Annotated in this window: 46 protein-coding genes, 1 tRNA gene and 1 riboswitch; of the genes, 7 read left to right on the forward strand and 40 right to left on the reverse strand. The window is 55.6% G+C overall.

What is annotated here, in order from left to right; genetic code table 11:
• Window positions 1-104 precede the first annotated feature (104 nt).
• From VN114_RS08650 to VN114_RS08775, 26 genes are all read right to left on the reverse strand, one after another.
• Window positions 105-180, reverse strand: a tRNA-Gly gene (locus VN114_RS08650).
• A gap of 58 nt (window positions 181-238) precedes the next feature.
• Window positions 239-820, reverse strand: a complete 582-nt coding sequence (gene pgsA, locus VN114_RS08655; RefSeq protein WP_325513960.1) for a CDP-diacylglycerol--glycerol-3-phosphate 3-phosphatidyltransferase — start codon at window positions 818-820, stop codon at window positions 239-241.
• A gap of 61 nt (window positions 821-881) precedes the next feature.
• A complete protein-coding gene (gene uvrC, locus VN114_RS08660; RefSeq protein ID WP_325513962.1) occupies window positions 882-2,738 on the reverse strand; it encodes an excinuclease ABC subunit UvrC in 1,857 nt (618 codons plus the stop codon).
• Between the two features lie 19 nt (window positions 2,739-2,757).
• A complete protein-coding gene (gene nagZ / locus VN114_RS08665; RefSeq protein WP_325513964.1) occupies window positions 2,758-3,828 on the reverse strand; it encodes a beta-N-acetylhexosaminidase in 1,071 nt (356 codons plus the stop codon).
• On the reverse strand, window positions 3,825-4,217 hold the full coding sequence (gene acpS / locus VN114_RS08670; protein ID WP_325513966.1) for a holo-ACP synthase: 393 nt from the start codon (window positions 4,215-4,217) through the stop codon (window positions 3,825-3,827). The genes nagZ and acpS overlap by 4 nt, the downstream gene beginning before the upstream one ends.
• On the reverse strand, window positions 4,214-4,981 hold the full coding sequence (gene pdxJ, locus VN114_RS08675; RefSeq protein ID WP_325513968.1) for a pyridoxine 5'-phosphate synthase: 768 nt from the start codon (window positions 4,979-4,981) through the stop codon (window positions 4,214-4,216). Before pdxJ ends, acpS begins: the two co-directional genes overlap by 4 nt.
• Before the next feature lie 26 nt (window positions 4,982-5,007).
• Window positions 5,008-5,850, reverse strand: a complete 843-nt coding sequence (recO, locus tag VN114_RS08680) for a DNA repair protein RecO (RefSeq protein WP_325513969.1) — start codon at window positions 5,848-5,850, stop codon at window positions 5,008-5,010.
• A gap of 10 nt (window positions 5,851-5,860) precedes the next feature.
• On the reverse strand, window positions 5,861-6,763 hold the full coding sequence (era, locus tag VN114_RS08685; protein ID WP_325513971.1) for a GTPase Era: 903 nt from the start codon (window positions 6,761-6,763) through the stop codon (window positions 5,861-5,863).
• Window positions 6,760-7,719, reverse strand: coding sequence for a ribonuclease III (gene rnc, locus VN114_RS08690; RefSeq protein WP_325513973.1), 960 nt, complete (start codon window positions 7,717-7,719; stop codon window positions 6,760-6,762). Before rnc ends, era begins: the two co-directional genes overlap by 4 nt.
• A gap of 38 nt (window positions 7,720-7,757) precedes the next feature.
• Complete coding sequence (locus tag VN114_RS08695) at window positions 7,758-8,150, reverse strand: DUF4845 domain-containing protein (protein ID WP_325513975.1); 393 nt, start codon at window positions 8,148-8,150, stop codon at window positions 7,758-7,760.
• A 20-nt stretch (window positions 8,151-8,170) separates the two neighbouring features.
• Window positions 8,171-9,082: a signal peptidase I gene (gene lepB, locus VN114_RS08700; protein ID WP_325513976.1), complete on the reverse strand. Its 912-nt coding sequence runs from the start codon at window positions 9,080-9,082 to the stop codon at window positions 8,171-8,173.
• Complete coding sequence (gene lepA, locus VN114_RS08705; RefSeq protein ID WP_325513978.1) at window positions 9,079-10,872, reverse strand: translation elongation factor 4; 1,794 nt, start codon at window positions 10,870-10,872, stop codon at window positions 9,079-9,081. Before lepA ends, lepB begins: the two co-directional genes overlap by 4 nt.
• 183 nt (window positions 10,873-11,055) lie before the next feature.
• Window positions 11,056-11,307: a glutaredoxin family protein gene (locus VN114_RS08710; RefSeq protein WP_325513980.1), complete on the reverse strand. Its 252-nt coding sequence runs from the start codon at window positions 11,305-11,307 to the stop codon at window positions 11,056-11,058.
• A 71-nt stretch (window positions 11,308-11,378) separates the two neighbouring features.
• Window positions 11,379-12,848 carry a DegQ family serine endoprotease gene (locus tag VN114_RS08715; protein ID WP_325513982.1) on the reverse strand — a complete coding sequence of 490 codons (1,470 nt, stop codon included), beginning with the start codon at window positions 12,846-12,848 and terminating at the stop codon, window positions 11,379-11,381.
• Window positions 12,849-12,901: 53 nt separating this feature from the next.
• Window positions 12,902-13,906 carry a MucB/RseB C-terminal domain-containing protein gene (locus tag VN114_RS08720; protein ID WP_325513983.1) on the reverse strand — a complete coding sequence of 335 codons (1,005 nt, stop codon included), beginning with the start codon at window positions 13,904-13,906 and terminating at the stop codon, window positions 12,902-12,904.
• Between the two features lie 5 nt (window positions 13,907-13,911).
• A complete protein-coding gene (locus VN114_RS08725) occupies window positions 13,912-14,484 on the reverse strand; it encodes a sigma-E factor negative regulatory protein (RefSeq protein ID WP_325513985.1) in 573 nt (190 codons plus the stop codon).
• A 63-nt stretch (window positions 14,485-14,547) separates the two neighbouring features.
• Window positions 14,548-15,150, reverse strand: a complete 603-nt coding sequence (gene rpoE / locus VN114_RS08730; RefSeq protein ID WP_325513986.1) for an RNA polymerase sigma factor RpoE — start codon at window positions 15,148-15,150, stop codon at window positions 14,548-14,550.
• Window positions 15,151-15,235: 85 nt separating this feature from the next.
• Window positions 15,236-15,739, reverse strand: coding sequence for a protein YgfX (locus VN114_RS08735; RefSeq protein ID WP_325513987.1), 504 nt, complete (start codon window positions 15,737-15,739; stop codon window positions 15,236-15,238).
• 52 nt (window positions 15,740-15,791) lie between these two features.
• Complete coding sequence (gene fabF / locus VN114_RS08740; RefSeq protein ID WP_325513989.1) at window positions 15,792-17,033, reverse strand: beta-ketoacyl-ACP synthase II; 1,242 nt, start codon at window positions 17,031-17,033, stop codon at window positions 15,792-15,794.
• Window positions 17,034-17,054: 21 nt separating this feature from the next.
• On the reverse strand, window positions 17,055-17,294 hold the full coding sequence (gene acpP / locus VN114_RS08745) for an acyl carrier protein (RefSeq protein WP_009664389.1): 240 nt from the start codon (window positions 17,292-17,294) through the stop codon (window positions 17,055-17,057).
• Window positions 17,295-17,411: 117 nt separating this feature from the next.
• On the reverse strand, window positions 17,412-18,149 hold the full coding sequence (gene fabG / locus VN114_RS08750; RefSeq protein ID WP_325513991.1) for a 3-oxoacyl-ACP reductase FabG: 738 nt from the start codon (window positions 18,147-18,149) through the stop codon (window positions 17,412-17,414).
• Window positions 18,149-19,081 (reverse strand): ACP S-malonyltransferase, encoded by a 933-nt coding sequence (gene fabD / locus VN114_RS08755; RefSeq protein ID WP_325513993.1) that lies wholly within the window; start codon window positions 19,079-19,081, stop codon window positions 18,149-18,151. Before fabD ends, fabG begins: the two co-directional genes overlap by 1 nt.
• 39 nt (window positions 19,082-19,120) lie before the next feature.
• Window positions 19,121-20,107 (reverse strand): beta-ketoacyl-ACP synthase III, encoded by a 987-nt coding sequence (locus VN114_RS08760; RefSeq protein WP_325513994.1) that lies wholly within the window; start codon window positions 20,105-20,107, stop codon window positions 19,121-19,123.
• The gene (gene plsX / locus VN114_RS08765; RefSeq protein ID WP_325513996.1) at window positions 20,104-21,192 is read right to left on the reverse strand and encodes a phosphate acyltransferase PlsX; all 1,089 of its coding nucleotides are present in this window, start codon (window positions 21,190-21,192) and stop codon (window positions 20,104-20,106) included. Before plsX ends, VN114_RS08760 begins: the two co-directional genes overlap by 4 nt.
• Before the next feature lie 146 nt (window positions 21,193-21,338).
• The gene (gene rpmF, locus VN114_RS08770; protein ID WP_325513998.1) at window positions 21,339-21,521 is read right to left on the reverse strand and encodes a 50S ribosomal protein L32; all 183 of its coding nucleotides are present in this window, start codon (window positions 21,519-21,521) and stop codon (window positions 21,339-21,341) included.
• A gap of 124 nt (window positions 21,522-21,645) precedes the next feature.
• Window positions 21,646-21,927 carry a YceD family protein gene (locus VN114_RS08775; RefSeq protein ID WP_325514000.1) on the reverse strand — a complete coding sequence of 94 codons (282 nt, stop codon included), beginning with the start codon at window positions 21,925-21,927 and terminating at the stop codon, window positions 21,646-21,648.
• A gap of 6 nt (window positions 21,928-21,933) precedes the next feature.
• Between VN114_RS08775 and VN114_RS08780 the strand changes: the two genes are divergently transcribed.
• The 3 genes from VN114_RS08780 (at window position 21,934) to VN114_RS08790 (ending at window position 23,628) form a co-directional block, all read left to right on the forward strand.
• Window positions 21,934-22,176, forward strand: a complete 243-nt coding sequence (locus VN114_RS08780; protein ID WP_325514002.1) for a hypothetical protein — start codon at window positions 21,934-21,936, stop codon at window positions 22,174-22,176.
• Between the two features lie 74 nt (window positions 22,177-22,250).
• A complete protein-coding gene (locus tag VN114_RS08785) occupies window positions 22,251-22,862 on the forward strand; it encodes a Maf-like protein (RefSeq protein WP_325514004.1) in 612 nt (203 codons plus the stop codon).
• 19 nt (window positions 22,863-22,881) lie between these two features.
• The gene (locus tag VN114_RS08790; RefSeq protein WP_325514006.1) at window positions 22,882-23,628 is read left to right on the forward strand and encodes an SAM-dependent methyltransferase; all 747 of its coding nucleotides are present in this window, start codon (window positions 22,882-22,884) and stop codon (window positions 23,626-23,628) included.
• Between the two features lie 262 nt (window positions 23,629-23,890).
• Here the strand turns inward: VN114_RS08790 and VN114_RS08795 are convergent, their stop codons facing one another.
• The 4 genes from VN114_RS08795 to VN114_RS08810 form a co-directional block, all read right to left on the reverse strand.
• Window positions 23,891-24,886 (reverse strand): S49 family peptidase, encoded by a 996-nt coding sequence (locus VN114_RS08795; RefSeq protein ID WP_325514008.1) that lies wholly within the window; start codon window positions 24,884-24,886, stop codon window positions 23,891-23,893.
• Between the two features lie 27 nt (window positions 24,887-24,913).
• Window positions 24,914-25,285, reverse strand: coding sequence for a Rieske (2Fe-2S) protein (locus VN114_RS08800; RefSeq protein ID WP_325514010.1), 372 nt, complete (start codon window positions 25,283-25,285; stop codon window positions 24,914-24,916).
• 4 nt (window positions 25,286-25,289) lie between these two features.
• Window positions 25,290-25,949 carry an HAD-IA family hydrolase gene (locus VN114_RS08805; RefSeq protein WP_325514011.1) on the reverse strand — a complete coding sequence of 220 codons (660 nt, stop codon included), beginning with the start codon at window positions 25,947-25,949 and terminating at the stop codon, window positions 25,290-25,292.
• A gap of 70 nt (window positions 25,950-26,019) precedes the next feature.
• Window positions 26,020-27,036 carry an RluA family pseudouridine synthase gene (locus VN114_RS08810; RefSeq protein ID WP_325514013.1) on the reverse strand — a complete coding sequence of 339 codons (1,017 nt, stop codon included), beginning with the start codon at window positions 27,034-27,036 and terminating at the stop codon, window positions 26,020-26,022.
• A gap of 663 nt (window positions 27,037-27,699) precedes the next feature.
• Here VN114_RS08810 and VN114_RS08815 point away from each other — a divergent pair.
• Window positions 27,700-30,606, forward strand: a complete 2,907-nt coding sequence (locus VN114_RS08815; protein ID WP_325514015.1) for an Rne/Rng family ribonuclease — start codon at window positions 27,700-27,702, stop codon at window positions 30,604-30,606.
• A gap of 120 nt (window positions 30,607-30,726) precedes the next feature.
• Here the strand turns inward: VN114_RS08815 and VN114_RS08820 are convergent, their stop codons facing one another.
• From VN114_RS08820 to VN114_RS08830, 3 genes are all read right to left on the reverse strand, one after another.
• Entirely contained in the window at window positions 30,727-31,227 is a 501-nt protein-coding gene (locus VN114_RS08820; RefSeq protein ID WP_325514017.1) for a 6,7-dimethyl-8-ribityllumazine synthase, read from the reverse strand.
• A 100-nt stretch (window positions 31,228-31,327) separates the two neighbouring features.
• Window positions 31,328-31,500, reverse strand: a riboswitch (FMN riboswitch).
• Between the two features lie 116 nt (window positions 31,501-31,616).
• Entirely contained in the window at window positions 31,617-33,074 is a 1,458-nt protein-coding gene (gene rmuC, locus VN114_RS08825; protein WP_325514019.1) for a DNA recombination protein RmuC, read from the reverse strand.
• Window positions 33,075-33,152: 78 nt separating this feature from the next.
• Window positions 33,153-33,554: a group II truncated hemoglobin gene (locus tag VN114_RS08830; RefSeq protein ID WP_325514021.1), complete on the reverse strand. Its 402-nt coding sequence runs from the start codon at window positions 33,552-33,554 to the stop codon at window positions 33,153-33,155.
• A gap of 124 nt (window positions 33,555-33,678) precedes the next feature.
• Here VN114_RS08830 and VN114_RS08835 point away from each other — a divergent pair, with 124 nt between their 5' ends.
• Entirely contained in the window at window positions 33,679-34,722 is a 1,044-nt protein-coding gene (locus VN114_RS08835; protein WP_325514023.1) for a DUF481 domain-containing protein, read from the forward strand.
• A gap of 25 nt (window positions 34,723-34,747) precedes the next feature.
• On the opposite strand, the gene VN114_RS08840 is transcribed toward VN114_RS08835, so the two are convergent.
• Window positions 34,748-37,249: an ABC transporter permease gene (locus VN114_RS08840; protein ID WP_325514025.1), complete on the reverse strand. Its 2,502-nt coding sequence runs from the start codon at window positions 37,247-37,249 to the stop codon at window positions 34,748-34,750.
• A gap of 250 nt (window positions 37,250-37,499) precedes the next feature.
• Here VN114_RS08840 and VN114_RS08845 point away from each other — a divergent pair, with 250 nt between their 5' ends.
• Window positions 37,500-37,784, forward strand: coding sequence for a hypothetical protein (locus VN114_RS08845; RefSeq protein ID WP_325514027.1), 285 nt, complete (start codon window positions 37,500-37,502; stop codon window positions 37,782-37,784).
• A gap of 18 nt (window positions 37,785-37,802) precedes the next feature.
• Here the strand turns inward: VN114_RS08845 and VN114_RS08850 are convergent, their stop codons facing one another.
• From VN114_RS08850 to VN114_RS08870, 5 genes are all read right to left on the reverse strand, one after another.
• Window positions 37,803-38,918, reverse strand: a complete 1,116-nt coding sequence (locus tag VN114_RS08850; RefSeq protein ID WP_325514029.1) for a DNA topoisomerase IB — start codon at window positions 38,916-38,918, stop codon at window positions 37,803-37,805.
• 185 nt (window positions 38,919-39,103) lie between these two features.
• Window positions 39,104-39,790, reverse strand: a complete 687-nt coding sequence (locus VN114_RS08855; protein ID WP_325514031.1) for an RES family NAD+ phosphorylase — start codon at window positions 39,788-39,790, stop codon at window positions 39,104-39,106.
• Entirely contained in the window at window positions 39,790-40,233 is a 444-nt protein-coding gene (locus VN114_RS08860; protein ID WP_325514033.1) for an antitoxin Xre/MbcA/ParS toxin-binding domain-containing protein, read from the reverse strand. The genes VN114_RS08855 and VN114_RS08860 overlap by 1 nt, the downstream gene beginning before the upstream one ends.
• A 92-nt stretch (window positions 40,234-40,325) precedes the next feature.
• Window positions 40,326-40,589 (reverse strand): hypothetical protein, encoded by a 264-nt coding sequence (locus tag VN114_RS08865; RefSeq protein ID WP_325514035.1) that lies wholly within the window; start codon window positions 40,587-40,589, stop codon window positions 40,326-40,328.
• Window positions 40,590-40,634: 45 nt separating this feature from the next.
• Window positions 40,635-40,862, reverse strand: coding sequence for a hypothetical protein (locus tag VN114_RS08870; RefSeq protein ID WP_325514037.1), 228 nt, complete (start codon window positions 40,860-40,862; stop codon window positions 40,635-40,637).
• A 403-nt stretch (window positions 40,863-41,265) separates the two neighbouring features.
• Between VN114_RS08870 and VN114_RS08875 the strand changes: the two genes are divergently transcribed.
• Window positions 41,266-42,957, forward strand: coding sequence for a methyl-accepting chemotaxis protein (locus VN114_RS08875; RefSeq protein ID WP_325514039.1), 1,692 nt, complete (start codon window positions 41,266-41,268; stop codon window positions 42,955-42,957).
• A 106-nt stretch (window positions 42,958-43,063) separates the two neighbouring features.
• Here the strand turns inward: VN114_RS08875 and VN114_RS08880 are convergent.
• Window positions 43,064-43,476 (reverse strand): hypothetical protein (locus VN114_RS08880; protein ID WP_325514041.1); only part of this gene is annotated, 413 nt, incomplete at its 5' end.

Below are 43,476 nucleotides of genomic sequence, written 5' to 3' on the forward strand. Positions count from 1 at the left end.
ACTCCCGCATGGATACTGCATTCGATGATCGTGCGATGTATTGCCACCGCAACGTCATCAATAAAAAAGGAAGCCTCTGAATCAGCTTCCCTTTTCAAGAAATCTGGAGCGGGAGAAGAGTCTCGAACTCTCGACCTCAACCTTGGCAAGGTTGCGCTCTACCAACTGAGCTACTCCCGCGACGACAGGTGCGTATTATAGAGCAATGGCTTTGCTTGTCAAGCAATCCGGCAACCTTCTACAGCAGATGTCCGGCACTTTCCTTGATCAGCGGCCACGCCTTGCGCAGATAGTAAAACATTGACCAGACCGTCAATACCGCTGCAACCAGCAGCAGCCACTGGCCCCAGATCCGTGTATCGATACCGAAGAAATTGTCGTAATAAAGCAGCATCGGAATGGCCACCATTTGCGCGATCGTCTTGATCTTGCCCAGCGAGCTCACGGCGACCGATTTCGATGCACCGATCTGCGCCATCCATTCACGCAAGGCAGAAATGGTGATTTCTCGGCCGATGATGATGAAGGCAATGACGGCGTTCACACGACCGAATTCGATCAGCACCAGCAAGGCGCCGGCCACCATCAACTTGTCTGCAACCGGGTCGAGAAAGGCGCCGAATGCAGAGGTCTGATTCCAGCGTCGCGCGAGAAAACCATCGATCCAGTCCGTCAACGCTGCAATGATGAAGATCAGTGTGGAAGCAAGACTCTTGTCGAACGGTCCCAGCCATGAATCCGGCAAATACAAAACGCCGACCATCAATGGAATCAGCGCAACGCGCAGCCAGGTAAGAAGAATAGGAATATTGACGGGCATATCGAACTTTACATTGACGAATGTGCACGATGCACGCAACCGCGAGCGCCGCACCCGTAATCTAATGCAATTGCTTGTAAATGTCTTCTGCCAATTGCCGCGAAATGCCTTCGACCGACGATAATTCCTCGACGCTGGCATCGACAACCCCACGCAAGCCGCCGAAACGCGCCAGCAGTTTTTGCCGCCGCTTGGCACCGATGCCTTCGATTTCCTCCAGACGCGAGGTCTGGCGTGCCTTGGCACGTTTGGCACGCATGCCGGTGATCGCGAAGCGATGCGCCTCGTCGCGAATCTGCGCAATCAGCATCAGCGCACCGGATTCCTTGCCCAATTCCTGCGGTGCGCGACCATCGACAAACACCAATGTTTCCAGCCCGACCTTGCGCCCTTCGCCTTTCGCCACGCCGACGATCAGGCTGATGTCCAGACCGAGTTCGACAAAGACCTGCCGCGCCATTTCGACCTGCCCTTTGCCACCGTCGATCAGCACAACATCAGGCATGACGCCCTCGCCATTTGCCACTTTCTCGTATCGTCGCAGCAAGACCTGACGCATTGCGGCGTAATCGTCGCCCGGCGTGATGTCGTTGATGTTGTAACGGCGATATTCGCCGTTCTGCATGGCATGGTGATGGAACACGACGCAGGATGCCTGCGTCGCTTCGCCCTGCGTATGGCTGATGTCGAAGCATTCGACGCGGAAGGCTTCGATATCTTCAACCTCGATTCCCAACGCATCAAGCAGCAATCGCGTCCGCGTCTGCTGCGATCCCTGCTCGGACAGCAAACGAGCCAGTGCAATCTCGGCCCCCTTCTGCGCCATTTCCAGCCACTGGCGACGTGCGCCTTGCGGCTGGAAAATCAGGTTGATGCGATGGCCGCATTGCTCCATCAACGCCAGCATCAATTCGGGTTCGTCGAACTCGGTATTCAGGATCAGCGTCGAGGGAATGAATTTATCGATGTAATGCTGCGCAAGAAACGCCTTCATCACTTCAGCCGCCAGCGATTCTTCCGCATTGGTCGGTGCATTGTCGACATGCGTCGGGAAATAGGCGCGATCGCCGAGATGACGTCCGCCACGCACCATCGCCAGATTCACACACGCGCGACCTCCCTGAACGATGACGGCGATGATGTCGATATCCGCATCATTACCGGTCTCCATGCTTTGCTGATGCAGCACGCGCGACAATGCATTGATCTGATTACGGACTGCCGCCGCCTGCTCGAACTTCAGTTCTTCCGCATAGGCATGCATTTTGGCTTGCAGCGTTTCCAGCACTTCGGTCTGACGCCCCCGCAGGAACTTGGCGGCATTCTCCACATCGATGGCGTAATCGTCACGACTGATGAAATTGACGCATGGCGCGCTGCAGCGATGGATCTGATGCAGCAGACACGGCCGTGTACGATTGGCGAACACCGAATCCTCGCAGGTACGCAGCAGAAATACCTTCTGCAGAATCTGCATCGATTCCTTGACCGCCCAGCCGCTGGGGAACGGACCGAAATACTGATTCTTCTTGTCGACCGCACCGCGGTAATACGCCATGCGCGGAAATTCCTGGCCGGTGATCTTCAGGTACGGATAGGATTTATCGTCGCGAAAGAGGATGTTGTAACGTGGCTGCAGCGTCTTGATCAGATTGTTTTCCAGCAGCAGCGCCTCGGCTTCACTACGCGTCACGGTCGTTTCCAGACGTGCGATGCGTTCGACCATCAATGCCGTGCGCGGACTCGCAATATTCTTCTGAAAGTAACTGGAAACACGCTTCTTCAGATCCCGTGCCTTGCCGACATACAGCAGGTTGTTATCCGCGTCGAAATAGCGATACACGCCGGGCAGATTCGGTAGTTTCGCGACTGTTTCCAGAACGATATCGCGCGGATCCGGCAGATCGGTTTCGGACATGAATGTCAGCTAAAGAGGTTTATGCCGCCGCCAGTGCCAGCGCAGCTTTTTTTGCAGCCTGATATCGCGGCTCCTGCTGCAATGCTTCCCACGCCAATGCAGGCACCTGCGGTGTCAGCGCAGCAATTCGCGCAGCCGATCTTGTCTGTGCCCAAGCCTGTTTTGGCGACAGGCCGGCCAGTAGTTGATCGGCCTTGTCCGGCGAATTGCAGATCAGCACCATGTCGCATCCGGCATCGAGTGCTGCGTGCGCACCATCGATTACCGTACCGGCGACACTGGCACCTTCCATGCTCAAATCGTCGCTGAAAATGATACCGTCGAAACCGAAATCCTTACGCAGCATCGTCAACCATTTACGCGAAAAACCTGCTGGATGCTTGTCCACTTTCGGATAGATCACATGTGCCGGCATCACGCCCGCGAGGCCAAGGCCGAGCCAGTCGTAAGGCGCGGCGTCTTCTGCAAGAATTTGCTTCAGTTCACGCTCGTCCACCGGAATCTCGAGATGAGAATCCGCCTTCACAAAACCGTGTCCAGGAAAATGCTTGCCGCAATTGAGCATGCCGGCCAGTGCCAGGCCGTGATTCAGACTTTTCGCCAGCAATGTGACGACACGTGCATCGCGATGAAAAGCGCGATCGCCGATCACGCCCGATTCGCCATAGTCGAGGTCAAGGACCGGCGTGAACGACAGGTCGACGCCGCAGGCGCGCAACTCGGCGGCCAGCACATATCCGACATCGGTCGCAGCCTTCGTCGCTGCCAGCACATCGTTGTCCCACAACGCACCCAGCTTGCGCATTGCCGGCAAATGTGTGAAGCCATCGGTCTTGAAGCGCTGCACGCGACCACCTTCATGATCGACGGCAATCACGATGCCCGGGCGCGCTGCGTGAATCGCCGCGGTCAATGCCGTCAGCTGCGCACGGTTCTGATAATTACGTGCGAACAGAATCACGCCGCCGGTCAACGGATGTTGAACGCGACGAATGTCTTCTGCGCTCAACGTCGTCCCGACGACGTCCAGCATGACCGGGCCGAATACGACCGGCGCGGTCGACGAATTTGCATGGGATGCTGCGTTCATTTTTTCTCCACGATTACAAAGGCAACTGCGTAGTCGGTTTCGTCGGTAATCGACACCTGCGCAGTCAATCCGTTTTCCTGCATGTATTGTTCCAGTTTTCCACTGGTGACGACAATCGGCTTGCCGCTCGGCGCGTTCAGCGTCTGCATCGCACGCCACGTCATCGGCATGTGAATGCCAAGTCCGATCGCTTTCGAAAAAGCCTCCTTGGCGGCGAAACGTGTCGCCAGAAATCGCAAGCCGCGAGCCTCGACTTTTGCCTTGCGTCGATGGTATTTCTGTAGTTCTTCCGTGCCCAGAATTCGTTCGGCAAAGCGTTCGCCGTGGCGACCAAGCGCCGCTTCGATACGATCGATCTGAATGATGTCGGTACCGATGCCGTAAATCATTGCGCGCATCCTGCCAAACGTGCAGCAACCATGATGGCCTTCATTTCACGTACGGCGTTCTGCCAACCGACAAATACGGCGTGCGCAACGATTGCATGACCGATGTTGAGTTCAGCGATATCAGGAATCGCGGCCACCGCTTGCACATTGGTGTAATGCAGTCCGTGACCTGCATTGACTTTCAATCCGCGCTTGATGCCTTCCAGCACGCCAGCTTCGATACGTTGCAATTCGCTGCGCTGTTCGCCCTCATTATGTGCGTCTGCATAACGCCCGGTATGCAACTCGATTACCGGAGCACCGGCTTCAGCGGCAGCCTGAATCTGCGCCGCATCGGGATCGATGAACAGGCTGACGCGTATGCCCTCGTTTTGCAGTTGCTGCACAGCTGCCCGCACGTCTGAAAAATAGCGGACCACATCCAGCCCGCCCTCCGTCGTCACTTCTTCGCGTCGCTCCGGTACAAGACATACATCCTGCGGTTTGATGCGACAGGCGAAATCGACCATCTCCGCTGTCACCGCCGACTCCAGATTCATGCGCGTGTGCAATTGCGGACGGATCAGTTCGACATCTGCATCCTTGATATGGCGACGATCTTCGCGCAAATGCAGCGTGATGGCATCGGCCCCGGCTTCCTCCGCCAGCAACGCCGCCTGCAACGGATCAGGATAAACCGTACCGCGCGCATTGCGCAATGTCGCAACGTGGTCGATGTTGATGCCGAGTTCGATTGTGGAATGATTCGGTTGCAGAAAACTCATCGTTGATGTTCCGTCAAATTGTTCCGTCAAAGCTGCAGCAGATCGATCAGGATCTGTCGCGTGTTCAGGGCGGTGCCATTGAGATGATGTGCCAGCAGAAAACGCATCAGGAATTTACTCTGTGCCTGTGTCGTTGCATCGTTGTAATTTTCCCCCTCCATGTCGAGCAGCGTCTTGCCTGACACGCGCGGCCATGTGTCGGCAGGACGCGCCGGACGGGGTCCCTTTTCGGGATCGATCACGTACATCCGTTCGGATTCGACTTGCCCGCCGCTCGACGTACATTGCGACCAGTCGCCTGCCACGCCACTTTCCTTCAGCAGCGCACGCTCGAACTTGCGCAACACGATGGCGGCCGGTTCGTCATGCGCCAGTTGATTCAACGCGCTGACATAATGATCGAACAATACCGGATGAGGATCGTCGCGCGCCAGTAACTTGACCAGTAGTTCATTCAGATAGAAGCCGCACAGCAAGGCGGATTTTTCGAGTGGCAGCAGCCCGCCGACCCATTCTGCAGCGATCAATGTACGCACTTCGGATTTGCCGCTCCAGCCGACCGACAATGGCTGAAATGTTTGCAGCACGCCGCGCAGTTTGGAATGCGGCCGCTTGGCGCCTTTGGCGATCAGTGCAATACGGCCATGATCGCGCGAGAAGACATCGACGATCAGGCTCGTTTCCTTGTAGGGATAACTGTGCAGGACGAAGCCCGGTTGATCGATGATGCGCGTTTCTTTTTCTGTGGTACGTGCCCGACGCGCAGGTGGCTTTGCCGGAGTGGAAACGGTCAATGCACCATCGTTATCCGCCGATGCGGTTGCATCGCGCAAAGGTGCTGTGGAAGTGGCATCGGCAAGTGCGGCCATGTGGATGCGGTTATTCGTAACCGTAAGCGCGCAAGCCGGCCTCGTTATCGGCCCAGCCCGATTTGACCTTGACCCAGATTTCCAGATACACCGGGCCGCCGAACAGGCGCTCCATGTCGAGGCGCGCCTGTGTCGAAATATCCTTGAGCTTTGCGCCCTTGTTGCCGATGACCATTGACTTGTGGGTGTCGCGTTCGACCAGGATGGCGGCGAACACACGACGCAGATTGCCTTCCTGCTCGAATTTCTCGATGACGACCGTGCTGGTGTACGGCAACTCGTCGCCGACGAAACGGAAAACTTTTTCGCGCACGGTTTCTGCAGCAAGGAATTTTTCGCTGCGATCGGTGATGTCGTCTTCACCGAAAATCGGCGGATTTTCCGGCAAGTGTTTCTTGATTTCGCTCTGCAGACTGTCAAGCTGAAAACGCTGCTTGGCCGATACCGGCACGATCGCAGTGAAGTCACGTTTTGCAGCAATCTCCTGCGCAAACGGCATCAATGCTGCCTTGTCCTTGACGCGATCGGATTTGTTGATGACCAGAATGCACGGGACGTTTTTCGGAATCAGGTCGAGCACCTGCTGGTCGGCCTGACTGAAGGTGCCGGCTTCAATCACGTACAGGATCACATCCGATGCTGTCAGCGTGTTCGTGACGGTCCGGTTCAGCGTCTTGTTCAGCGCGTTCGAATGACGCGTCTGGAAACCCGGCGTATCGACATAGACGAACTGCGCGTCGTCGAGAGTCTGGATTCCGGTAATGCGGTGACGCGTGGTTTGTGCCTTGCGCGAAGTGATGCTGACCTTGGCACCAATCAATTCATTCATCAATGTCGATTTTCCGACATTAGGGCGACCGACAATCGCGATATAACCGCATCGGAAATGAGACAGCGAGGCGGATTCAGTCATGCAATCTTCGAGTGTGTTGTTGTGTTGGGAGCGGCATCAGATGCAGCTTCAGATTTATTCCTGACTTCCGGTTCGGCAATCAGGCTCTTCTGCCCGTCATCGATCGTTGATTCGACCGGCGAAGGTTTCGTTTCTTTTGCGGACTTGGCATCAGCACGCGTACTTTTGGCTGGTTTGACCGCCTCTTCGACTGGCGGTGCATCCGGTTGAACCGTGGCAATCCCTGCCAGTTTCAGTTGCGCGGTACGCGGCTTGCTCTTGCGCCCGCTGCCTGGTGTTTTCACCAATGTAGCCTGCACTGCCTCAAGTGCAAGCTTCGCAGCGGCCTGCTCACCGGCACGGCGACTGCCGCCGGTGCCGAATACCTGAATGTCCAGTTTCGGTACCAGGCATTCGATTTCGAATTCCTGGTTGTGTGCAGCGCCGTGTGTGGCGACGACGTTGTACTGCGGCAGCGGAATTTTTTTTCCCTGCAAATATTCCTGCAGCAAGGTCTTGGCATCCTTGCCAAGCGTTTTCGGATCGACGGTATCGAGGATCGGAATGTACAGCGAACGAATGACATCGCGCGCAGCATCGAAACCGGCATCCAGAAAAATTGCACCGAACAATGCTTCCAGCGTGTCGGCCAGAATCGACGGACGACGGAAACCGCCGGATTTCAATTCGCCTTCGCCCAGGCGCAGGAAGTGCGACAGCTCCAGCCGTTGCGCAATTTCGTACAGCGATTGCTGCTTGACCAGATTGGCACGCAGGCGCGACAAATCACCTTCATCGATCTTGCTGTAACGATCGAACAGCAGCGACGCCACCACACAGTTCAGAATCGAGTCGCCCAGAAATTCCAGCCGTTCGTTATGCACGCCGCTGTGGCTGCGATGCGTCAGTGCCTGCTGCAGCAGGACAGCATCCTTGAAAGTGTGGCCCAGCCGGGTCTGCAATAACGTTACATCCATTTTTCTGTCGTTTCGTGCTTTCTGTTCGCCGCCCTTAATTAAGGCACAGCTGGTTTCGGCGCCCGGTCGTTGGTGGAGCCGGCGTAATCGATCAACAGGCTGACCGGACCGATCATCGGAATGACTTTTTGATACGCAAAACTGATGTCGGCATCGTCACCATTCTTGACGATCGTCAGATCCTTGCCATCGATGGAATCGATGTAACCGACTTCTGCCTGCCTGTTGAAGGCAGCACGCATTTCCGGAATCGAGCCGCCCTGCGCCTTGACGCTGGCAATTGCCTTCTTGATCGACATGTATTCGGTAAATGTCGGCACCACTTTCATCGCCAGCACGGCAATCACGCCGGCAATCGCCAGCAGCACGATCAAGCCGGTCAGGGAAACACCTTGTTCATTACGACGGATGCGCGACAACGACAATGCCATGAGTATGCTCCTGATCGAGATTATTTGAAGCTGCCAATACGGCCCAGATCGCCAAGATTCATCCAGACCAAAAATGCCTTTCCGACAATATTTCTGTCCGGCACAAAACCCCAGTACCGGCTGTCCAGACTGTTATCCCGATTATCGCCCATCATGAAATATTGTCCAGCCGGGACCTTGCACGTAAATCCTTCTGCGTCGTAGCTGCACAATTCACGATGCGGGAAGTCGTGCGGATTCGGCACATACGCCGGCGCGCGCGGATTGGTCAGGATATTGTGGGCGACACCGTTCAGGTTTTCGGTGAAATTCTTCGAATAACTCAACGTTTCTTCGTCAAGATAATCCGGCAACGGCTTGTACGAAACCGGCTTTCCGTTGACGATCAGGCGCTTGTTGCGATACGTCACGGTATCGCCGGGAACGCCGACAACACGTTTGATGTAATCCAGCGACATGTTTTCCGGAAACTTGAACACCATCACGTCCCCGCGCTGCGGGTCGCCGATTTCGATGACCTTTTTGTTGATGATCGGCAATCGAATACCGTAAGTGTATTTATTGACCAGTATCAGGTCACCGACCTGCAGCGTCGGCAGCATGGACGTCGATGGAATCTTGAACGGCTCGTAGAGAAATGAGCGCAGAAAAAATACCAGCGCGATGACCGGGAAGAAGCTGCCCGAATATTCGATCCAGGTCGGCTGCCGCAACAGGTTCGCCTTCAATGCGGCGCGGCCGTTGTCGTCCGGCTTGATGCCATCGCCCGCCAACTTGGCATTGCGCGCATCGAATTCCGCCAGCACCGCATCGGCGCGTGCGCGGCGCTTCCTGGCCAGATGGAAGGTATCGAGAAACCAGATAACGCCCGTCACGACCGTCAGGATGAACAGGATCAAGGAGAAATTACCGAGGATGTCTTGCAGTGTCATTTATCTTCCACTTGTAGAATTGCCAGGAACGCCTCCTGCGGGATCTCCACCGAACCCACCTGCTTCATCCGCTTCTTGCCGGCTTTTTGTTTTTCGAGCAACTTACGCTTGCGGCTGATATCGCCGCCATAGCATTTGGCCAGCACGTTCTTGCGGAGCGCCTTGACGTTTTCGCGCGAGATGATGTTGGCACCGATCGCTGCCTGGATCGCGACATCGAACATCTGCCGCGGAATCAGTTCGCGCATCTTCGCCGCCACCGCACGTCCGCGATATTGACTGCTGCTGCGGTGAACGATGATGGCGAGCGCATCGACCTTTTCGCTGTTGATCAGCATGTCGACCTTGACGACATCGGAAGCGCGATTTTCCTTGAACTCGTAATCCATCGACGCATAGCCACGCGAGGTGGATTTGAGCTTGTCGAAAAAATCGAGCACGATCTCGGCCATTGGCATTTCGTAAATCAGTTTGACCTGCTTGCCGTGATAGCTCATGTCCATCTGGATACCACGCTTCTGCGTGCACAACGTGATGACGGAGCCAACATACTCCTGCGGCATGTATAAATTGACCGTGACGATCGGTTCGCGGATTTCCTCGATCTTCGACGGGTCGGGCATCTTCGACGGGTTGTCGACCATCAGTATCGTGCCGTCACGCAGCACGACTTCGTAGATCACGGTCGGTGCTGTCGTGATGAGGTCCATGTCGAACTCGCGTTCGAGACGTTCCTGCACGATTTCCATATGCAGCAGGCCGAGGAAACCGCAGCGAAAACCGAAGCCCAGCGCCTGCGATACTTCCGGTTCGTACATCAGCGCTGCATCGTTCAGTTTCAGTTTTTCCAGCGAGTCGCGCAACGCATCGTACTGGTTGGCTTCGACCGGGAACAGGCCGGCAAATACCTGCGGTTGCACTTCCTGGAAACCAGGCAACGGCTCCTTCGCCGGACGGCTCACCAGCGTGACGGTATCGCCCACCTTGGCAGCTTTCAGCTCCTTGATGCCGGCGATGACGAAACCGACCTGACCGGCCGACAACGATTCACGTGCGATCGATTTCGGCGTGAAGACGCCGACGCTTTCCACCAGGTGCGATGACTCGGTTGCCATCAGCAGAATCTTGTCCTTCGGACGCAGCGTGCCATTCTTGACGCGCACCAGCATCACGACGCCGACATAGTTGTCGAACCATGAATCGACGATCAGCGCCTGCAGCGGTGCATCCGGATCGCCTTGCGGTGGCGGCACCTTCGTGATCAGTGATTCGAGCACGTCCTGCACACCCAGGCCGGTCTTTGCCGAGCAATGCACGGCGTCACTGGCATCGATGCCGATGACCTCCTCGATTTCTGCACTGGCGTTCGCCGGATCGGCGGACGGCAGATCGATCTTGTTCAACACCGGCACGACTTCGACGCCGAGGTCGAGCGCGGTATAGCAATTCGCAACCGTTTGCGCTTCCACACCCTGCGATGCATCGACCACCAGCAAGGCGCCTTCGCAGGCGGACAGCGAACGGCTGACTTCATAGCTGAAATCGACGTGACCCGGGGTGTCGATCAGGTTCAGGTTGTAGACCTGGCCGTCGCGTGCCTTGTAACTCAACGCCGCCGTTTGCGCCTTGATGGTAATGCCGCGCTCGCGTTCGATATCCATCGAGTCGAGTACTTGCGCTTCCATTTCGCGATCGGACAGGCCACCGCACAACTGAATGATGCGGTCGGCAAGGGTCGATTTACCGTGGTCGATATGGGCGATGATGGAAAAATTGCGGATGTTGTTCATTAACCGGATGACAATTACAAAAAAAGCGCTCAGTGCGGGGTTTTCCCCGAGGCGAGCGCCTTGTTACAGAGGATGACAGCCCCGGCATTTTACCGGATTTCAGAGGGGAAAGCCGGTAATTTCCGGCGTGCGCCAAAGGTGCCAACATGATCATTTATGCAACACCAGGCAGGGGCATGTTCTTCAATCGCCGGCAACGAACGTCCGCACTGCTGCTTCATCCAGAAAATAATGGCAAAGCCGCTTCCCCGGCTCATCGTCACGTTGCGCCATCAGTACCGGCACGAGTTCATCGTATAGCGCCACCAATGTTTCGTCCGCATCCACGTCGATGACATCGATCGTGCTGTCCTCGATCGCCAGAGCAGATAATGCTGCAAGCATGTCTTCGCACAGGTGGCAGTAGCTTCGCGAATAAAGCGTGAAATGAATCAAGACGTGTTCCGACGAGGAAAAAAGAAAAGGCTGCAGCCTGTTCAGCGTGCAGCCTTTTCTTGAAATGATCGTTATTGCGCGGTCGGCTTGACCGTTACGAATTGCGAAGACTCACCGCGTCGCACCAGCAGCAATACGGTCTTTTTCGCTTCCAGTTTCGCTACCAGCGCAGCGAACTGGCGTGCATCCTTGATATCGGTATTGTTCAAGCGCAGCAGAACGTCGCCTGCTCGCAGGCCCGAACGGGCAGACGCGCCCTCTGCCGATTCGACCAGCACACCGCCTTCGATCTTCAAATCCTTGATCTGCGCCGGTGTCAAATCGGAGACCGTCAGTCCCAGCGAATTCGGCACTTGCGCAGCTTTCGGCTTCTTCTGAGGAGCAGCGGCCGTGTCATCCGCCTCCAGTTCAGCGATGGTCAGGGTCAGGTCGCGCAATGCGCCCTTGCGCCAAACCGTCAACGTCGAACGCGTACCCGGTTTGGTGCTGCCAACCATGCGCGGCAGATCGCTGGAACGCTCGATCGCCACTCCGTTGAATTTCAGGATCACGTCACCCACTTCGACGCCGCCCTTTTCGGCCGGGCTGCCCGGTTCGACACGTTGCACCATCGACCCCTGTGTTCGTGTCAGACCCAGCGATTCGGCGACATCCTTCGTCACTTCCCCGATCTGCACGCCAATACGGCCACGGGTCACCTTGCCGCTCGCGCGCAACTGATCCGCGACGCGCATCGCTTCGTCGATCGGCACTGCAAACGAAATCCCCATGTAACCGCCGGAACGGCTGTAAATCTGCGAATTGATACCGATCACTTCGCCACGCATATTGATCAGCGGGCCGCCCGAATTGCCCGGATTGACCGCGACGTCGGTCTGGATCAGCGGCAGGTATTCTCCGGTGTCGCGTGCCTTGGCCGACACAATCCCGGCCGTCACCGTATTGTCGAGACCAAATGGCGAGCCGATTGCAATCACCCATTCGCCGACACGAATCTTGTCGGAATCGCCCATCGTCAGGCGCGGCAGATTGCTGCCCTCGATTTTCACGATCGCGACATCGGTGCGCTTGTCGGAACCGATGATCTTGGCCTTGAACTCGCGCTTGTCGGTCAGCGTGACATAGACCTCGTCCGCACCTTCAACCACGTGAGCATTCGTCATCACGTAACCGTCAGCGGAAATGATGAAACCCGATCCCACACCGCGCGGCACCTCTTCTTCAGCATCCGGCGCCGGTGCCTGCTTGCGGCCGCGCGGCGATGGTTGCGCCGGCGGCAATGGCGCACCGAAGAAGCGACGGAAGAATTCCTGCATTTCCTCGTCTTGCGTCAGATCACCGCCCTGACTGACCTTGGCTTTCTCGGTTGTGCGGATATTGACGACGGCAGGGCCGGTTTTTTCAACCAGATCGGTGAAGTCCGGCAAGGCCGCAACCGTGGGAGACGCCACCGGCGCAGCTAACGTCGATGCCGCAGGAAGAAAAAATGCGCCGGCCGTGCCGAGCAGAATGGCAAAAAGTTTTTTCTGAATGGTGGTCATTTTCATACACTTCACTTACTTGGAAAAGCAGGATATGCGGAAGAAAATCTTGCTCATTGAGATTTAAGCTCGATGGAATTGGCGACCTGCTTGATCGCCGCGGCAGGCACTTCGCCGACAACAGTCAACCAGTAATCACCCTGGCGTTTGCCGATGATATTCATTGCGCCCTGCTGCATCGAACCTTCAGTCCGGCTTTGCGAACCGGCTTCGATAAAGACGGAAATGGCTGCGAGTCCGTCTGAATAAACAATCTGCGAAACCTCACGTTGTGTTGGTGTCGCATGTTCGGACACCGTATCCGTGATCAGCCGCTTCATCTCGCGCACTTTCTTGAAGCCGGATGGCATGGCCTTCACCGACCAGTTGGACAGATCGGCTTCACTCATCACGGCATTCTCGACGCGCCAGCCATGTGTGTTCTTGAAACTCGTCTTGGCCTGATTCGGATCGACATGACCAATCACGATCTGCGTGAAAGCAATCTGCTCGACGACATCATTCTTTTCGTTGACCGTCTGCGCCTTCAACAGCAGGCCGGTCGATTTTTCAGCCCACAACTTGTAACCGTAACGCAGCTTGTCCTTCGGCTCCAGGATGATCGCCTGACAATCGTAGCCGGCCACACGGCCGGTTTCACCCTTCTTCATATCGTAGTGCTGAGCCAGGTCGGCAGGATTGGCGCCAAGGATCGCGGGAAATACGTCCTTGTTGACGCGTCGCTCCACACGGATCGATTTACTCTCCGGCATGTAGCAGGCGATTTCCTCGTTGTTGCGGATGTATTCACGCGGCTTGCCGTCGAGGATTTCCAGTTTTTCGAGTTCATTCTTGCCATTGAGGAGATGCGTAATGCGCGACGTGCGCACCTGGCTGCCCTGCTGATAGACGAACGTACCCGAGTAGTTCAGCTTCTGTGCCGACGACTGAATCTTCTTCAGCCATACCTGCGTATCGTGCTGGTCGACGGTCGGCGCTGCGCTTTCTGCATGAGAAGAAAACGCAATAAAGCTGGAGCAAAGCACAACGAACCTGAAAAATCCCAATGTCTGCCGCATATTAATTACTTGTCCGAATCAACAGCAAATGTAGCCGAGCGGGCGTATTGCGCAGTGCTGTACACAGACGGAGAAAAACGCTGATGTGCCAGCAGATACTCATCGATACGCGGGTCGCGCAGCACTTCGCCATCCTGGCTGGCAACAGTGATCGTTTCCGGCGCTGCAGCAGATGCCACAACCGGTGCCGGATTCGCCGCCAGTGTCGGCGCAGTGATTGGTGTCATCATTTGCGGCACCGTCAGGAAAGCGACCACGGCAACTGCTGCTGCCGCCATTCCCGGCATCGCGAAACGTCGGATCGATGTTTCCTTGGCAACCGCGACACGTTTGTCGGCCGACACCATGATGACCGGCTCCGCATCGAGAAGCGCAAACATGCGCGCATTGAAACCTGCACTCAATTGCGTGTTCAGTTCATCAGATCGCAGGGCATCGCCAACCTGGTGATACAGATTCCAGGCATCGCGCCCTTCATCCTGGCGCAACGCAGCCAGCGTAACGTCGAGATGTCCATCGGACAACTCGCCATCGGCAAAGGCAGAAATCTGTTCCCGCGTGATATTCGTCGTATTCATCACTACCTCGAAAAAATTAAGGCTACCCCTGTATTTGCAGCAAAAAGCGTTCTTGTTATATGTTCACCAACGTTTATCGAGCGCCGTATCCAGCAACGGCCTTAATTTTTCCGAGATCGCTTCGCGCGCCCTGAAAATCCGGCTGCGCACCGTGCCGATCGGACAACCCATCGACTCGGCAATCTCGTCGTAACTCAACCCTTCGATCTCTCGCAAGGTAATCGCCATTCGCAACTCTTCCGGCAGTTCGTCCATCGCTACATTCAACGTCTGGGCGATTTGCTTTGTTGCCAACAACGATTCCGGTGTATTGATATCTCTTAGGTGGTCGCCGTCGTCAAAAGTTTCTGCCTCTTCGACATCGGCTTCAGTAGAAGTTGGCGCGCGTCGACCTTGCGTCACCAGATAGTTTTTCGCGGTGTTGATCCCGATCCGATAGAGCCACGTATAGAACGCGGAATCGCCACGGAATTGGGGCAACGCACGATACGCCTTGATGAACGCTTCCTGAACCACATCCTCGGCTTCCGCCTGGTCGCGAACAAGCCGCGACACCAGTCGCATCAATTTTCGTTGGTACTTGATCACTAAAAGCTCGAAGGCTTTCTTGTCGCCACGTTGTACACGCTCGACAAGCAGCTGATCAATATCGCGTTCTGTCGTCAAATCCCCATTCCCTTGTTATGTCGCAACACGCACGCGGCTCGTGCTGTTGACTGGGCGAAACATGATTAGTTCAAAGAATCCGGAATTAATTTGAATGTTCACGTCGATCCCCGGCTTCTGGATGGCGCATCACGATCCAGCGGCACGCAACCAGTAACGCCCTGAAACTGTCTGCCGAAACCGAATCCGGCAGGATTCTTACTATTTCGGTTTTTTGCTTTTCATTTTGCAAATGCAAGATGAGCAAGCCAGACCACAATGTGGATGATGCCAGCAATTTCACCGGCTCCGCCTCTGTTCCACCGGCAATCTCCACTTGCGAGCCATTTGTCCGCACCGCCAACCGTATCTGCCCAACACCGGAAATATGGATTTCATATGTCTTCCGGATCATCACGACAGTATAAAAAGCATAACCTGCTGCCATGATACAGACGAGCGCAACGGCCAGTCTGAAAACAGGGGGCAGATTACCAACCGAGTCGGATCCGATCGCCATTCCGCTACACAGAACGGCCATGCACATCGCCACCACCACAACCAATAATCGGCGGGACGGTTTTACCACGGTGCTGACCGCGATAGACATGGGGAGGGATAAGTAAAAAATCCGATTACTCTCGCGAGCAATCGGATTTTAATCAGATCTTACCGAAGACCAGGGTGCCGTTCGTGCCGCCAAATCCGAAGTTATTCTTCATGGCATATTGAATCGGCATCTCGCGCGCCGTATTGGCACAGTAATCAAGATCGCATTCCGGATCCTGGTTGATGATATTGATGGTCGGCGGAGAAATCTGATGATGCACGGCCAGAACGGTAAAGACCGATTCCAGTCCGCCCGCACCGCCCAGCAAATGTCCCGTCATCGATTTGGTCGAATTGACGGTCAGCTTCTTTGCGTGCGCGCCGAATGCCGCCTTCACCGCATCCGATTCATTCCTGTCACCGAGCGGTGTCGACGTACCGTGCGCGTTCAGATACTGCACTTGGTCAGCAGAGATTTCTGCATTCTTCAATGCATTGACCATGCTGCGACGCGGACCGTCCATGTTCGGTGCGGTGATGTGATAGGCATCTGCACTCATGCCGAAACCGACCAGCTCCGCGTAGATTTTTGCACCACGGGCTTTTGCATGCTCGTATTCTTCGAGCACCATCACGCCGGCGCCTTCGCCCAGCACAAAGCCGTCACGATCCTTGTCCCAAGGACGCGAAGCGGTTGCCGGATCGTCATTGCGGGAAGACAGTGCACGTGCTGCAGCAAAACCACCCAGACCCAATGGCGAAATCGTCGATTCCGCACCACCGGCGATCATCACGTCTGCATCACCGTATTCGATCATGCGTCCGGCTGTGCCGATCGCATGCAAACCGGTCGTGCATGCCGTTACGACAGCCAGATTCGGGCCCTTGAGTCCGTACTGGATCGACAGATGTCCGGAAATCATGTTGATGATCGATGCCGGCACAAAGAACGGGCTGATGCGACGCGGACCACGATTGGTCAGTTCCGCATGCGTGTCCTCGATCAACGGCAAACCGCCAATACCGGAGCCGACGATGACGCCGATGCGATCCGCATTCTCGTCGGTAACGACCAGACCGCTGTCCTGCATGGCCTGCATGCCGGCGGCAACGCCATAGTGGATGAAAGTATCCATGTGGCGCGCTTCCTTACCGGGAATGTAATCCTCGATATTGAAGCCTTTTACTTCTCCAGCAAAGTGCGTGCTGAAGGGGGTCGCATCAAACTTGGTGATGGTGGCGATGCCGGATTGGCCCGCCGTGATGGCTTTCCATGCGTCTGCGACACTGTTGCCGACGGGAGAGACACAACCAAGACCAGTGACGACGACACGTCGTTTGCTAGAGCGACTCAAGCAATTCTCCTGAAGTCTGACTTACGCTTTGACGTGTGCCTTGGCGTAATCGATCGCCTGCTGCACGGTGGTGATTTTTTCAGCTTGCTCGTCAGGGATTTCCATTTCGAATTCGTCTTCGAGCGCCATCACGAGTTCAACGGTATCGAGCGAGTCGGCACCCAGATCGTCAACGAAGGACGATTCGATCTTGATGTCTGCTTCGGCGACGCCCAATTGTTCAGCGACGATTTTCTTAACGCGTTGTTCGATATCCGACATGTTTAACTCCAATGAGTGGTTACAGAAAGTGCGCGCATTTTAGCAGGTTTGCGCACCGATAATTTACTTTTAGCTTTTGTCATCAAGAAAGTCGAAACTCCGGCTAAAAGCACCTAATTACATGTACATGCCGCCGTTGACATGCAACGTCGTACCTGTGATGTAGCCGGCTTGCGGCGAAGCGAGGAAGCTGACGGCCGCAGCGATGTCCTCCGGCTGGCCCAGACGGCCAAGCGGGATCTGCTGCTTTAATGCCGTAACCTGCTCTTCACCGAGGACCTTGGTCATATCGGTATCGATGAAGCCCGGCGCCACGCAATTGACCGTGATGTTGCGGCTGCCGATTTCCCGCGCCAGTGCACGGCTCATGCCGGCCACGCCGGCCTTTGCCGCAGCATAATTCATCTGGCCCGGGTTGCCGGAAGAGCCCACAACCGAAGTAATGTTAATGATGCGGCCGTGACGCGCCTTCATCATGCCGCGCAGAACGGCGCGTGACAGACGGCCGACGGCAGTCAGATTGGTGGCGATGACGTTATCCCACTCCTCTTCCTTCATTCGCATCGCCAGTTGATCCTGCGTAATGCCGGCATTGTTGACCAGAATGGTGACTGCGCCGAATTCCTTCTGAATCTCGTCGATCAGTTCCACCGAACGCGCCGCATTATTGACGTCGAGCATGACGCCTTTGCCGCCTGCGCCCAGATATTCAGAGATCGCTGCCGCACCGGATTCCGACGTTGCGGTCCCGATCACTTTTGCGCCCTGCTTGACCAATTCCTGCGCAATCGCACGACCGATACCGCGCGATGCGCCGGTGACGAGGGCAACCTGACCTGCCAATTGAGTATCCATTATTTCAAAAGCTCCAAAACCGCATCCAGAGATGCCTGATCGACAATCGCGTGCCCGGTAAGCTCGCCGTTAATACGTTTGGTCAAACCTGCCAGCACCTTGCCGGGACCGCATTCGACCACATCGGTAATACCGTCAGCCGCCATTTTCTGCACCGACTCGACCCAGCGAACCGGATTGGCCGCCTGACGTACCAACGCATCCTTGATGCCCGCAACATCGCTCACGATGGCGACATCAACGTTATTGATCAATGGAATCTGCGGTGTACCGAACGCCAGCGGTGCCAGATATTCACGCAGACGGTCCGACGCCGGCTTCAGCAACGATGAATGGAACGGCGCGGAAACCGGCAGCGGCAGTGCACGCTTGGCACCTTTTGCCTTGGCCAGTTCGCAAGCACGCTCAATCGCAGCCTTGTGACCGGCAATCACGACTTGTGCCGGCGCATTGAAATTGACAGCTTCCACGACATCGCCCTGTGCCGCATCCTTGCAGACAGCCAGCACATCGGCATCCGACAAGCCAAGAATTGCCGCCATCGTGCCCTGACCGACTGGCACGGCTTCCTGCATTGCCTTGGCGCGGAAGCGCACCAGCGGTACCGCATCCTTGAATGCAATCACACCGGCAGCAACCAGCGCCGAATATTCACCCAGACTATGGCCCGCGACGATCGCCGGCGTCTTGCCGCCTGCCGCGATCCATGCGCGATACATCGCAACAGCAGCCGTCAACATGACAGGCTGCGTATTGGTCGTCAAATCGAGATCTTCCTTCGGGCCTTCGGCGATCAGTTTTGCCAGATCGAACTGTAGTGCGTCCGATGCTTCTGCCAGTGTTTGCTGCACGATGGCGTTGTCGGCAAAGCCGTTCAGCATGCCGATGGCTTGCGATCCCTGACCTGGAAAAACGAATGCAAATTTGCTCATGATTTTTGTATTTTTGATTTCAACAATGACAATCGTTCCTTACATGCGCACCAGCACGGCACCCCATGTAAAACCGCCACCAACGCCTTCCATCATGACGTTCTGACCTGCCTTGATACGACCGTCGCGTACACCCGTATCGAGCGCCAGCGGTATCGACGCAGCCGATGTATTGCCGTGCTGATCGACCGTCACGATCATCTTGTCCATGCCGAGGCCCAGCTTTTTCGCCGTGCCCTGCATGATGCGAATATTGGCCTGATGCGGCACGATCCAATCGACTTCGGATGCGTCCATTTTGGCCAGTTGCAGCGCTTCGTTCGCAACCTTGTCCAGCAAACCGACGGCAAGTTTGAATACGGCCTGCCCATCCATGTACATGAAGGCACTGCCTTCGAGCGCACCGTTACTGATTCTGCCAGGTCCGCAAAGAATATCGCCGTAACTACCGTTCGCATGCAACTTGGTCGCCAATACGCCCGGTTCATCGGAAGCCGTCATGACAACCGCGCCGGCGCCATCGCCGAACAACACGCAGGTCGTACGGTCGCTGAAATCGATGATGCGCGAAAACACTTCCGCACCGATCACCAATACATTCTTGTGCGAACCGGATTTGATGAACTTGTCTGCTGTCGAGACTGCATAAACGAAACCACTGCAGACAGCCTGTACATCCAACGCAGCGCATTCGTTCGTAATGCCGAGTTTGTGCTGCACCACGCACGCCGTGCTCGGGAAACCGCCAAAGAAATCCGGCGTCGACGTCGCAAGAATGACCAGGTCGATATCGTTCGGCGTCAATTTGGCCATATCGATGGCGCGCTTGGCAGCTTCCACTGCGAGATCGCTCGAATTCATCCCGGCATCAGCATAGTGGCGTGCGGAAATGCCGCTGCGCGAAACGATCCACTCGTCGGACGTTTCAATCCCCTTGCTTGCCAGTTGTTCGGTCAGATCCTGATTGGTAACGCGGTTGGGCGGCAGGTAGCTACCTGTCCCGATAATTTTGCTATAGAGAGTCATGCGGTTTTCTGTTCTGTATTTTCTGTTGTACCGGCCGGATCTTCGGAAAGTGACGCAAGCGACTGCGGCATCAACTCCGCAATCTTCGTCGAAATGCGTGCGAGAACATCGTATTTGGCTGCGTCGAATGCACGTCGGATTGCCCACTGATAACCGTAGGCATCCGCACCACCATGGCTTTTGAAGACCAATCCGCGCAGGCCGAGCAAACTGCCGCCATTGTAACGGGACGGATTCAGGCGTTGCGAAATCGCTTTCAACGCGCCACGCGCGATCAAGGCGCCCAGCATGTTCAACGGGCTGCTCTTGAACTCCGTCGTCAGTACGCTTTTGACGAAACGACCGAGGCCTTCCGATGTTTTCAACGTCACATTGCCGACGAAGCCATCGCAGACGACGATATCCGTCGTGCCCTTGAAGATGTCGTCGCCTTCGACGTTGCCGTAAAAATTCAATGTGCCTTTTTCGTGCTCGGCGCGCAAGCGCACTGCAGTTTGCTTGACGACATCATTACCCTTGATGTCTTCCTCTCCGACGTTCAGCAGCCCAACAGTTGGCTTCGACTTGCCTTCCATTGCCGAGACCAGAGCGGAACCCATCAATGCGAACTGATGCAAATGCTGCGGTTCACAATCAACATTGGCACCCAGATCGAGCATATAGGTCGGACCGTCTTTTTGATTCGGAAGGATGCTGCAGATAGCCGGGCGATCGACGCCAGGAATCGTTTTGAGGACGTAACGGGAAATTGCCATCAGCGCGCCGGTATTGCCGGCGGACACACAAGCCTGCGCCTTTCCTTCCTTGACGAGATTGATCGCCACGCGCATCGAAGAGTCGCGTTTGCGGCGTAGTGCCGTTTCAAGGGTGTCGTCCATTGTCACGACATCGGTCGCATTGACAATGGAAAGGCGTGGATGTTCGCTTGCCTTGTGCTTTTTCAGCTCTGCCAAAAGCAACGCCTCGGGGCCGACCAGAATAAGTTCGGCGTCCGGTTCGTTTTCGGCAAACGCAATAGCGGCAGGAATGGTAACCGCAGGGCCGCGATCACCGCCCATGCAGTCGATAGATATTTTAATTGTCATTGGCTTGATTCAGGGCCTCAGTCCAGCCACATTATGGGGCAGATTCGGCTTGATTCAAAATGACGCAATGCGCTGCGTGAGCATATGAAAAAACGGCGCAAAGTCATGACTCAACGCGCCGCTTTTTTCGCCTGAACGAGAATGGATTATTCGTCGTTTTTGGTTTTCAGGACTTTACGACCACGATAAAAGCCGTTCGGGCTGATGTGGTGACGCAGATGCGTTTCACCCGTGGTTGGTTCCGTACCCAGTTGTGGAGCAACCAGGAAATCGTGCGAACGGTGCATACCGCGCTTCGATGGGGACTTTTTATTCTGTTGAACAGCCATGATAACTACTCCTAAACCTTAAGTTCGAAAATTCTAACACATTCGCTTTGCAAAACCGCTGCAAATCGACAATCCTGTTACTGAAATTACACGCCGCCGCATTCGCGGCAATGCGCCTCAACTCTTATTGCTTCAAGCCCTTCAGGACATCGAAAGGCGACGGCTTGCGCGCATCAGAAAATCCGTCCGTAACGGCATTGCCGGGACAGACTTCATGTTTCGGCGCCAAAGGCAACGACAGCAACGCTTCGTCTTCCACCAGATCCAGAATATTCATCGCCTTCGAGCCGACAATCACATCAATTGTGTCGTCATCCAGCAATGTCTCGATCTCATCCGCCTGATCGTCACTTTTCGCAAGAATCAGAATCTGCTCCGATTCGATCACATGTTCAAGCGAAGTCATGCAACGTTGGCAACGCAACTGAGCCTTGCCTGCCACAGTCATCAACAGTTGTGGATATCCGAAACTGTTTGCTCCACCCTGCAACGTCCACTGCAAGAATGTTGCAATGTCGGTGCATTCCGCAGCCAGCCTCTTCATATCGGCCACAGCAATCTCGCCATCTCGTCGCTCACCAAGCCGACAGAAATCAAACGCGTCGATTACAAAAGCACCCATAGCAACTGGCCGAATCCGGAAAACCTGCGATAATAGCAGGCTTTTTCCTTATTCGTCAAAGTGTTAGCGCGCTTTTGTTGAGCGGTCATTCAAATAAACATCAAAAAATGTCTTCATCCCCCGCACAACCGCGACTGATTCTTGGTTCCAGCTCGATTTACCGCAAGGAATTGCTGTCCCGGCTCCGCATTCCATTCGACGTCATGGTGCCAAATATCGACGAAACGCCGCGCCCTGAGGAAACGCCGGAAGCTACTGTCATGCGCCTCGCGCAGGAAAAAGCTGCTGCCATCGCCAATCGGGCGCCACAATCGCTGATCATCGGCTCCGATCAGGTGGCCACGCTGGACGGCGCACAAATCGGCAAGCCCGGCACGCACGACAAGGCATTGCAACAATTGCAAAAAATGCGCGGACGCAAGGTCATTTTCCATACGGCGCTTTGCCTGTTCGATGGCCGTAGCGCGGCGTCTCCGCGGATACAGTTCGAAAACGTCCAGACCAGTGTCACGTTCCGAGATCTTCCGGATCACGAACTCGATGCGTATCTGCGTATCGAGCAACCGTACGATTGCGCGGGAAGTGCGAAAAACGAAGGCTTGGGCATCGCCATCATTGAAAAAATCGAAAGCACCGATCCAACTGCGCTGACCGGATTGCCATTGATTGCGCTGACGTCGATGCTGCGTCGCGCGCACGTCACATTTTTCACAGAATAATTTCGACCTGTTATTGCTCATGCCTGGCACTCTCTACCTCATTCCCAATACACTTGGACCTCATGACGCCAGTGATTCACTCGCGCACATCATTCCTGTCGAAGTCCAGCAGATCACGGCGAAGCTCGATTACTTCATTGCGGAAAACGCCAAGACAACGCGCGCCTTTCTCAAACTGATTGACACAAGTAATACCTTGGCAAAACCGATACAGGAAATCCGTATCGCAGAGCTGGACGTCAATACGGAAGCAAAAGCACTGCCTGCCCTGCTGGCACCACTCCTTGCCGGACAGGACGGCGGCCTGATTTCGGAAGCAGGTGTGCCGGCGGTTGCCGATCCCGGCGCCAATCTTGTCCGCCTTGCCCATGCACAAGGCATTCAAGTCAGACCGCTTGTAGGCCCCTCGTCCCTATTGCTCGCGGTCATGGCCAGTGGATTGAGTGGACAGAATTTCGCCTTCAATGGCTATTTGCCCATCGATGCGGCGGCTCGCATCAAGCGTATCCGCCAATTGGAAGAACGTTCGCGTGCAGAAAAACAAACGCAGTTTTTTATCGAAACGCCGTATCGCAATACCGCCATGCTGGAAACACTGGCAGCGACCTGTCAGCCCGGCACGCTGATCAGTATTGCAACGGACCTCACCTTGCCATCGGAAAAGATTTGCACCCAATCGGCCGCAAAATGGAAAACCGATCTGGCGAACGGAAAAGCACCGGACTTTCACAAGAAGCCGACCGTCTTCCTGTTGCTTGCCGAATAGAAAACGCGCGCAGTAAACGCAAAGCGGCGATGTTTCATCGCCGCTTTGCCTGCCTTCCTAGAAGGCATCAGGATGGGTCAGAGACCCGAAACGTTATCTAATGCGAGCGGTTGCAATCCAGCGATTGCAGACGTTGTTGCATTCTCACCGTCAGATGTCGATAACGCGATATCACTATAGACAATCGTCCTGAAACTTCAAGCCGATTCTTGCAGGGGTCCGCAGCACAAATCCGCGTCAAGCGACGCGTTGCATTACGCCATCATTTCAGGTTCGGCATCCATTGTTCGCTGATTGCTTTTACTGCAGAGGCACCTGCTGCCGCACCAAACTTCCTCAACACCCGGTCGGACAGGCCTTCGCGTTGCGTGTAGTCGACGATATTGGTCGACTTGAATTGATCGCGCGCCACGCTTTCCACCGTACCGAAACCGTCAGCCAATCCCAGCTCGATCGATTTTGCACCGCTCCAGAACAACCCCGAGAACATCTCCGGCGTTTCTTTCAAACGTTTGCCGCGGCCCTTGCGAACAACGTCGATGAATTGCTGGTGAATTTCATCCAGCATGCTTAACGCGTAATTTTTTTGCGTTTCGTTTTGCGGACTGAATGGATCAAGAAATCCCTTGTTGGCGCCAGCGGTCAGCAGGCGACGTTCTACACCCAGTTTTTCCATCGTACCGGTGAAACCGAAACCGTCCATCAGTACACCGATCGAGCCGACGATGCTGGCCTTGTTGACATAGATGCGATCAGCGGCAGCGGCAATGTAGTAACCACCGGATGCACAAATCTCCGTCACGACGACGTTCAGCGGCTTTTTCGGATACGCAGTACGCAGTCGCGTGATTTCATCGTTGATGATGCCGGCCTGTACCGGGCTGCCGCCCGGACTGTTGATTTCAAGAATGATGCCAACCGAGCCTGGATCTTCATAGGCTTTCGTCAGTGCCGCAATCACCGCGTCGGCATCGCCTGCGCCCTTCGCTTCAATGGTGCCTTCGATCTTGATCAATGCGGTATGCGGCCCGACGCTTTCCATCTCCGAAACGGACGATCCCAATCCCAGCCAGATGCCGAATCCGATCAACGCCAGTGTCGCAAGTTTGAAAAAAATTCCCCAGCGACGACGTGCGCGTTGTTCCTTTAATGTGGCGAAAGCCAGCTTCTCCAGCACTTCCCGCTCCCATCCATCCTTGCGCGGTGTCGAAGCCTGCCAGGATGATGGTTGATTGCCCTGCTCGTTGTCGTTGCTCATGTCGTCACTCGATAGATTCCGCGCCGCTTATGCGCGCGCGGGTCTTGCATATTCGTCGGGCTGCCAGAATACCTGATTATCCCGTTCCACAATTTGTATTGGCCGCAGGCTGCGGCCTCGACACGGGCCACCTGTGCAGCGGCCGGTTTCCGGCTCGTACATCGCGCCATGTGTGGAGCAAATCAAATACAGTCCGCTTGATTCGAAAAAATCGCCTTCGTTCCAGTCCAGTTCAATCGGCACATGAGCGCAACGGTTCAGATAACCGTAGACGATACCGTTGTAACGCACCACAAATCCGCTGGCATCCTCGCCACCGGCGGTTAGCGGAAAACGCACGCCCTTCCCACCCTCTTCAAGCAATGCCGTTTCACAAACGAAAATGAGATCCGTCGTCACGCCATCATGCATTTTCGTTCAGCCACGCATGCAACTCGGGGACGGAGTTCGCTGCGAACAACGGATTGAGTGCCTGCAAGTCGTCCGGTGTGTGTGCGCCATAATGTACGGCGATACCTGCCGCACCGGCATTCTGAGCCAGTAACAAATCGTGCGTGGTATCGCCGATCATCACAGTTCGCTGCATGTCCTGTCCGAGTTCCTGCGTCAATTCCTGCAGCATGGCTGGATGCGGCTTGGAAAAAGTTTGGTCTGCACAACGCGTCGCATCGAAGCGAGATGCCAGACCGGAAGTTTTTAACGCACGATCGAGGCCAACGCGGCTTTTACCGGTTGCCACACCGAGCAGATAACCTTGTTGCACCAGATCGTCGAGCATCTCGGTCACACCGTCGAACAGTGTCAGGCCGCCATCCTGATTCAGATAATGGTAGCGATAGCGCTCGATGATGCGCGGATAGTATTTGGGATCGACACCGGGGATGGCGACTTCCATCGCACTCTGCAGGCTGAGTCCGATCACATGAGCAGCAGCCCGTTCGTCCGGTACGGGCAGACCGAGATCGCGTGCAGCCGCTTGTATACAGTGAACGATGGTAGCCGTGCTGTCCATCAACGTACCGTCCCAATCGAAGACGATGAAATCAAATTGCTTTCTTGCCATGTCACGACGGCACGCGCCGCCTGCTCCTGTCTTGTTACGGATGACGGCTCGCCGCACATCCTGTTTGCGATTACGACACCTTCTTCAGGCTATTCAGAAATCGCTCGCAATCGGGCGGCAACGGCGCATTGAGCGTCATCTGCTTGCCGGATTCCGGGTGAATAAAGGTAATCTGATGGGCGTGCAGAAACATGCGTTTCAAGGCTGCTCGCTCGCCGTCTGCTTTTTGCAGATTGCGATTCAAGGCAAAATCACCATACTTGTCGTCACCGGCAATCGGAAAACCGCTTGACGACAGATGCACGCGAATCTGATGCGTGCGGCCGGTTTTCAGTTCGGCTTCAAGCAAGGCGAATTCGTCGTAACGTCGTACCAGATTAAAAATCGTATGCGATGCCATGCCATCGGCCTGCACCCGCACGCGACGTTCACCATCCGGCGTCGAATATTTGTGCAAAGGCAATTTGATGTGCTGTCGCGGATTCTTCCAGTCGCCATGTACAAGCGTCCAGTAACGCTTGTCCGGTTCACCGTCGCGAATCTGTTCGTGCAAGTTTGTCAATGCCGAGCGCTTCTTTGCCAATAACAGCACGCCGGAAGTTTCCCTGTCCAAGCGGTGCACCAGTTCAAGAAATTTTGCATCCGGTCGCGCCGCGCGCAACTGCTCGATGACACCATAACTGACGCCTGAACCGCCGTGCACGGCAACACCGGCCGGCTTGTCGATCACGAGCAAATGACTGTCTTCGAACAGGATGGCGAATTCCGCACCCGGTGCGCTGGATGCTTGCTTTTCTGCCATCCGTATTGGCGGCACTCGAACCGTATCGCCTTCCAGCAAACGATAGGTTTGATCGATGCGCCCTTTGTTGACGCGCACCTCGCCGGATCGCAACACGCGATAAATGTGGCTTTTCGGCACGCCCTTGCAAATGCGTAGCAAAAAGTTATCGATACGCTGACCGGCTTCTTCTTCGGAGATGGTCAGTAATTGAACCTGAGCCGGCGATGGGGAAGAAACCTGGGCGGATCGGGCGGGCAATGCCATTTCAGGCCCTTTCCCTGAAAATCTCGCTAAGTCCTTCATTTTGAATATATAATCGTTTCGCAATGGTTACCAAACCATTGCAGTGTAAGAATAAAAAACACATTCTACACAGGGGCGTCTCCATCGGCCTCGCCATTTTTTGCAAATTCGATGGAAAAGATGTGTATGCACCGCTCCTGCGCGAATCAAGGTTGCACCGTTGTTGTAATCGGATAACGCGCAAAGAGTGTGGTCAGGATGTCTGGATTGTTAGGATAAAGTCCGGCAAGCTCCACCGAATACCGGAAAAGCTTGCTGGTTGATGCAGTAGAACCGTTTTGCCGATTGCCCTTATATATATGGCTGGATCAATTTGCTCACCATTTCCGATCGTTGCACTCGATTCATTCGACGTGCACGATGCGGATCAAGTGTGCATTCGGCATCCGTTTCCGTGCGTCCGCGCCCCGTTGTGATAACAGCGCATTGCGCTTAGTTTCACACAGCAAGGCAATTCCCTCCCCCAGTCTCCCTGTCCCGCGTACATCCCTGTACTGTTGCTGTTGATTGGCGCATGGCGCCGTCGAGATAAAAACCGCGCATCCGCAGATGCTGTGAAATCGCCCAACAATCCGGCGAATTCGCAGGCCGGAAGCGCGAATCATCGATGGAACATGCAGCTCAACGGCACTAAATGACCTTCGGGTCGCGGAGCACTAAAAAATGAAGCGCATGCTATTTAATGCGACACAGCAAGAAGAACTGCGTGTTGCCATTGTCGATGGGCAAAAACTCATCGACATCGATATCGAAACAAGCGGACGCGAACAACGCAAGTCCAACATTTACAAAGGCGTCATCACCCGTATCGAGCCGTCGCTCGAAGCCTGCTTCGTCAGCTACGGTGAAGATCGCCACGGATTTCTGCCATTCAAGGAAGTCGCCCGAACCTACTTCAAGGAAGGCGTCGACGTCCGCAGCGCAAGCATCAAGGATGCGTTGCGCGAAGGCCAGGAAATCATGGTCCAGGTCGAGAAGGAAGAACGCGGCAACAAGGGTGCTGCCCTGACCTCCTTCGTCTCGCTGGCCGGCCGCTATTTGGTATTGATGCCGAACAATCCGCGCGGCGGCGGCGTATCGCGCCGTGTCGAAGGTGAAGATCGCCAGGAATTGCGTGAAACGATGGACAAGCTGGATTTGCCGCAAGGCATGTCCGTGATTGCCCGCACCGCAGGCATCGGTCGAAACGTTGACGAACTGCAGTGGGATCTGAACTATCTGATGCAACTGTGGCGCGCGATTGAAGGCGCCGGCAAATCGGCTCCCGGCGCGTTCCTGATTTATCAGGAATCGTCGCTGGTCATCCGCGCGATTCGCGATTATTTCCAGCCGGACATCGGCGAAATCCTGATCGACACCGACGACATTTACGAACAGGCTCAACAGTTCATGAGCCACGTGATGCCGGACATGGTGCACCGCGTAAAACGCTATCGCGACGACGTGCCGCTGTTCTCGCGCTTCCAGATCGAACATCAGATCGAAACGGCGTACTCGCGCACGGTACCGTTGCCATCGGGCGGCGCGATCGTCATCGATCACACCGAAGCGCTCGTCTCCGTCGACGTCAACTCTGCCCGCGCTACCCGCGGCAGCGACATCGAAACCACCGCATTCCATACCAACTGTGAAGCTGCCGAAGAAGTTGCCCGTCAATTGCGCCTGCGCGATCTGGGTGGCCTGATCGTCATCGACTTCATCGACATGGAGAATTCAAAGAACCAGCGCGAAGTCGAAACCCGTCTGAAAGACGCACTGCATTTCGACCGTGCACGCGTTCAGATGGGCAAGATTTCGCGTTTCGGCCTGATGGAACTGTCGCGTCAGCGTCTGCGCCCGTCGCTGTCGGATGGCAGCCACGTGACCTGCCCGCGCTGCAACGGCACGGGCCACATCCGCGATACCGAATCGTCCGCATTGCAAGTCCTGCGCATCATCCAGGAAGAGGCGATGAAGGAAAACTCGGCATCCATTCAAGTTCAGGCGCCAGTCGATGTCACCGCTTTCCTGCTGAACGAGAAGCGCGGCGAAATCCTGAAGATCGAAACACGTCATCGCGTTTCCATCGTCCTGATTCCGAACAAGCATCTGGAAACGCCGCACTACAAGCTGGAACGCATCAAGCACGACGATCCACGTCTGGAAGAAACCCAAGCAAGCTACGCGATGGTCGAACAGGCCGATACCGACATCAGCTACGGTAAGCGTCAAAAGGAAGAAATCAAGCCGCGTCAGGAAGCCATGGTCAAGGGCATCACGCCTGATCAGCCTGCGCCGACCTTTGAACGCAAGGACGTCGCAGCACCGGCCAAGACGGTTGCACCAGTCGAAGCCAAGGGCTTCTTCCAGAAACTGTTCGCCCTGTTCACCGGTGCACCGGCACAACCTGCCGCGCCGGCAAAACCTGCCGTTGAAGACAAGAATCCGCGTAACCGTGGTGAGCGTGGTGAACGTGGCAATGCAGGTGGCCGCAATCAACGCAACCGTCGCGGCCGCAATGGTCGTGACCGCAACGAAGAACGTGATGAAACCGCCAAGCCGGCACAGGCGCCAGCCGTAGAAGCGCCTGCGGCACGTGCACCGCGTCCGCCTCGTGAGGCACGGGAACCGCGCGAACCACGTGAGCCACGCGAAGGCCAGGAAGGCCGTCGTGAACGCACGCCGCGTCCGCCACGCGAAGATCGCAAGGAAGCCACGGCAGGAACCGAGCAACCGGTACTGCAAAATGTCGCACCGGCCCGCACCGCTCCGCAGGCAGCAGAAGCTGCAAGCACGGATTCCCCGATTCTCGATGTGAATGGCAACCCGCTCGAAACAGTTGCAGGCGATGATCAGCCTCGCCGTCGTCGTCGTCGCGGTGGCCGCAACCGCAACCGTCGTGATCGCGACAATACGGAAACCGGCACGGAAAACGAAAATGACGAAAATTCCGTAAATGCCCTGCAGGAAGAAACCCTGCTCGACGAAGCGGCGGAAACGCCAGCCAGCGTGCCGCATACCAATGCACGCGAAATGGCGTCGGCCGTCATCAGTGAAGCCGCCACCGCAGCAGCATATACGCAGACATCCTCAGTGACTGAACCAATCAGTGCGCTGAATGCCGCAATCGCTGCACCGACGATCCCGCAGGAAATTCCACGTCAGGAAGAACCTGCATACGTCGCGCCAGTTGTGGAAACTCAGGCAACTGAAACGGCCATCGCGGCTCCGGTTGAAGCACAGCCCGAACCGGTTGTTGCAACGGCCTCTGTCGTTGAAGAGGCGCCGGCACCAACGCCAATCGCACCGGCAGTCGAAACCGTACGTCAGCAGGCGCTGTTCGCAGCCGATACTTCAAATGTGGCATCGGCGAAACCTGTGGCATCGACTCCTGCCAACGGTTCATCGGACAATCTGGACGACGTCTTGCGTGCAGCCGGTCTGGTGCTCGCCTCGACCGACCCTGAAAAACTGCGCGTAGCGCAGGAAGCCGCAGCGCAAGTTGTTGCTCCTGCTCGCGTACCACGTGAGCGCAAACCGCTGCCACCGGTATCGAACGAACCGCTGATTCAAATGGAAACGAAACGATAAGACCCTTCTGCTTTCCTGCACGGAAAGCGAATCGTCCGGTCACAAAAAAGGGAGCCTTCGGGCTCCCTTTTTATTATGGACTCAACTTCTCCTAAACACGCACCGCGGCACTGTCTCGCATCAAGCCGCGATGCGTCCCTGTGTTGCAGCGATTTGCTGCAAGCGCTGAATCGTGTCGGCACAGGCGTGTGCAGCTTCTTTTCCCTTGACCAGAAAATGCTGGAAAAAGAATTGTTGATGTTCGTCGTGTGAATGGAAGTGATGCGGCGTCAGCACGGCGGAAATGACCGGCACTTCCGTTTCCAGCTGTACCTGCATCAGCCCGCTGATCACGGCCTGCGCGACGAATTCGTGACGATAGACGCCGCCATCGACGACCAGCCCCGCGCCGACCACGGCAGCGTAACGGCCGCTCTTTGCCAACAGCTTGGCGTGCAGGGGAATTTCAAATGCACCGGCAACTTCAAAGAAATCGATCGCTTCTTCGCTGTAACCGCGCGCGGCCATTTCCGCGATGAATGCGATACGACACTGGTCGACAATGTCCTTGTGCCAGCTGGATTGGATGAAGGCGACGCGACGCGATGCCGATTTGGTCTTGATATCGATAGGGTGTTGCATGAAAAAAGCTCCTGTCTGCAAATAGAATTTACAGGGCATATAGGAAGGTCAAGCGGAATGGCAGACGCACAGACGCAGAAGCGCCATGTGTAATGAGTCATCCCGTCCTCTATCATCCGGACTATACCGTCGGCTCCGGAATCACACCGGATCTGCTGACCTTGTCAAAGCAACCTGCAGAAAGCAGATTGAAACTTCGCCAAGCGCTCGCGGGCTGGACATCGAAATGTCATCACCGCCGGTGGGGAATTTCACCCCGCCCCGAGAACGTACCGATGAATTGGCGGCACAACATTCGCCTTCCAGTTCATCGAGAGACGTGAATTTATCACGATTGGAAAATTGCTGCTGACGACGGTTGAATCAAGCGTCGCGCCAAATATCAGTGATCAGGCGTCGTCCAGCAGATCGCCGAGCGGCTCGCCGCCCAGCAGCTGCTGGGCTGTTTCACTTGGCAATGCTTCAACGGATTTCAGCTTGCGCGACATCTGGCGGCTGCGCGTTTCCGCCTGCTCGATGTTCTTGGCAGCGCGCTCGAGCGTCGCCTTCGTCGCCGACAATACTTCGCCGAACTTGCCGAATTCGGTCTTGACCGCACCCAGCACCTGCCACACTTCCGACGAACGTTTTTCCAGTGCCAGTGTGCGGAATCCCATCTGCAAGCTGTTCAGCAACGCCGACAGTGTCGATGGTCCTGCGATGCTGACGCGATGCGTACGCTGCAAATCATCCGCAAGACCGGGGCGTCGCATGACTTCGGCATACAAACCTTCGGTCGGCAAAAAGAGAATCGCAAAATCGGTCGTCAACGGCGGCGACAGATATTTTTCTGCAATCTTCTTCGCTTCACCGCGAATAACCATTTCCAGCTCACGCCCTGCCACGGCGACGCCGTCCACGTCCGCCAGATCGGCCGCCTCGGCCAGACGTTCGTACTGCTCCTTCGGAAATTTCGCATCGATCGGCATCCAGACTTGCGTCTCATCCTTGCCCGGCAAGCGAACGGCAAACTCGACACGTGCGCCCGAATTGGGAATCGTCTCGACATTCTTTGCGTACTGATCCGGCGTCAGCACCTGTTCCAGCAGCATTTCCAGCTGGACCTCGCCCCAGGTGCCGCGCGTCTTGACATTCGTCAGCACGCGCTTCAGATCGCCGACGCCGATTGCAAGCTGCTGCATTTCGCCCAGTCCCTGATGCACCTTTTCCAGCCGGTCGGAAACCAGCTTGAACGATTCACCGAGTCGTTGCTCCAGCGTCGCATGCAACTTTTCATCAACGGTCTTGCGCATCTCTTCCAGCCGCGTCCCGTTATCGGTCTGCAGGTCCTTGATCTTTGCTTCCAGCGTTGCACGTACTTCAGCCATCCGTTGCGCATTCGATTCGGTCAATGCAGCCAGCGTCTGGTTCAACGTATCGCCGAAACGCTTCAATGCAACCGCCTGCTCTTCGCGCCCGGTTTGCGCCTGCTGCCCGATTGCCTGCCGCATCGCTTCCAGTTGCTGTGCATTGGCCTCGTTCAGTTTCGCGAGTTGCTGCGCAAACGAATCGATCTGACTGTTTTGCAAGGTCGCAACACTGGTCAATTGTGTCGTCAGCGCCTGCTGGAACTGCATGAAATTACTGCCCAGTTCCTGTCGCGTTGCCTGTGCCGTCGACTGCACCTGCTCGCGCAGTTCGCGCTCTACCCGTTCGCTCCCCTGCTGCTGGCCACGTTGCAATTCGCTTTGCAGTTGCATCAACTGCGGTGCAATGTCGATGTCGCGCTTGCGCATGATTGCAACGATCTGCAGTGCCACGATAACGATCGCAACAATCAGAAGCAGGATGAATTGGAGTTGTGTCATGGGCAGCCCGAAACAAGGTGGGAAGGCGTATGGATTCCATCCATCCGCAAGCAAATCAGTCGTGCATCAATGCACAGATCAACCATGCGTATTGCGCATCCAGTCAGCCGTTTCGGCGAACGCTTTTTGCAGATGCGCCTGCAATGCAGGATCGATTTCGACTTCCTGCATTGCCTGATTCATGCAGTGCAACCATTGATCACGCTCGCTGGTGCCAATCGCATACGGTAGATGCCGTGCGCGCAATCGCGGATGGCCGAAGCGTTCGATGAAAAGGTTCGGTCCGCCGGTCCAGCCGGAGAGAAACCAGAACAGTTTGTCGCGCGATCCTTCCAACGTGGTCGGATGCAATGCGCGTATACCGGCGTATCCGTGCTCCAGATCCATCAGATCGTAAAAACGATCGACCAGACCGCGCAATTTCTCTTCGCCACCGATCAATTCGTACAATGTGGGTTGCGGATTTTCTTCAGTATTCATAGTCCGCAATGATAACGCATCGTGCCTGTACACCTGTAGCGTACCCTGCGGCTCTCTCATCCTCGGGAACTCGACGGCGACATGTGGCTCTACGATTCAACAGCAATCGTCATGGAGCAACACGATGTCTTTCGGCAAGCGCAGCAAAAAAACTCTTCATCCCCTCTTCCTTCTGTTTTCTGTGCCCGCGTTATTCGCTCCGTTCTGCGCACATGCCGCCATCGTCACGCTGAACAATGGCGATCAGATCACCGGCGAACTGAAGCAGTTGAGCGATGGCGTACTGACGTTCAAATCCGGCGTCTTCGGTGAAGTAAAAATTCCCTGGGGCAATGTCAGCAAGCTGATATCGGACGACGGCACACGCGTGCAATTACACAATGGCTCGGTCGTTGAAGGCCAGATATCGCTGGATGCCGGAGGAAGCGTCGCATTCGACGATGCACAGCCATCGCAACCGCAAATGCTTGCAAGGCAGGATATCGCGGCGCTGAATCCACCCGTCTTCGATGGTTCGACAAAATACTCCGGCAAGTTCGATCTGGGCGGCGCCTTCAATCGCGGCAATTCCCACGACGATCAACTGCATACCAGCGGCGAATTCGTGGCGCGACAGCCGGAAGACCGTTACACGCTCAACTGGGAAATCAACGAAGCCAAATCAGCCGGTGTAAAGACCACATCGAATCGCCGGCTGCTGGGCCAATACGACATGTTCCTCGATCCGAAAAACTATCTGTTCGTGAATGCGAAAGCAGAACGGGATGAACTGGCTGGCCTGAATCTGCGCAGCGGTGTCGGCGCCGGTTATGGCCGGCAATTCATCGATACGGATGTAACCAGATTGTCAGGTGAAAGCAGCCTGAACTACATCCGCGAAGATTACGATATTTCGCCGGACGATTCCTTCCCGACGTTGGGGCTGGGCTTCAAGTACGAACAGAAATTCTTCGATCAGAAGCTGGTGTATTTCAACAACTTCAATCTCGACAAGAATCTGCAGGATCGGAGTGACGTCCTGATTCGCAATCGCATGGGTATTCGCGTACCGATCGCCAGCGGCATCAACCTGAGCACGCAGTTCAACCTCGACTACGATAACGAACCGGAAGTCGGCAAAAAGAAAACCGATACCGCATTGATCTTCAGTGTGGGCTACGCGTTCTAACGAATGCACAGCCCATGCTCTTGGTTCAGGCTTCGCGCAACGTCTGCAAAGGCGGCTGGTTCAACACGTGACGCAAACCGACCCAGCCACCAATGAATGCGCAGGTCGCGCCGATGGCAAATCCGGCCAGCCAGACTACCGGACTGAACACCCAGGCAAAATCGAAAACAAAATAAGCCAAGCTCCATCCGACTGCCGTCGCGCCTGTCGCTGCAAGCAAGCCGGCCAGCCCGCCGACCAGCGCGAATTCGATCCACTGCGAACGCGACAGCTGCCGGCGCGTCGCCCCCAACGCGCGCAACAATCCCGCTTCTCGCCGACGCTCATCCTGCGAACTGACCAGTGCTGCGTACAGCACCAGCATGCCGGACGCGAGCGTGAAGAGGAACAGGAACTCGACTGCCGCCACAACCTGATCGATGACCTCCTGAATCTGGCTGAGTACGCTGCCGATATCGACCACTGTCAGATTCGGGAAATCGCGCGTCAGCCGGTTATCCAGCTCTGCGTGCGCCGGTTGCAGATTGAACGCGGTAATCCACGTTTGCGGCATATCCTGCATGGCAGCAGGATTGATGATGACAAAGAAATTCACACGCATCGATCCCCATTCCAGCTTGCGCAGACTGGTGATCGGCACATCAACCGTTTCACCGGCGATGTCGAACTTCAGCTTGTCGCCCAGCTTCAGATTGAGCGTTTTCGCGAGTCCTTCCTCGACCGACGCTTCCGGTTTGCCATTGTCATACCAGCGACCGCCGACAATCTCGTTCCCTTCCGGCACATCCATCATGGTCGACAGATTGAATTCGCGATCCACCAGGCGTTTCGCACGATCCTCGATAAACGATTCGCCATTGATTGCCACATCGTTGATTGCCAGCAAACGGCCCCGAATCATGGGATAAAGCTGTACATCGCGAATCTCGCTCTGTGCAAGACGCGCCTCGATCTGCGCTTTTTGATCGGGTTGAATGTTGATGACAAAACGATTCGGTGCATCGGGCGGCGTCGCCTTGCGCCACGCGTCGATCAGATCGCCGCGAATGACCGTCAGCAGCAGCAACGCCATCAGGCCCAATGCCAATGCCACGATCTGCACGACAGTCGCACCAGGGCGCCGTTGCAAGGCCGTCAGTGCGAAACGCCAGTTCGGATGTGTTGCCGCACCACGCAGCGATTGCAGGGATTTCAATGCCAGCCAGCTGATCAGCGCAAAACCGCCCAGTCCGCCGAGAAACCCGGCTGCGGTCAGCAGACCCAGTTTCACATTGCCTGCCTGCCACAACAACAGTCCTACAAAAGTCAGCAAACCCAACAAATACGTCGCTACCGTCATCGGCTGCGGCATGTCCTGTTCACGACGAATCACACGGTTATGCGGCACGTTACGCAATTGCAGAATGGGTGGAATTGCAAAACCGATCAGCAGCAGCATGCCGGTTGCAATCGCCTGCGCGGCAGGAATGAATGAACTCGGCGGCAGTTCGTTCGTCACCAATCGACCGAGCCATTCGATCAGCACAAAATGCGCACCGAACCCGATTGCTGCACCGATCGCACTGCCGACCAGGCCGACGATCAGGAACTCGATCAGATACAACGCCGTCACCTGATTCTGCGTCATGCCGAGGCAGCGCAGCATCGCGCAGGCATTCACGTGTCGCAGCATGAAGCGGCGCGCAGCCATCGCAACGGCAACCGCCGCCAGCATTGCCGACAGCAAACCCACCAGCGACAGGAATTGCTCGGCACGCTCGAGCGTTGCACGCATTTCCGGACGGCCGGATTCCAGCGACTCGGTGCGCATGCCGCGAATGTTCTGTTTTTCGATACGCTCCTGCACCATGCGATCAAAATCACCAATTGCGTCAGTCGGTCCGGCGACCAGCAAACGGTAACTGACACGCGAGCCGAACTGAACCAGATTGGTTGCCGCCAGATCGCTTTGCGCCAGCATGACGCGCGGCGCAAAATTCATGAAGCCGGCGCCACGATCCGGTTCGAACGTAATGACTTTTGCAATCGTGAACGTCTTGTCGCCCAGTCGCAACGGACTGCCGACGGTCACGCTCAAACTGTCCAGGATTGCGGCATCGACCCAGACCGTTCCGGCAGCCGGAATACCATCGGCGACCACACCCTTGCCCGTCGACGAGTCGGACACCTTGACCTTGCCCCGCAGCGGATAACCGGCACTGACGGCTTTGATCGACGCCAATCGGGAGAGACTCTTCTCGCCCTCTCCGGCGATCGCCATGCTTGGAAAAACAGCGGTATCGGCGACTTGCAGCCCGCGATTCCTCGCATCGTCGCGCAACGATGCAGAAATCGGCTCGTCGGCACGAATGACCATGTCGGCGCCAAGCAACTGATGCGCGTCGCGGTTCAATCCCGTGCGCATGCGATCGACGAAAAAGCCGACCGATGACAATGCCGCCACTGCAACAATCAATGCAACCAGCAAAAACCGCAATTCGCCGGCGCGCCAGTCTCGTTGCGTCATGCGTAAGGATTGAACAAGCATTGCCGTCTTTCTGAAAAGCCGCCGCACGAAGCCATGCGGCAAAGGATTGGAAAGGAAGTCCGTAATGTGGCGCATCCTGCCGCCATGCGCGAATTGCGCTTTATTCTACGTGGAAGTCGGCATGCGCTCATGCAACCTTTGCACAGCGGCATCAACGGGAATTTTCAACCTGTATTCCGGTCAACGCATCAAGCGTCGAAAATTGTAGACTGGACGCACCAATACATCGGCACATCTGGAGGGAAGACTGATGACATTCGCGAAAAACCAGTTCGGCATACCGCAGTATCCGCATGACGATGCACGCCGGCTGTTTGTTCTTGCCGGCGCAATCGATCTGCTGGAACGTCCGACGCCGACCGCCATCGACGATCTGACCGGCATCGACAAAAGCGTCGTCGATGCAGAAGTCGAAAAATTGCGGGAACAATACGGTATGGTGATTCACAAGTTCGGCGATGTTTACCGGATCGAATCATGGGGCGATATCCTGACCCGCGAAGGCGTCACCAAAGTGATGAAGCCGGACGAATAATCCTGCCGCTTCTATGCGCTATGCGGCACGCCGCCGGCTTGCGTCATTCTTTGCCACGACCACGACCGGGAGTTTCTTTTTCTCCAGCATGTTCAACAGCATTGCTTCTTCCGGCGACAGGGCATCGCTGAAAATCGTTTTGGCGACGACTTTCTGCAACGTGCCATCCATGTACGCCTCGATCACGCGCGGATGTACATAACATTTACGACAGATCGCCGGGGTATTGCCCAATCTCTGCGCAACGGCGGCAATGGCCTGGACGACATTCCTTTTTCCCTCGGTTTCAGAACCGCACGGCTCGCAGTCGCGCAATGCCATTGCGGCCAATACCGTGCCCGCCCATGTACGGAAATCCTTTGCCGTGTAATCCTGGCCGGTCAACTCGCGCAGATAATCATTGACGTCGTTCGAACAGATTGCGTGTCGCTGTCCCTCTTCGTCTACATATTGAAACAGTTCCTGCCCCGGCAAGTCGCGCGTGCGCATGATAATCCGGGCCAGCCTTCTATCCTGCAAACGGATCGAATGTCGAACGCCGCTTTTCCCGCGAAATTCAAAACGAATCTGCGTGCCGTCAACACGCACATGCTTTTTGCGTAATGTGGTCATCCCGTACGAATCGTTATCGCGCGCATATTCGCGGTTGCCGATGCGCATCAGCGTTGCCTGCAGCAAGTAAACAATGGCGGCCAATACCTTCTCTCGCGGCAATCCCTGCAATGACAGGGCTTTATCGATACGAGCGCGAATCGTTGGCAACGCCTGGCCGAAATCAAGCATGCGCTCGTACTTCGCTTCGTCGCGCACGTTGCGCCACTGAGGATGATAGCGATACTGCTTGCGTCCTTTTGCATCGCGTCCGGTGGCCTGCAAATGACCGTTGCGCCAACGGCAGATCCAGACATCCGTCCATGCAGGCGGAATGGCCAATGAGCGAATTCGCGCCAGCTCGGCCTCGTCACGTATCGGCGTACCGTCATTATCGATATAGCAAAATGCCTGTCGCGTTTTCTTGCGCGTAATTCCCGGTGTGCGATCGTCGACATAACGCAGTCCCGCCGCGCGCGCATCTTGCGGCGCAGAAGTTTCGACTTCGTTCGTATTTTGTTCTTTCGACGCAGCTCGATCCATGGAATAGCCCTCGACAATGGCGAACGAAGACGGCAATCATGCGTATGCCGGCCGGTCCGTGGTCAGACATCGTACGACCTATCCTCGCAACGAACAGTCAGAAAAGAACGCGATGCCGCGTCGGAAGAAGCTCACAGAGGTGGACGGACTGCACAAAAGGCGGAGGAGTCAGGCAACGTCGGCCATTAACGGCCGATCTTTTTCACCTTGGGATGCGGAGAACCTGACCACGTCAACTCATACACCGGGCCGCGCCTGACATTGCCGACCAGTGCCGGGCGAAAACAGGCGAGATTGGTCCCGCCTGCATGCCGCACACTCGGGTATACGATGCCGAGCGAACCCTCTTCCAGCAACTGCACAGCCAATCGTTGCGATGCGACATAACTGTCCGGCGCCAGGCATTTGGCATAGCGCGCTGCGTTGCGCAAATCGTGGAATTCACTGTTGAAATCGGCCAGTAAAGTCTGGTAACGCACGCTGTCGTCAAACCGATCGATTTCGTAGTACTCGACTGTTTTGTGAAAGATGACTTCGTCCAGCGCCGTATCGATATCAAAGCCGCAATACCATGAGCCACGCTCATCATTATTGAACCGGCTTCCTTCAGGTCGTGCATAGGTAAATGCAGCATTGATCATGCGAAAGTTCGGCACGCCGAATACCAGTTCATCCACGCCGATGCCGCTTGCGCGGCCATGTTCCGCGATCAGGCGATCGTTGGTTGCATTGTCGAGTTCAAAGATGTCGGCCAGATGATCGTTATCTTCCGCAAGGGGCACAAGTACGGAATCTTCCCGATCCACAAAGCGCGAGGGAATCAGCCTGCAGGTATCGAACTGTTGCAACCGCACCAGTGGCGGAGCCGCCATCAAATGCCTCCGCGTCGTGCGTCCAGCAACTTGCGCACGGTCTGCATCGCCAGCAGCCCGCCTGCCTGCATGTACGCCAGCGGTGTCTGACCGGAGAAAATGACGTTTCGATTCGGCAGCGCAATCCACTCATCAGCCAGCTTGTCGCCATGCAAAATGTGCAGCGCCTTGTAAATACCGATCAGGTAGGAAATACGCGTGATGCGATCGACTTCGAGAACACGCTCCGGATTCTTCTTCCATTCGTAGAATGCACTGCTCGACAGTCCACCAAGCAGTTCCCGAGCATCTTCATCGCGTAATTTCCATGCTGTCGCCAGACGAAAGAATCCCTTCAGCGCCGAACGCGACAGGCGCTCCCGCTCCGATTTGGCATTCAGATCGACCAGCGCAGCTGGTTCGAATCGGCTTTTTGGATAGGCGTAGGCGGTATTCGTGGTCATCAGAATTTGCTCCGGTTATGGACATAATATACTCCATTTTCGGAAAATCAAGATATACGTCCCAAATCCGCAAGCGACAGGAGTCGACCGGATCACTGCAGTGCACCGTCTCTCGTCCGAATCGCACTGGTCAGTGCCCCATCTTCTGCCATGACCGCTGCGTAGTCGGCGGCGGCCTTGTGCGCCTCTTCTGCGGCTTTCCACTGTCCCGGCACAATCACCACGACCGGCGGGTCGCATGGTTGTCCGCCCTCCCGTGCGTGAACATGAAAGATTCCGCTGAATATACCGGTGCGTACCAACCGCGCTTCGGTGGAAATTGCATAGCCGGCGATAAGGACCGTGTCGTTCATCATGAGTGGCCGTTTACGATTAGGCGCAAATACAACAGATCCCGTGCTTCATTGACCATCGCTCAATTTGTCATCGATATAACGTTTTCCTTGTTGCAGTGCGTGTGATGCGGCAGCGTCCGCCGAATCGAAATCGACGCCTACAACGCTGACGCTGATCGTCGGAATTCCATGTCGAGCAATATGAAAACTGCCGACCCACTTGCCTGTGTCGTGCTTTTCACCAGTGCCATGCACGGAATAACCGCGGTGCTGCTCAAGATCGGTGTGACTCATACTTTTTTCTCCCTCGATTTTTCAGAAGCAAAAAATTAATACCGCAGAATTCAGGCGCGTGCATTTAACGTGCTTCCGTCATGTCATTCCATCATGCTGCATCTTTTACGATGATGAAAGAAGATAAAAGTTCGATTTGGCAATGTTGTCGCGTACCCCATATTTTTGGTAGTTCAAGAAAATCAAAGGAAGAAAAACTTTCAGACAGCTGTCCTTCAAAAGTAAAATTTGCGATATTTCCCGTGAGAATTATCGTCATCGCCTGTGATGTCGTTGATCACCACTTCATAAAATAACCGGTCGAAGATCACGCGCATCGCTTCGATTAGGCCGTATGCACACGGTCTGAAATCCGACATCCAAAAGAACTCGACAAACCAAGGGAGGATAAATGTTCGCAAACATGAGAGTAGGCACAAAGCTGGGACTGGGTTTTGGCATTACCGTTTTGCTGACATTGGCAATTGCGGCATTTGCATTGATGCAAATAAACCGGATCCATGACGTGATCAGCGAGCAGGACCAGATACGCAGCCAGAAGCTTGAAAAACTGTATGTTGCCCGCGAGGCGCTCGGGCAGACAGGCCTTGCCGCACGCAATGCCTATGTCTTCACCGATGAAGGCGCCGCCAGAAAAGAACTGGATCTCGTCGATCAGCAAAAGGCCATCTATCTGGATGCACTGGACAAGATGACGCCGCTGTTCAAAGGCGATGCCGATTTCGACAAGGTCAGCAAGGGATTGCTCGCAATGGCCAACGAACTGCAACGCCCGCGCAAGTACCGCGAATCCGGCAAGATGGAAGAATACGGTCTCTTCCTCGTCAACGAATGCAGCCCGTTGCGTCGCCAGATCGTGCAGGACATGGAAAAGGTCATCCAGTCCGTGCAGCAATTGGTCGAAGCCAAAACCAGGGAGTCCGATCAGACCACTACTCAGTCGATCACCATTGTTCTGACCATTTCCGCCATCACACTGCTGCTCAGCATTGCTCTCGGATTTTTCATCACGCGCGCCATTACCAAACCGCTGCACCAGGCCGTCCGCGTCGCGCAGACCGTTGCCGGCGGCGATCTTACCAGCCGCATCGAAACCTCTTCCAAAGATGAAACCGGCCAGTTGCTGCAGGCGTTGAAAGCCATGAACGACAGCCTGGTTCGCATCGTCGGCGAAGTGCGTGGCGGCACGGAAGCTATCGCCACAGCCTCCAACGAGATCGCCAGCGGTAACCTCGACCTGTCTGCACGCACAGAACAACAAGCCGGTTCGCTGGAAGAAACCGCATCGTCAATGGAAGAACTGACCAGTACCGTCAAACAGAATGCAGAGAATGCTCGTCAGGCCAGCTCGCTGTCCGTTTCGGCCTCGGAAGTCGCCGTCAAGGGTGGCGAAGTGGTCGGCCAGGTTGTCGACACGATGAGCGCCATCAACGAATCCGCGAAGAAAATCACGGACATCATCGGCGTCATCGACGGCATCGCCTTCCAGACCAATATCCTTGCGCTGAATGCTGCAGTCGAAGCCGCGCGCGCCGGCGAGCAGGGACGCGGTTTTGCTGTGGTGGCAAGCGAAGTGCGCAGTCTGGCGCAACGATCGGCTGCGGCCGCAAAGGAAATCAAGACCCTCATCGACGATTCGACCAGCAAGGTCGACGTTGGCAGCAAGCTGGTGGAACAAGCCGGAGCGACGATGGACGAGGTGGTTAACAGCGTCAAGCGCGTTACCGATATCGTGTCGGAGATTTCCGCAGCCAGCCACGAACAAAGCGCCGGCATCGAGCAGGTCAACGAGGCGATTGCGCAGATGGATCAGGTCACGCAGCAAAACGCTGCATTGGTGGAACAGGCTGCTGCTGCAGCCGGCTCGATGAACGAACAGGCCGGCAAACTGGAACGCACAGTCAGCATTTTCAAACTGGATGGCATGAGCGTGGCCCGCCAGCTCTCTGGGCCTGCGTCGACTTCAATGACAACAGCAAAACCGACGGCCATTGCCACCGCGTCCCCGGCGAAAAAACACCACATTGCACCGCCTGCCCGTCCCAAAGTGGACAAGGATGCGACACCGGCAGGCGATGATTGGGAACAGTTTTAACTGCTCGCCGATAAAAAACGCTCTCGACAAAAACTTCTGTCGAGAGCGAATCATGCAGCGATTGTTCAATCGCCTGTCTTACATTACGACTGGCTTTTCCTGATGCCTAGCCGCCGTGAAAGCCCTTCAGAATATCTCTCTTCGGCTTGTTGGGATCAACGGTTGAATCGTTGGTCCGTTCGGACGAATCAAGCTTGCGACTTTCCCTGCTCATGTCGCGAAAGCGCGCTTTTGCGCCGGCCGGTGGATTGGGCGCAGGATTATTCAAATCCGCGACGCCAGCGCTCCATCCCTGCGTTACTTCACCCTTCAAATCATCGCAATTCGTGAAGCCGACACGATTATCAAATAGTGGCTCGTTCTTTTCAGCAGCGACCTCGTTCCCCAGTTCATAACTATCATGCACGGCCTGGGATTCCGCATGATTTTTATACATATCGGAAACTTCCCCAACATCCACTTCTTCGATGTCGTGGTGAATGGATGAATGATTTACTTGCGCGACGCCAACAGGTTTAT

This window comes from Oxalicibacterium sp., assembly GCF_035565035.1.
Classification (GTDB): Bacteria; Pseudomonadota; Gammaproteobacteria; order Burkholderiales; family Burkholderiaceae_D; genus Oxalicibacterium.

Excerpts from the sequence above, each read along its gene's own strand:
- VN114_RS08850 (WP_325514029.1), bottom strand. The coding sequence starts at position 38,918 with ATGGATCGAGCTGCGTCGAAAGAACAAAATACGAACGAAGTCGAAACT.
- VN114_RS08810 (WP_325514013.1), bottom strand. The coding sequence starts at position 27,036 with ATGAAGGACTTAGCGAGATTTTCAGGGAAAGGGCCTGAAATGGCATTG.
- VN114_RS08815 (WP_325514015.1), top strand. The coding sequence starts at position 27,700 with ATGAAGCGCATGCTATTTAATGCGACACAGCAAGAAGAACTGCGTGTT.
- fabD (WP_325513993.1), bottom strand. The coding sequence starts at position 19,081 with ATGAGCAAATTTGCATTCGTTTTTCCAGGTCAGGGATCGCAAGCCATC.
- rmuC (WP_325514019.1), bottom strand. The coding sequence starts at position 33,074 with ATGACACAACTCCAATTCATCCTGCTTCTGATTGTTGCGATCGTTATC.
- VN114_RS08725 (WP_325513985.1), bottom strand. The coding sequence starts at position 14,484 with ATGAATACGACGAATATCACGCGGGAACAGATTTCTGCCTTTGCCGAT.
- acpS (WP_325513966.1), bottom strand. The coding sequence starts at position 4,217 with ATGATTTACGGCATCGGTACCGACATCATTCAGATCGATCGTATCGAA.
- VN114_RS08790 (WP_325514006.1), top strand. The coding sequence starts at position 22,882 with ATGCCTGGCACTCTCTACCTCATTCCCAATACACTTGGACCTCATGAC.
- VN114_RS08775 (WP_325514000.1), bottom strand. The coding sequence starts at position 21,927 with ATGACTTCGCTTGAACATGTGATCGAATCGGAGCAGATTCTGATTCTT.
- pdxJ (WP_325513968.1), bottom strand. The coding sequence starts at position 4,981 with ATGAGTTTTCTGCAACCGAATCATTCCACAATCGAACTCGGCATCAAC.
- VN114_RS08820 (WP_325514017.1), bottom strand. The coding sequence starts at position 31,227 with ATGCAACACCCTATCGATATCAAGACCAAATCGGCATCGCGTCGCGTC.
- VN114_RS08715 (WP_325513982.1), bottom strand. The coding sequence starts at position 12,848 with ATGACCACCATTCAGAAAAAACTTTTTGCCATTCTGCTCGGCACGGCC.
- acpP (WP_009664389.1), bottom strand. The coding sequence starts at position 17,294 with ATGTCGGATATCGAACAACGCGTTAAGAAAATCGTCGCTGAACAATTG.
- VN114_RS08870 (WP_325514037.1), bottom strand. The coding sequence starts at position 40,862 with ATGAGTCACACCGATCTTGAGCAGCACCGCGGTTATTCCGTGCATGGC.
- VN114_RS08735 (WP_325513987.1), bottom strand. The coding sequence starts at position 15,739 with ATGTCTATCGCGGTCAGCACCGTGGTAAAACCGTCCCGCCGATTATTG.
- lepA (WP_325513978.1), bottom strand. The coding sequence starts at position 10,872 with ATGAACAACATCCGCAATTTTTCCATCATCGCCCATATCGACCACGGT.
- VN114_RS08695 (WP_325513975.1), bottom strand. The coding sequence starts at position 8,150 with ATGGCATTGTCGTTGTCGCGCATCCGTCGTAATGAACAAGGTGTTTCC.
- uvrC (WP_325513962.1), bottom strand. The coding sequence starts at position 2,738 with ATGTCCGAAACCGATCTGCCGGATCCGCGCGATATCGTTCTGGAAACA.
- plsX (WP_325513996.1), bottom strand. The coding sequence starts at position 21,192 with ATGACAATTAAAATATCTATCGACTGCATGGGCGGTGATCGCGGCCCT.
- rpmF (WP_325513998.1), bottom strand. The coding sequence starts at position 21,521 with ATGGCTGTTCAACAGAATAAAAAGTCCCCATCGAAGCGCGGTATGCAC.
- fabG (WP_325513991.1), bottom strand. The coding sequence starts at position 18,149 with ATGGATACTCAATTGGCAGGTCAGGTTGCCCTCGTCACCGGCGCATCG.
- nagZ (WP_325513964.1), bottom strand. The coding sequence starts at position 3,828 with ATGAACGCAGCATCCCATGCAAATTCGTCGACCGCGCCGGTCGTATTC.
- lepB (WP_325513976.1), bottom strand. The coding sequence starts at position 9,082 with ATGACACTGCAAGACATCCTCGGTAATTTCTCCTTGATCCTGTTCATC.
- VN114_RS08760 (WP_325513994.1), bottom strand. The coding sequence starts at position 20,107 with ATGACTCTCTATAGCAAAATTATCGGGACAGGTAGCTACCTGCCGCCC.
- VN114_RS08865 (WP_325514035.1), bottom strand. The coding sequence starts at position 40,589 with ATGATGAACGACACGGTCCTTATCGCCGGCTATGCAATTTCCACCGAA.
- VN114_RS08855 (WP_325514031.1), bottom strand. The coding sequence starts at position 39,790 with ATGGCGGCTCCGCCACTGGTGCGGTTGCAACAGTTCGATACCTGCAGG.
- VN114_RS08830 (WP_325514021.1), bottom strand. The coding sequence starts at position 33,554 with ATGAATACTGAAGAAAATCCGCAACCCACATTGTACGAATTGATCGGT.
- VN114_RS08860 (WP_325514033.1), bottom strand. The coding sequence starts at position 40,233 with ATGACCACGAATACCGCCTACGCCTATCCAAAAAGCCGATTCGAACCA.
- VN114_RS08720 (WP_325513983.1), bottom strand. The coding sequence starts at position 13,906 with ATGCGGCAGACATTGGGATTTTTCAGGTTCGTTGTGCTTTGCTCCAGC.
- VN114_RS08795 (WP_325514008.1), bottom strand. The coding sequence starts at position 24,886 with ATGAGCAACGACAACGAGCAGGGCAATCAACCATCATCCTGGCAGGCT.
- pgsA (WP_325513960.1), bottom strand. The coding sequence starts at position 820 with ATGCCCGTCAATATTCCTATTCTTCTTACCTGGCTGCGCGTTGCGCTG.
- VN114_RS08785 (WP_325514004.1), top strand. The coding sequence starts at position 22,251 with ATGTCTTCATCCCCCGCACAACCGCGACTGATTCTTGGTTCCAGCTCG.
- VN114_RS08805 (WP_325514011.1), bottom strand. The coding sequence starts at position 25,949 with ATGGCAAGAAAGCAATTTGATTTCATCGTCTTCGATTGGGACGGTACG.
- VN114_RS08840 (WP_325514025.1), bottom strand. The coding sequence starts at position 37,249 with ATGCTTGTTCAATCCTTACGCATGACGCAACGAGACTGGCGCGCCGGC.
- recO (WP_325513969.1), bottom strand. The coding sequence starts at position 5,850 with ATGGCCGCACTTGCCGATGCCACTTCCACAGCACCTTTGCGCGATGCA.
- VN114_RS08845 (WP_325514027.1), top strand. The coding sequence starts at position 37,500 with ATGACATTCGCGAAAAACCAGTTCGGCATACCGCAGTATCCGCATGAC.
- VN114_RS08835 (WP_325514023.1), top strand. The coding sequence starts at position 33,679 with ATGTCTTTCGGCAAGCGCAGCAAAAAAACTCTTCATCCCCTCTTCCTT.
- VN114_RS08875 (WP_325514039.1), top strand. The coding sequence starts at position 41,266 with ATGAGAGTAGGCACAAAGCTGGGACTGGGTTTTGGCATTACCGTTTTG.
- rnc (WP_325513973.1), bottom strand. The coding sequence starts at position 7,719 with ATGGATGTAACGTTATTGCAGACCCGGCTGGGCCACACTTTCAAGGAT.
- era (WP_325513971.1), bottom strand. The coding sequence starts at position 6,763 with ATGACTGAATCCGCCTCGCTGTCTCATTTCCGATGCGGTTATATCGCG.